This is a genomic window from Arthrospira sp. PCC 9901 (genome assembly GCF_059013425.1).
In genome coordinates this window covers 2270344-2328014 of record NZ_CP102296.1, presented here as the reverse complement: position 1 = coordinate 2328014, position 57671 = coordinate 2270344, and the positions used below count along the sequence as shown (strand labels likewise).

The window sequence follows — 57671 nt, the reverse complement described above, 5'->3', positions numbered from 1 at the left end:
TTTATGTGGTTGTAACGGTAAATTTGGCGATCGCTGGGCGGAAGTCGCTACAGCATACGGGTTAAATGTAGAAATCATTTCCGCTGAATGGGGACAACCCCTAGACCCCGAAAAATTCCGCGAAGTCCTCGAAGCGGACACCGAAAAGCAAATTAAAGCAGTCATTATCACCCACAGCGAAACCTCAACCGGGGTTCTCAATGACCTGGAAACCATCAACCGCCACGTCAAAAACCACGGGGAAGCCCTAATTATTGTTGATGCAGTCACCAGTTTAGGCGCTGTTAATCTTCCTATTGATGAATGGGGATTAGATGTGGTAGGGTCCGGTTCCCAAAAGGGTTATATGATTCCCCCAGGACTAGCTTTTGTCTCTGTCAGTCCTAAAGCATGGGAAGCCTACAAAACCGCTGACCTACCCCGCTATTACTTCGACCTGGGACCATACCGGAAAACGGCAGCTAAAAATACTAACCCCTTTACCCCCCCGGTTAATCTGTTTTATGCACTCCAGGTGAGTTTGCAAATGATGAAAGCCGAGGGGTTAGAGAATATTTTTGCCCGTCATCATCGCTTAATGACCATGACACGGGATGCCGTCAAAGGCCTGAATTTGCCCCTATTTGCCCCCGATCATGCTGCTAGTCCCGCTATAACTGCGGTTTGCCCTCCTGAGTCTATAGACGCGGAAAAGGTGCGCTCTATCATGCGAAAACAGTTTGATATCGTTTTGGCTGGAGGACAAGATCACCTCAAGGGTAAAATCTTCCGTATTGGGCATTTGGGTTTTGTTTGCGATCGCGATATTCTTTGTGCGATCGCCGCCTTAGAAACTACCCTCCAACAGTTGAACTAAAATAAAGTTTGACAGTTAAAGCGCCATCATAGCCAGAAACTGGGTTTCTATGACCATCTTGGTGAGACCATCAAAAACCTAGAAACCCCGTTTCTGCTTTTATATCTCAATAAGCTGTTGCCAGCCAATCAAAGATTTTCTCAAGTTGTTCAAGGGTCACAAGTCCATATTGCCAAAGTGTCATCGATAGGGGACTTGGATCAGGATACTTATGTTTCTCTTCTGACCGCTTATGTACCCTCTGTGCCGCCTCAATAGAAGCCTGGGAAATTGATAAGTCTTCTGTTAAAAAATTCAGAAATTGTGCATATTTTGTGGGTGTCAATTTTGGTTTCACCTCCTAGATAGTAGACACCACCTGATCTGTCTGTTGACTTCGCAAAGAAATCCAAATCTATGGCTGTTGTATACGTTGATTAAGCAACTAGCGCAAAGCATACCCACCCCTTAGCACCAGGGGTAAAAGCCCACCAGTACCGTAAGCCGGGTTCACTGCTACGAACCTACATCGGTCTCTAATTAAATTCCGCAAGATTTGAAAATCACGGCGGACTTTCATTGGTGAGGTAGCAGGATCTTGATATCTTCCGCTCTACAAACTAACCGAATTAAGCGGCTGATTCTGCTACTGGTTCCGTTGATTGATTAAGTCGGATATTTGCCATATCCCTAACAGAAGTTAGACCCTATCAATCACTAGAATCATTCACCAATAAGCGTGCATATAATGAGTTGACCATCCTTAATTTGTGGATTGAAGCGCAACTCGAGCAGACCTCCGCTCGCTTCTCACACCTAACTATTGTAGAACTGAGGTGTTGACTGAAAAGGCAACAAAACAATCTACTAGGAACGGTATCATATCACATAAATCTGAATTTGGGTAAAAATTTGATGTCGGCTTGGAGATTTCTGTAAACTTTGATGCAATTGCGCCAAATTCTCAGACCTAGGCTAGGACCACGGGAATCAATAACAACCAATTGATGGCTAATTCCTGATATCCTAATCATCGCAGTATCGTGGACCTACCTGAACTATGCCTTCCCCCCAACCTCGGAAACGATTTGCTCAACATTGGCTACGCAGTCCTGCGACCCTGAACCATATCCTAGAAGCTGCGGATCTATCTCTGGGCGATCGCATCTTGGAAATTGGACCGGGAACAGGTATATTAACAGAACGGCTACTCCCCAAGGTCAGCTCAGTGGTAGCTGTGGAAATTGACCGCGATCTTTGTGTTCAACTAGCCAAAAAATTTGGCAAAATCGATAACTTCCTATTGCTACAAGGAGATATCCTCAACTTCGACCTGAATGCACACCTGAGCGGATTTCCCAAATTCCAAAACCCCAATAAGGTAGTGGCGAATATTCCCTATAATATTACCGGACCAATCATCGAAGGGTTACTGGGAACTATTGCTAAACCGGCAGTTAAACCCTTTGATGCGATCGTGCTACTGGTACAGAAAGAAGTAGGCGCGCGCCTCTGTGCTAAACCCAGTTCCAAAGCCTTTGGAGCCTTATCAGTCAGAGTCCAATATTTAGCCGAATGTGACTGGATCTGTCATGTCCCCGCCACAGCCTTTTATCCGCCCCCTAAAGTCGATTCAGCCGTAGTCCGCCTGCGTCCTCGTCCCATAGCATCCCCCGCCCAAAACCCGCAACTTCTTGAGACCCTAGTTAAATTAGGATTTTCTACCCGTCGCAAAATGTTACGCAATAACCTCAAAAGCCAGGTAGAACCGCAAACATTAAACCAACTGCTGGAAACATTAGACATCAACCCCCAAGTCCGCGCAGAAGACCTCAGCCTACAACAATGGGTTCAACTCAGTAATTTGCTATTAGCCCCTCAATAATCAATGATAAACTTGCCTTGTGTTACCTTACACTACTACTAATGCGTTCTGTCACCTTAATTGCTCCCGCCAAGATTAATTTGTATTTAGAAATTATCGGATCGCGCCCCGATGGTTTCCACGAACTCGCTATGGTCCTGCAAACTATCAGTTTAAGCGATCGCATTACCATTAACCCTATTGGTATAGATGCCATTACCATTCGCTCCAACGACCCTAGCCTCCCCAACGACCATAGTAACCTCGCCTATCGCGCAGCAGCCTTGATGGTTAAACAATTCCCCGATATGATGGCGCGTTATGGCGGTATCGAAATCGAAATTCACAAACGAATACCCGTAGCCGCCGGACTCGCGGGCGGTTCCAGCAATGCGGCGGCGGTGTTGGTCGGTTTAGATTTAATCTGGGATCTCGGTTTAACCCAAGATGAACTACAAACCCTAGGCGCTGAAATTGGTTCTGATGTTCCCTTCTGTATCAGTGGCGGAACAGCCCTAGCTACCGGACGGGGAGAGGTACTATCACCCTTGCTGAATTTAGATAACTTATATGTGGTCCTCGCTAAGTTCCGTAATATCGCTATATCCACCCCTTGGGCTTATCAAACCTACCGCCAGCAGTTCAGCAGTTCATACATTTCTGAAGCCGATGATCTGAAAAGTCGTCAGCAACGGGTGCATTCAGGACCTATGGTAGCAGCTATTATGAAACGTGATGGGGCTAAAATTGGTCAGTTGTTGCACAATGATTTAGAGAAAGTCGCTTTACCTGAATATCCCCAAGTCGCAGACCTGCGAGATGCCTTTATCGCCCAAGGAGTTTTGGGCGCGATGATGTCTGGTTCCGGTCCGACCGTATTCGCTTTAGTGGAGAGTCAGGCGGAAGCTGACCGGGTTTCCGATGCTGTCCAAAATCAAATCGCTAATCAGAATTTATTATTGTGGACTACTAAATTTGTCTCCACAGGTATTCATTTGGCTGAATCTTAAACTTGCCTATTTTTTGAGAGTTCATCAATTATGTCTGATCTGCCTGAAAAATCATCAATTTCTACTTCTGATTCCGGCGACCAGTCTCGCCGTGACTTATCGCCGGATTTATCATCAGTCAACCCCTTTCAGGTGCTGATGGGAGGATTGCTTTCTGGGGGTTTTGCGATCGCCATGTATTCCTTAACTGCAGCGATCGCTCACACTTTTGCCAACCAAAACATCTATTCCGATAATCGAACCGCCCTGCAAATTTCCATAGCCATTCGCACCTTAGTAATTGGGGGTGCTGCCTTAGTTACCGGAATATTTACCATCGCCTCTTTGGGTTTATTAGCCTTAACCGTCCAAGTCTTATTTGTCCGATTAACCCAAAAAAATTCCGCCTCTGAAAAATAGCGAACAGTGGAGACAGTCAACCCCTGGTCTCCACCGATTTCGCCTTACTTAATTATACCTTACACAAAGGCAGCACGACCCGCGAACTTAGCAGCCTTTCCTAAGTCTCGCTCAATGCGTAGCAGTTGGTTAAATTTAGCCGTCCGTTCACCGCGACAACCCGAACCAGTTTTGATTTTACCTGTGCAAGTTGCCACCACCAAATCCGAGATAGTAGTATCTTCCGTTTCTCCTGAACGGTGGGACACAAAGCACTTGTAATTATGTTTTTTCGCCAACTCAATTGTATCTAAAGTTTCCGTTAAAGTCCCAATTTGGTTAACCTTAATCAGAATTGAATTAGCAATTCCGGCTTGAATACCCTCTGCCAAAATAGCCGGGTTAGTACAGAATAAATCATCCCCCACCAGTTCCACCTTATCACCAATGGAATTAGTTAGCACTTTCCAACCATCCCAATCATTTTCTCCCATACCATCTTCTATGGAAATAATCGGGTATTGATTAGCCCAACTTTTCCACAATTCCGCCATTTCTTCAGGAGTCTTAGTAGATTGATCTGATTTGAAAAACAGATATTTACCATCTTTCCACAATTCCGAAGTGGCTGGGTCGAGACAGATGGAAATATCCTCACCTGGCTTATATCCCGCCGCCGTAATCGCCTCTAAAATACACTCAACCGCCTCATCATTAGATTTTAAGTTAGGCGCAAATCCACCCTCGTCGCCAATTCCAGTGCTTAATCCTTTCTTTTTCAACAGCGATTTAAGACTATGGAAAGTTTCCACACCCATACGGATAGATTCCGCAAAATTGGGGGCATTATGGGGAGCAATCATAAACTCCTGGAAATCAACAGTATTGTCGGCGTGAACCCCACCGTTAATTACATTCATGCAAGGAACGGGCAATACACAAGCGTTGCTGCCCCCTAAATACCTATATAGGGGAATTCCTAAGTAATTAGCAGCCGCGCGCGCTACGGCTAAGGAAACCGCTAAAATTGCATTAGCCCCCATTTGGGATTTGTTGGGTGTGCCGTCCAGTTCAATCATGGTTAAATCAATTAACCGCTGTTGGGTGACATCCATACCAACTAAAGCCGGGGCTATACGATTATTGACATTTTCAACGGCTTTTAGAACCCCTTTGCCGCCATAGCGTTTCGGGTCGCCGTCTCGTAATTCTGCTGCTTCTTTTTCTCCCGTTGAAGCGCCAGAGGGAACTAAGGCACTCCCACGGGTTCCGTCCTCTAAAATTACTTCGGCTTCCACGGTGGGGTTCCCACGAGAATCAAGAATCTCGCCAGCAATAATTTCGTCAATGTACATTAATTTCTCCTTAATTGATTAAGATGGTTTGATGGTTAATGAGGTAGTTTAACCGGATTGGTTAGTGGTTTGCCTTCCTCAAATTCACTAATATTCGCCATGGTGGTTTCGGCAATGGCAGTTAGGGCATTTTGGGTAAAAAATGCCTGATGACCTGTAATCACAACATTCTGGAAAGATTGGAGTAGCTGAAATGTATCATCTTGGATAATTTCATCGGACCAATCTTCAAAGAAAAGTGTTTCCTCTTGTTCATACACATCAATTCCCAAGTAGCCAATTATCCCGGATTTTATCCCTTCAATGACAGAAACTGTATCAACCAGAGGTCCGCGACTGGTGTTGATTAACATGACCCCTCGCTTCATTTGAGCGATCGCATTTTGGTTAATAATGTGATGGGTTTCTGGTAATAAGGGACAGTGCAGAGAGATAATATCTGACTGTGAAAACAGTTCCGGCAAATCTACATATCGGGCATCTCCTAACTTGATAAAATCATCGTTAGGGTAGGCATCATAACCCAAAAGATGACAGCCAAAACCGTGCATAATCTGAGCGAAAATCATCCCGATTTTGCCAGTGCCAATCACGCCAACGGTAGTACCATGTAGGTCAAAACCTAGTAAACCATTCAGGGTAAAGTTATCTTCCCGGACTCGGTTATAGGCTTTGTGCAGTTTCCGGTTTAATGTAAGGATTAAACCCACAGTATGTTCAGCTACTGAATATGGTGAATAAGCTGGAACCCTAACTACAGAAATACCTACTTCTTCTGCTGTTTTCAGGTCAACATTATTAAATCCAGCACAGCGCAGGGCTATTAATTTAGTGCCATTGGTTGCTAAGGTTTTTAGGGTGGTGGCATCTACTTCATCATTCACAAAAACGCAAACAACCGGAAAACCAGCGGCTAAGGAGGCGGTTTTCGCCCTTAACCTGGTTTCAAAGTAAACTAACTCATGGGGACTTCCTCCTTGGGCATTAGCCGCATCAAAGAATTTAGTATCGTAGGGCTGGCTACCAAAAACAGCAACTTTCATAGTCAAGTTATAAACCTCTTCAACAATTGTCCCTACTAGCTTACCAGGCGATCGCCCTAACTTGGTTGCTTACTTGACCGTATTATATGGGATAGGTCAAGGTATTGAACTTAAAAAAAGATTAAGAAAATCTCTATTGAGCAGAAATTTTGTAGGCAAATCTTGATAGTATTATTGATGATTTGGTAGTCCGATCTTATTTCGGACAGTAATTAATACTAAAGCCGCCAAGATACAACCTATAGCATAATAAAGAAAGTCCCACCAATCAAAGGTAGTTCCTAATAGGAGTTTACCGATAATATGCGATCGCATCATCGCCAAAATGGGCGGATTCCACAATTGCATAAATTCCAAAATTGAGGTAACAATAAATACCCCCACCGCTACGGATATGGGGGAAAGATGCGGCCAGATTAATACCACTAACCACACCCAAAACATCTCATAAAATATCGAGGATACGGAATCGTTAATCCACCCATCAAACGGCCCGCTATAAAATTTACTAAACCAGCCAATGGCAATCACAATCATTAAACACATCAAGATTATTAATCGATAGCGTTTCATGATTATTGAACTTCTAAATGTTCCGTTTCTACAGTAAAACCAGAGTTTTTTTCATCCTCAATAGATAAAGATTGAATCTGGGATGCAATTACCTCTATTTGTACCTCGCTAATATTGACATTAGCATCAAGTTCATCAATAATATCCTGAGCATTTTCGGTCATATATCTAATCTGTTCCAGGATTTCTTCTTTATAGGCTTCTAGGTTTTGGCAACAGGCTTGAACCTGTTGCGCTTGTCGAAAAAACCAGACCAAAATTGTGATTGATATGGTACTAGGAATTAACACAGCTATCAATATCCATGTATTCAAAAAAGGATTTAACCGTTTCCTGGTATGGTTAACTTCTTTCTGGATTAAAGAGCGTTGAGTCGCCGAATAACGGTTAATAAAAGAGGGATTTTGCGCCCAGATTTCTGTCGGGTTTATCTCCTGAATTTCTGACGGTATAGCTGCGGATGATACCCCCGAACCACCCATCAATAATAGCAATCCTGCCACCATATATAGATAGGCTTTAGTCAAATTTATCATGGTATGTAACCCTCCCAATACCTAAATTTAATTATTTAGTATTCAGCAATTTTTGAAATTTTTGTTCCTGACAAATGCCCGCAAAATCAGGTTCTTGTTGAGCAAACTTTTGCACGGCATCTGGGTTAATCCGCATGGCGCGTTTAAGGTTTTCGATCGCCAATTCTCGATTCCCCTTGAGGGCATAGCAACGAGCCTTATTGTACCAGATTTTATAAAAATGAGGACGAATTTTAGCAGCCTGATTATAAGAAGCGATCGCCTCGTCATACTGTTCCAAATTCATCAAGGCTTGACCGCGATTATTCCAAGCATCTAAATAATCAGGTTTTAAAGCGATCGCCCGGTCATAGGAAAAAATCGCGGCTTGATAATAATTAAGTTTCCCTAAAGCCACCCCACGATTACTCCAAGCATCAGGATAATCTGTGCGAATTTGGATGGCTTTTTCATAGGAAGCGATCGCCTCTTGATAGCGCTTGAGTTTGGTTAACACCACCCCTCGATTATTCCAAACTTCCGCCAAATTAGGCTCAAGTTTTAACGCCTGATTATAAGCTGCCACAGCCGATTCTAATTGATTTGACAAAAATAACTTTTCTGCCTGTTTAGCCAGCTCATGAGCCTCAGCTATGATGCGATCGCGACTAGGCGTTTCTGGTTCTTTTTCCTTATCCTCAGAAGTCTCAGAAGTCTCAGCCGTCTCAGCCGTCTCAGCCGTCTCAGAAGTCTCAGCCGTCTCAGGAGTCTGAGAATTAGAATCATCAGATATCCCAGCGGAATTATTAGCGATCGTGTTTTGGGTAGTCTCCGAGACTTGCGAGACTAGGGAATCCTCAGTCTCCGACTCAGGGACTTGAATCATAGTTTGCACCTTGAGACTCTCGATAGCTTCATCAGCCTTAGTAGTATTTTGTTCCAATTGATAGAGAGTATTTCTCGCCTCATTAATACTGTCTTCAATTTGACCAATAGCATCAGCTTTCAGGCTCTCAATTTCTTGCTGAACAATAAATACTTGATCCGTCAACTTAGCCAGCAAAAACCAGACTCCCACCCCCGCAATAGTTGGGAGCAAAAATAGGAAAACTAGCACTAAATTCAATAAAACCAGAGTGCGGCGAAAAGAACTATCTACCTCAGTTTGAACACGATCGCGCAATTCCCAGTCCGACTCAGTTACCGCCTGAGCTACAATGTGGGAACTCGACCTAGACCCGTCCCACTGTAGAGGTTCCACAAAAATTGTAGTCGTACCCAAAGATAGTAAAATAGGAATGACAGCTAAACTAGCTTGTTGTTGTGGGATACGATGCTTGATAGTTCCCCCCGGTAGGGAGAAAATGGGAACTTGTCGAGAACTCCGCGTCATAAGTTACTAACCCAATGCTGGTTAAAATGCTGAAATCTTATCATGTGTTGTGTCGGGGTTCAGGAGACTGGCCAAATGTCTGATTGGATCGAAATTGGTAAAATTGTAGCTGCTCAGGGTTTAGATGGCGAGATGCGGGTATATCCAAATTCCGACTTCCCGGAAAGATTTATCGAACCCGGAACCCGCTGGCTACAAAAACCCGGACAAAATGAACCATCACCCGTAGAACTTCTGGGGGGGAGGTTTATTCCTGGAAAAGGACTCTATGCTATTGAAATGGTAGGGGTCGAGACCCGCGAACAAGCGGAAGCCTTGCGGGATAGTCGCCTATTCATTCAATATGGCGATCGCCCCCATTTAGACGATAATGAGTTTTATGTATTAGACCTGATTGGCTTAGAAGTCTTTAATCAAGACACCCAAGACATGATCGGTACAGTTATTGATGTCATCCCCGCCGGAAATGACTTGTTAGAGGTCCAGTTAAATTTTACCCCCACCGAGGAAGACCTCGCCGCCGATACAGAACGACAAGCTAAACTAGAGAAAATTCCCCAAAATAAACGTCGCAAGCGCCATTTCCAAACCAAAGCAAAGCAACCCAAAACCGTATTAATTCCCTTTGTTAAGGATATCGTCCCCGTTGTGGATTTAGAGAATCGCCGTTTGGAAATCACCCCTCCCCAAGGCTTAATCGAATCGCAAACATAGCCCCCCTCGAATATTATCAGGTAATACTAGAGACCAAGTAGGCCTTGGCTCCAGGGCTGTGCTCAATTCATTAATTATCAATTGTTCGTTTCCGACGCTTCCCTTTATTGTCAATATAGCGCTGTACTTCTTCCCGAGATGTCACCCAAGCATCAATAGTATTATCCCAGGTAAATTCTATGTAATGTCGCTTCCTAATAGTCTGCACTCGCTGAAACGAAACATTAAGAATGCGGGCTACATCAGCCTGTCGTAGACTATTACTAGGCTGTGATAAATTAGCCTTAACAGTTTTGACATCTTTGAGAGAATCCAAAGAACTTAACTTATGTTGCATCAAATTAATCGAGATGGCGGAAGGCTGAGAATGTCCATTTTCCCAGCGGTTAATAGTTTGTGCAGATACACCCAGAAATTCCGCCAGTTCAGCTTGGGACAACTCTAAATCTCCCCGGAGTTGACGAAGCAGTTGGGGGATATCCTGTAAATTTTTTTCGGAGAACGATATCGGTTTCATCATCATAGCAGGTGTGGGATGGAGCAATTTTGTAATAGTCAGGCTGACAGCTAACTAATTGGCAGCCCCTATATTCAGGTTAAGATAAATTCCCAGAAACACCAACAGTAATTTCTCGGACATTTCTTGAATTGTGAACACCAATCACTGCTAAAATGTCCGTAAAAATACGGAGATTTTGATTGGCAAAAGCGATCGCATTAATGAAAACACCCCTCAATGCCCCATCTGACAACGCCCCCAGGCCTGTGAAAATTACCATCATTCCCGAAAATGGCGATTAATATTGGGCATTTTCGAGTAATACTTCAACCTTGCTTTAAAATGAGTTCTGGACTTGCAGACTGAGTATATTGAAAAAATTATGCCTGTTCTTCGCTATTTGATGGCTGTGGGAGTGAGTGGAGCAATTGTGTTGTTCAATGTTGGGCAGGGAGAAGCAGTGCCTTCGCCTGTTGAGTCCCAGGATAGCTTATCTGACCATCCTCTAACTCAAGAATCAACTCTCAAGCAAAAACCAACCAAATTTGTAGCCTCACCAACTGCTCAAACCCCCATTACTGACCATGAACCTAACGACACTAGCCTTGTAGCTGGTCAAATTGACCCACAGACTCCAGAATTGTCTTCCCATGACACCATTGGAGAAACCTTGAGTAACGACGGGTTCATGGAAACCCCCCCCAACCTGCTGGGAAAATATGAGGCTAAGTCTCCTAACCATGATGGGTTAGCCTTAGAATCAGTAGACTTGCCGGGAAAATATCAGGCTAAGTCTCCTAACCATGATGCGATCGCCCCCTCAACTGATGTAAACTCCGCCACAGAGGTATCTTCCGAAAGCCCCTCACAAGAAGTGGCTATCAGTAACAATTCTCATGGTCAATCTGCGATCGCAAATAATCTGACAGCACCAGTACAACTGTCCCAAGTAGATACACCAGAAATTCAAATCCCTGACTTGACACCCCCTACCGAGCCATACCCCCAAAGGTATCCAGATGGAACCTTACGCACTGAACCACCTTCAATAGTTTTACCCAGCACTAACCCCCTGCATTTTCCCAGTCAACCTGGGGAAGTAGAAATCGAAGAAACCGTTCCGATTACCCTAGAACAAGCATTTGATTTGGTGCGGCGCAACAGCCCAGAAATCCAAGTTCTACAACTCCAGGTTGAGCAAAATCTCGCGGGGTTGCGAGTTGCTCAAGCAGAACTGTTCCCTTCCCTATCATTCACCTCCAGCTTGACCCGTTCCGAAACAGCAGGAGCCACCATATCCACCCGCGCCCAAAATCGTCGGATTCGCAATCAACGCCGTCAAGCCGCCGCTAGAGGTGAAGTTGACACAACCTCCTTTCAGATCCCCTTTGGATCTACCAGCTTTGATAACTCCCTGCAAATTCAATATGATTTTGGTTTAAGTGGAGCCAGAGGATCGCGAATTAGAGAAGCCGAACAGCAACTGCGAGCCGCAGAGTTAGAACTCGAACGGGTGATTGAAGAAAGTTATCTTAGCGTCGCCCAAACCTACTATAACCTACAAGCCTCCGATGCGGAAGTCGAAATTCAGCGCGCCGCTGTTCGCAATGCTCAAAAAAGTTTGGAGGATGCAGAAGCCCTCGAACGCGCTGGGGTGGGTACTCGGTTTGAGGTTTTACAGGCTCGTGTTACCCTCGCCAGCACCCAGCAGGATTTGACTAGCGCTATTAGCACCCAAAGAACATCTCGGCGCAATCTCGCTAGCCTATTAAATGTCAGTCAAAATGTCAATTTAGTCGCAGCAGACCCGATATCCTTGGCGGGAACTTGGGAATTTACCCTCAATGAAACTATCATCCTCGCCTATAGGAATCGCCCCGAGTTGGAAACACAGTTAGTTAACCGTAATCTAGCTGCAGAAAGACGCAGACAGGCTTTATCTGCAACTCGACCTAATTTAACTGGTTCCGCTAGTTATAACGTTCTTGGACAGCTTTCTGATGACGCTAATCGCTTTGCGGCTCAGGGGTGGGCTGATGGTTATAATGTTCAACTACAGCTACGTTGGAATTTCTTTGATGGGGGTGCGGCTAGGTCTAGGGCTAGACAACAGGAACTTGGTATAGCGATCGCTGAAGAACGCTTTTCCCAAACCCGCAACCAGATCCGCCGAGAAATTGAAGAGGCCTTCTTTAACCTACAAGCTAGTTTTGAGAACATTGGAGTTGCTAACTTAGGCGTTGAGGAGGCTACAGAAGCTCTCCGATTGGCTAGACTCCGTTTCCAAGCTGGTGTCGGTACTCAAACTGATGTCATTAACCAAGAAACTAGCCTCACTCGCGCCCAAAACCAGTTGCTCAGAGCAATTATTGGTTATAACCGCGCTCTGGCTCAATTGAGGCGATTTGTTAGCAATCTCCCCGATAATATCCTTCAAGATCAACCTTAACTGCAATTCACTTGTCCAAGGATGTCGGTTTCCCCAAAAACGGATTATTTGGTAGACACTTTGGGAAACTTCCTTTCCTCAAAGCCTTGTCCGATAACAACAAAATCTCTGTCAACCTAACCTTCCTAGATTCAAAAATTCATCATGGCTAACATCAATTTTGTCAACGAAAACCGCGAAGTTATTGCCGCTGATGGCGCAAATCTCCGACTCAAAGCGATGGAAAATCAGATTGATTTGTATACCTTAAAGGGAAAACTCCTCAACTGTGGCGGCTACGGTCAATGTGGTACTTGTATTGTGGAAGTAGTTGAGGGTATGGAAAATCTCTCCCCTAAAACTCCGGTGGAAGAACGAATGCTCAAGAAAAAACCTGATACCTACCGCTTGGCTTGTCAAACTACTGTTAATGGCCCGGTAAGTGTTAGAACTAAACCTAAATAGATCCGTTTAAACTTACCGGGACTCTGTTCCCTAAATTGGGCGATCGCTATTTGATTTCGTTTGATCTTAATGTTTTCTTAATGGCGATCGCTACTCTGTACTACTAAAACTGAACAGGGGGCGCGATGAACCACAAAGTTGCTCACACTTCCCAGCAACGCCTCAATTACCCCCTCGTATCCCCTGCGTCCTACCACGATTAGATCCGCATTCCAGTCTTTGGCTATTTGACAAATGCACCGCCCCGCATCCCCCATTTTCCAATTCCAGTCAGCAGTGATATTCTGGTCCGTAGCACGACGAGTGCAACTTGTTAGCCAACTGCGGATCTGGTCCAGTTCACTCTCTAGCCGATCCTGCATAATTCGCGAGTAACGAGCAATATTAGTCGCATGAAGATCGCTAAAACCATAGGGGTCCGGTTCGCTCACCTCCAGACGGTGAAAAATCATTAGTTCCGCTGAGTTGTTTTGCGCTAGTTCCATCGCCTGCTCTAAAACCAGTTCGCTATGATTCGATCTATCTAGCGCTACTAAAATCCTATGATATCCCATGATTTAACTCCCTTTGATACCCTACTTCTCAAGGGCGCGCGCTCAAGGGTTCTGGCTCATTGTTTCCCTCCTTCGTCTTCCTGAAGCAATTTAACAGGAATCTCACACCCGACTCCGTTACTCATCATCTATAAGATTTCTGAAACTAAGTCTTGGGGAAAACACGCTTACGGGTACACCCTATAACAACCCTACAGAGGCAGGAAAAATAACCGATTTTAAATTCACTTTCGTATCTATAATAACATTTTTTTCGGCAAAAACCTTGTATTTCTCAAAAAAAAACGAACAGTTGACCACCAGCTATCAACTGGCTATCAACTGTCCACCATCTCCCCTGGTTAGTTATCCTTTACCAGTTCACTATTAATCTCATTAACGGGTTTGCGTCGCAGTTCTACAGATTTCTCACGGGGTAATAAGTCGAATACTTCCCGGAATACATCATCTACCTTTTCATAGGCGACTAGCCCTACCTCATCTAACACGACATCTCCTGATTGGTCAATTATCACTGTTTGGGGAACATATCCTCGATAGTAATGACCCGGTTCCGTGGGAGGTAGGGACGAGTCCATGGGGATTGAATCAATATTAACTGGGATAAAGTCCGCAGCCCTTCCGTAATACTCTTGCAGTTGCGATACTGTTGTCGAAAATACTTTGCAGTCGCGGCTGTCGTCCAGGAAAAAAACTAGCAATGCTGGTTTATGGAGTCTCAAAGACTGGGACAGTTCAACTCGTGGCGGCACCAGAGACCCATTACCGCCATAAAGAGCAAAAATGTTGCCATCAAACTTATCATCGTCAATATTTGCTAAAGCTGGACCAGTTCCCAGGGTAAATGTTAGCAAGGCAGCTAAGGCCATGATTAGTAAGCCCCTGGGTATGAGTCGGAGGTTGAATGTTATTGGGTTGGAGTTCAGCACTGTCATCAGTTAATTGAGAGTCCTAGCTTTCGGAATTGTTACAATCTTTTAACGCCATTTTACAACAGCGATCGCCAAGATTATGACCCGAATATTCAGCCAGTATCGGGAAAATCACCGCCGGATTTGGCCATCTACCTCAGTCCCTCGTACCGAATTATTAAGTTTTTCCCCATGAAATGTTAAAAACTATTACAAATATACTAATAATGTGAACATAATGCCTCAAAATACATTTCGAGGTAGTCATGTCATGAGGTTTCATTTGGGGGACCAAATAGGGACACCCGAAACTCGTGGCGGCGTATAATCAAATACGCCCGATCGCGATCGATAAATGACTCGGCAATCTTGGTAATAGCCAAAAGTTGCCTGCTCAGGAGAAGTTGCCTCCTAACCGCCACCTGTGGCAGGTTAAATGGTACTTCCCAAAGCTGAGGAGCCACGACACCGGGCTGACCGAAAGTCGTAGGCTTCATCATGAACACATTAGCTAAACCCTGTGGTAGAAAATGAGTATCGTTACCAAATCCATCGTCAATGCAGACGCTGAAGCGCGTTATCTGAGCCCTGGTGAATTAGATCGGATCAAATCCTTTGTTACCTCTGGCGAACGCCGGGTTCGGATTGCTGAAACCATGACAGGTGCTCGTGAGCGCATCATCAAGGAAGCAGGAAACCAACTTTTCCAAAAACGTCCTGATGTAGTCTCTCCCGGTGGAAATGCCTACGGTGAGGAAATGACTGCCACCTGCCTGCGGGATCTAGACTACTACCTGCGTCTGATCACCTACGGAATTGTTGCTGGCGATGTTACCCCCATTGAAGAAATCGGGGTTGTAGGTGTTCGCGAAATGTACAAATCTCTTGGTACTCCCATCGAAGCAGTAGCTGAAGGTGTACGGGCTATGAAGAGTGTAGCCACTTCCCTGCTGTCTGGAGAAGACGCAGCCGAAGCAGGTGCTTACTTCGACTACCTAATTGGTGCAATGTCATAAGCACTGGCGATTATCTCTTATTAATCGACCAAGATTCATCTAAACAATTCCTAGATCAAGCGACCATTAGCAAACGAAACCATCATGCAAGACGCAATCACTTCCGTAATCAACTCCTCTGACGTTCAAGGTAAATACCTGGATGCTAGTGCTATCCAAAAACTGAAAGCCTATTTCGCTACTGGTGAACTGCGCGTTCGTGCCGCAACCACCATCAGCGCTAATGCAGCTAACATCGTTAAGGAAGCAGTTGCTAAGTCTCTGCTGTACTCCGATATCACCCGTCCCGGTGGTAATATGTACACAACTCGTCGCTATGCTGCTTGCATCCGTGACCTGGACTACTACCTCCGCTATGCTACCTATGCTATGCTGGCTGGCGATCCTTCCATCCTGGATGAGCGTGTACTCAATGGCCTGAAAGAAACTTATAACTCTTTGGGTGTACCCATTGGCGCTACCGTTCAAGCTATCCAAGCTATGAAAGAAGTTACTGCTGGCTTAGTTGGTGCTGATGCTGGTAAGGAAATGGGCATTTACTTTGATTACATCTGCTCTGGCTTGAGCTAAGACTGCTCACAGAGGAAGCTAGAATGTAGTCATCCCCTTTGGAAATACTACAATCTTGGTTCTTCAATTCCTATAAACTTAGGGCCAGGGAAGTCTGAAGTGAGTGCTAGACCGCCAAAGGCTTGTCTGTATCAGTTGATAAGTTTTAGCGAGCTAGTATTGGCTTATGACTCCCGGCCTTTAGTCATTTGATAAATATTACTGTCAAATACTGTCAAAATTGCTGACTTAACTCAGGAGCAAGATAATCATGAGAGTTTTCAAAGTAACAGCTTGCGTTCCCAGCCAAACACGGATTCGCACTCAGCGTGAGTTACAAAATACCTATTTCACTAAGCTGGTTCCCTATGACAACTGGTTCCGGGAACAGCAACGGATTATGAAAATGGGTGGAAAAATTGTCAAAGTTGAATTAGCCACTGGGAAGCCGGGAACTAATACAGGACTGCTGTGATCATAGTGGAAACGCCAACCGCCTTGGCGGTGTGGCGTGTTTAGTTCACCCGCTCAATTTCGCTACAATTGCGATCGGGTGTATATATGCCAATAGCAATCAGCGCTATATATCTAAAAATTAATTTAACTTCATCTTTTTGGGCACTTGTGGCTAGGTGGGCTTGTATATTGATGGCCCCGTTTCTCACCACCACGAGTGGCTTTTCTGCTTGTATAATTAGAGAAATACACTTGACCAACAGAACTAATCACCTATCACGAGTAGATCTAAGGGGTGCGTTTGGTCACTTCTTCGCTCAAGTCCAGGAAACTGCTAGTTCCGAAATCCCTTCGAGAAATGCCTGTCCCCCGGCTCAAATAGTCAATATTTAAATGTAAAATTCCCGTGGGGGAGTATGTCAACCTTATTGATGATTGCTGATGGATAATAGTACAAATTTCGTTGAATCTATATTAGCACAAACTCCTTCCGAAAATCCTACCACTGCTCTGAGTAATAAAGTAACCTCAGAAATGTTGTGGATGGGCGCTACTGGTTTGATGCTAATAATACTGATTGTAGTCTCAGTCATTTATAACTCTAAAAACAAAGGTCTTGCCAAGCAGTTGAAAATGGAGACCTTTAGAAATAAAGAACTCCATAAAAAATATAAATTAGCCTTGGCGACTATTTCTAAAATGGAGAAAAACCCAGACTTAATTCACTCAAGGGAATTTAACCTTGATTATCTGAGGATGAGAATGTCTGAGGATGTTTTCCATTATGCCATCATTGTTCAAATTAAGATGAAGGTCAAACAGCAAATCGCTGTGGCTCTGCGACCTACACAGGCGGCTGTGGGAGAAAAAAGTAATGCTGGTCAAGGTCGCCAAGTCGATTCAATTTTTGATGTTGAATACGAAACAGGAGACCCTGAAAATACCAAAAAACGGGTATTATTTCGGATACAAATTAGGTTGATGAAATTACCTACGCAAGCAACTTCAACGACTATTAATCAGATTATTGACTGCTTGGAAACCTATTTGAGTCCCTCGGATGACCATGATACTTGGCAACCTACAATTCAGGGGAGAATTGCCCATATTGAATGGGACCAAAAAGCAAAACCTACTCCCCTATTGGTGTTAGAACAATCTAACGAAGGCATGAATGTTACGTTCCGTACTAATCGGAAACTCCCGGAAAGTCAGGGTAAAACTCCCTTACCAGCATCAGGTCGCAACAAGTCTAAACGCCGTAAAACTGCTTCGAGTGGTAACACTCATTTTACCCCCTAACTGTGGCTGGTCTCAGTTTCAGGAGTATCAAATAAAACCGTAGTCATATAGCGTTCTGCCCATTCCTCACCAAAGGCTTTTTCGAGGACGCGCCTGGTCTTATCGTTTTGCTGTTGTTGTTGACAGTAGTGCCGTTGTGCGTTGATCATGTGAATTTGTTGCTCTGGGGAAACTGGAGTTTGAGCGATCGCACTTTGACAGTGTAGTTCCATATAAGTCTCAACCCGACTCAGAAACAAGTCCTCCTCCTGCTCATTCACCGGACGCACAAACAGACAAAACTCGGAAAAAATATCCCCCCAGGCGGGAATATCACGGGGTTGAGAAAACTGATTTTGGGGTAATTCTTGCAGGACTCGGTGATAATTTTCGGGTAAAGTGCGATCGCCATTCATGGGCGACAAATCCACAATCGCCGCCCCAATTCTACCACGTCCCCCCACCAAATCCGTACCAAACATAGGCAGAGCATAGGAACTGCGGGGAAACATCACGCAATGGAGAATATCCAAACCACTACCCACCTTAGCCAATTCCAAGTGCATCTTACGAAACTGTGGAGTTTGATAGCAGCGATTTTCAATAGTCAACCTTTCCCCTTCTAATCGCCCCTCAATATATCCTAAATCATCAGGCAGATGATAGGGTTGCAGATCCAAATACTGACCCCACAGGCGTTCAATACTGTTCGCCAATCTACTAATTAACGGGTGTTGTTGTTCCCGCAAAGAATTTTGGTTGTAAGTTGATTGCATTCTAAAACCTAATTAAAACAGTCGTTCCCAAAAAAACAAGTTTTGCATATTTAAGTCCCCCTGAACATCTTTAATTGATACTATGTGCATCCAAAGGGAAGCGTCAGCCCAATTATTTAAGTAAACCCCCCACAGCCCAATTTATGTTCAGCGCGAGACAAGCCGCAGCAGTTTCTGAAACCATACTCCTGCTTAGGTTTCAGCCTATTACCTTAGACCTGAGCCGGAATGTTTCGGACACTGACACAGCCATTATCACACAATTAGTGGGTATCTGTAAGTATAATTAGTTAGATTTGGTGTAATTCGTTTGCACCCCCTGGGTTAATTGGAAATCCGCAAGATCTATGTATATTTACACTACCCCCAGGTTTGATCAGCAAGCCAAACAATTTGGTATTCAGGGTCAGATTGCCGAATTAGTAGTAGCCATTCAGACCCAGGGCAGTTCTGCTGTCCATGCCTATTTTAACTGGAATTATCCCTATCTGAAGCGACCTGTCCGTAATCTCAGACTACTGGGGAAAATCTTTCCTTTTAAGAATGAGCGAGTATTGTGTTTACTGGATGTTTTGACTAGGGGGGGTAATGAATATGAGTCTTTTCTGCAAAACCCCGAAGACTACGGGAAAAAGCATTTAGACCCTCTAGTTGATTATACTGATCTGGAAAATAGTATCAAAGGCCAAAAAGAAAGACAAAAAGGGCCTTTACGTCAACAATTTTTACCAGAAATCTATCAAGGTTGGCTACAACGACCTACCTGGACTCGCAACACAGACGATCGCATTATTTGTGAAGGTGAGGTCTGGGTCAAACAATTTCAGCAGCAGGAAACTCGCGACCAATGGCAGAGTTATGGTGAAATTGTCCTAGCCATTGTCGAAGGACAGGAGGAAAAACAGGACACTCCCTGGCCAAATTTATACTTAACCCGTAAACCAGACAGTAGTAATTATGTCCTCTATAGCCATTTAGAGACAGCCGACGGCTTACCTCGTCGGGTAGTGTTCTTAGTAGCCAGTTTTGATAGTCCACCCCAGCCCGGCGATATTGAGGCGGTGCTACAACAGACCCGTCTGTTAACTCTTGACTTTCCCCAGGGTATTTTTTCCAGACCCATTACATTTGATATTCTCTCCCGTTATACCCGTCGCGCTTATCCCGATTATTTAGTCCTAGACCCAGCACTTTGGCTAGAACTCGAAGCCGAATCAGGTATTAATTTAGCCCTTTCTGTGGAAGAAGAAAGAATTTTACATGAACTTTCTAGCCCGGATTCGGAAAATTCTCTACCCTTATTTATTAATGGTCGCGCGGGGAGTGGCAAATCAACCATGTTGGTTTATTTGTTTGCTGAATACTGCGATCGCTACCGCAAACTTTACGCTCAAAAACTACCCGAAAAAGTCATTAAACCACTGTTTTTAACTTATAATGAACGTCTGTTAACTCGCGCCCGCCAAGGAGTAAACAAGCTCCTAATAACTAACTCTAAATTCATGCTAAACAGCAGTAATCTGGAGAAAATGCCCCCCTTAGACTCTTGCTTTCAATCCTTCCAAGATTTTCTAATTAATTTACTCCCCCCAGAAGAAAGCGACAAATTTGATCGCGATCGCTATATCTCCTTCTACGACTTCCGCCAACACTGTACCCATCGCCAAAAACGCTACTCTCCCGAATTATGCTGGCATATTATCCGCACATTTATCAAAGGCTATAGCCTCGTCACTCAAAACGATGAATACATGACCCCAGAGGATTATGATGATGTTCCTCGCCGAGAAAAAACCATTTCCTCAGAAGTCTTTGATGCCATTTATAGACAGGTATGGCCATGGTACTATAAACTAACCCATGATGGTGGCTATTGGGATGACCAAGACTTAATCCGGCGAGTCCTGCAAGTCCAAGGTGATAACCTCCCCAAATATACAGCCATTTTTTGTGATGAAGCCCAGGATTTCACCAAGTTAGAACTATTGCTAATCGTCAAACTCTCTCTATTTTCCGACTCAGTTATGTATCCCCCCATTCCCAGTTTACCCTTTGCCTTTGCGGGGGACCCATTTCAGACCCTTAACCCCACCGGATTTCGTTGGCAAAGCGTCAAAGCCACATTTTTTGATCAGGTAATTTCTCACCTAGATCCTGACCAAAAACTCAATCTAGGAATGTCATTTTATGAACTAGAATCTAATTACAGATCCAGCCCAGCCATAGTCAAAATGACCAATTTAATTCACCTATGGCGGCATCTAGTTTTTAAAATTCCCCAACTCAAACCCCAGGAAGCATGGCAACCGATCGCCAATGCTCGTCATCCCCAAAAATTCATCTTTGGTCAGCGTAATTTTTCCGTGAATGACCTCAAACGCCACATCGAAAAATCGCCCATTTTCATTGTACCATGTGAAGCCCACGGCGAACTAAAATATATTAAAAACGATGAATTTTTATCCTCCTTATATCCCCTAGCCAGCGAAACGAATCCCCCCAAAAATGTGTTAAGCGCCATTCAAGCTAAAGGCTTAGAATTCCCCCTAGTAATTTTATATAAATTTGGCGAACAGTTTGCCAAGGAATTTGGGCGATCGCTTTGGGATTATATCAATTTAGACCAAGAACATCCCTTAGAATTAGAGTATTTTTTCAATAAATTATATGTAGCAGCCAGTCGAGGAATCACTAACCTAATAGTCATTGATACAGAAGCTGGAGACCGCCTCCTCTGGCAATATGCAACCACAGACTCGTTGCACCAATCTGCATACCAACTAGAACAATGTTTAGCTGCATCAGACGATCGCCAAATTTGGTACGGCTATATAGGCGGTTTAAATTGGGGCGATAGTCTCGAAAATCTCGATCTCGATCACCGGGAATTACAAGCCCAAGAATTTGAAGAAAACGGCCGAATGCAGAAAGATCCAGTTTCCCTGCGACGGGCTAAACAGTTCTATCTCGAACTCGGAAAGGAACAAGAAGCCCTACTATGTGAAGCCTGGGCTCTGAGATTCGATCGCCGATTTCGAGAAGCCGGGCTATTGTTCTATCGCCGTGGTGAAAATGACGCAGCCTGGGAATGTTTCTGGCATGGTCTATGTTGGCAAGCCCTACTCAACTGGTATCACCAATTCCCTGAATCAAGACCAGCAGAACGTCCCCTAGTAGAATTCATGGCAACCCCCACCAAAACCTTAGCTGTGGTCCTTGCATTTACCCTGTTTTTAGAAGAAGCCCTAGCCCAAAAATCTACTACCGACCCGGGAACAGTCAGTTTATCCAATTATGTAGGATCAAATGCCAGTACCCAGTATAGTTCTCATAACCCCCACCTCGGTTCTCGCACGCCGGACCACAACCGCAAACCCTGGAAAGCTGCCATTTCTGAATATGCCAGCAGAATCAAACGTTTGATGGCCGAAAAGCGATTATCTCTCCCTGTGTGGCAAAGATTTGGTGATGTATTGGAAGCCTTGGACGAAGCCAAATATGATGGTCTCCTAGATATTGCTGGAGAATGCTTCTATCGAGCTCAGAACTTGCGGCGCGCAGTCCGCTGTTGGCAGCGTTGTGGGTCTACTGACCGACGGGAATATAATATTGCTCTAGCTGATGTGTTAGGCTTCCCAGAAGGTTTGGCTTATTTGGAACGAGCCGGAAATAGCGATCGCATTATTGCTGAATGGGAACGCGCCGGTCGTCCCGTCACCGCCCAGTGGTTAAAATATGGCGAATGTGTTAGACGCGCTTTACTTGCACAAAATCGCTACCGTGACTGGGTAGAATATTTGATGCGCTCCCGACAATGGTCTGATGCGATCGCCGCCTTAGAAGAGTGTTCTCCATCCGAAATCAAGAGCTTACAGTTTGAGTTAATCCGACAACTGGCTCGCTCTAATTTGACCCCACAACAGGTCCGCATTGCTCGCTCTCGCTATATGACCCTCATAGACCAAGTATTATCTAATTCCGATTGGAAAACCTATCTAGCAGTTCCCGAAGTCGGCATAGTCCTCGAAAGAATTGGCGATTTGGTGCGGACTTTACGATTTTATGAGCAGTTTGTTCAAGCCGAAAACCTGCATTTAAAGGTGTTTGCTCGACAACGTTGGATTGTTAATAAAATTAAACAGCAAAATTATGCGGCCAACGTTGACACTAGGCGGGCTGTCGCTATTCAGGAGGAGATTAACCGCAAAGCCTCTGATTGGAGGATTGATTTAGACGCTTTACCTACCGATCTGCCACCCATAGACCGTTTGACAGTCCATAAATCCCAGCAAGGCGCTATCAATCTTGTCCAAGGGTTGCCCCCTGGAGTGCAGCTAAATCTTTCCTCTTCCGATGGTCATGCTTATAGTTTCCGTATTGATTCCATTGAAGTGCGGGTCGTTAAACGCGATCACCTCCTCAAGGCGACAATTACCGATCTGCATACTCTCAAGAGTCTACAAATCGAGGTTGATAGTCGCGGCGGTAGGGTCTGTATTGGCAATATGTTTGTCGAAGCGGATGATGGTCAGCGTCTTTTGTTTCAAGGTCCTGTTACTGGTTGTAGTGGCGCGATTATCTATCGTCAGAGTCCCCCATTGGTTCAACTAAAGTTACCCAATCACCCTGATACTATTGTTTTTTAGCAATTTGTTATCTTTGGGCGTGCATCACATCCCTAGGGGCGGGTTCTCCCATCCATCCTCTATTTCACCAGAGTCTTCATAACCCGCCCCTATAAAGTTACCCAATCACCCTGATACTATATACTATTATTTTTTAGCAATCTGTTATCTTTCCGCGTCCATCACCATCCGTAGGGGCGGGTTCTCCCATCCATCCTCTATTTCACCAGAATCTTCATAACCCGCCCCTATCCTAGTTTTTCCCGTAGCTTGTCCGATGCGAAGCACCCTACGCGGGTGCAGCAGTCTTATCCTGTGTGCTGTGGCTGGCTTTAGCACCGGGGCGGGTGTAGCAGTCCTATCCTGTGTGCTGTGGCTGGCTTTAGCACCGGGGCGGGTGTAGCAGTCCTATCCTGTGTGCTGTGGTGGCTTGGGGCGGGTGCAGCAGTCTTATCCTGTGTGCTGTGGCTGGCTTTAGCACCGGGGCGGGTGTAGCAGTCCTATCCTGTGTGCTGTGGCTGGCTTTAGCACCGGGGCGGGTGTAGCAGTCCTATCCTGTGTGCTGTGGCTGATCGCGCACCCGCCCCTACAGGGCCCGCCTCTACAACTTTTCGGCAACCTTCTCCAGAATCTGCCATAATTATTGAAATTGATACAGGAACTAAAAATACCTTAGTTATATGTCGGTTCAATTTTTTTACTTACCTGAAATTGATGTCAAGACCGTTGCTGATTACCTACAAAAGCCTACCCAAGAGGTGCAGCTTATTGATGTTCGAGAACCTCAAGAATTGGCGATCGCTAGTATTGATGGTTTTGTCAATTACCCCTTGAGTGAACATCAGCAGTGGTCAGAGTCCATTTTCTCTGAACTTGACCTCCATAAGGAAACTTGGGTAATGTGTCATCATGGCAGACGTTCAGCCCAAATGGGTCAGTGGCTCATTCAACAGGGTTTTACTAATGTTAAAAATATTACCGGGGGCATTGATGCTTACTCTGTAATCGTTGATGATACCGTACCCCGCTACTGATTTCGCAGAACAAAAAGAGTCCGCGCTATGCGGACTCTCCTGGGATAAACAGAAGGCTGTCGAGTTCATTCTGTTGATCGACTCGATTTATTCATACCGTTACTTATATTTCGTCTACTAGCCGGACTCGTCCCCGCCGAATTGAGTACAATAGGCGATCTATGGCTCGTAGTTCTTCTTTTTCTAAGGATTCATCTAGTACCGCTGCCATTAGACCATAGCGATCGGCTTTAGTTAGCGCTCTGGTTTCAGTTACCGATGCAGTGATTTCGGAGAGTGCGCCGGGAAGTAGTTTGACTGGAGACATAAGCGTGTTTTGAACTCGACACTTTTATCATCCTCCATTTCTCAGATTAGATCCGTGATCTGCTCTCCCACTATCAGTGATTATACAGATGTAATTTGGTGAGTTAAAACACTTATGGCTGGTGATAACTGTCACAGCTACATCCAATACCTTTCTCTTATCGCTGCTCTAATCAGAACTTATTTAATCTAACTCCCGTCTCCCTTCTAACGCCCGCGCTAACGTCACCTCATCAGCATACTCTAAATCTCCACCTACAGGTAAACCGAAAGCAATACGAGTTACCCTCGTAAAAGGCTTCAGTAATTGGCCTAAATATAATGTCGTCGTTTCCCCTTCCACACTCGGGTTAACCGCGATAATCACTTCCTTAACCTGTTGTTGACTAACCCGCCTCACTAGGGGTTGAACTGTTAGTTGTTCTGGTCCAATTCCATCCATCGGGGAAATTACTCCCCCCAAAACATGATACAATCCTCTATATTCACGGGTCTTCTCTAACGCAATTACATCCCGTGAGTCGCTCACTACACATATCGTTTCGCGATCGCGTTGCGGATTACGGCAAATTTCGCAAACAGGTTCCGCTGACAGGTGAAAACATACCTGACACAAACCTACCTGTTTTTTCGCTTCCAACAACGCCCTCGCTAAAGCCTGTACTTCTTCCTCTGGCCGTTTGATAATATGAAGGGCAAGTCTTTGGGCAGTTTTGGGGCCAATACCGGGCAGCCTCTGGAACTGTTCGATTAGACGGGCTAAGGGGCGTGTGTAAACCGTTGTTTTTCCTCCATTTATGCGCTCACACAATAGTATATCCCCTTACCAGTGGGAACCGAATTATGTTAAGTTTTATGACAAAAAATTAAGAAATGTTACAAAAAATTTCTGTTTTGGGGGTTCCCTTGCTTTTTGGGTTGACTTATGGTATTATTTTAGAAAATGGAAATATATTCATTTTTTTATTTTTGCAAATATCCAATTATATAAAAATATGTCAATAATATAGCATGAGTTCCCTCCGCCTGTCAACCCCCCCCAGCCACCCTGGCTGTACATTTTTTAAAAAATTGAACAAAAAATCAACCATAAAGCCAAAAAAATCCACCGACGCGGTGGCGGTGGAACTACAAAGGATGATGGTGTGAGGAGCGAGTTACTAAACTTGCTTGCTTACAGTGTTAAGAATAGTCACGCCTTGTTACAGCCCTGTGTCATGTGTATGAAGATTTTGTGACACCTGCCAGAAGCCAACTAGAGTCTTGTTGCAGTTGATAATTCGTAGATGTTTCTTGTGATCCGGGTTTGGTGGATAATAAGATTTGTTAGTTAAGCAGTATGGGTAGTTTTGTGGCACAAACATTTCAAGCTAAAGTTTACGTCACCCTTCGTCCTTCAGTGTTAGACCCAGCCGGGACGGCGGTTCGTTCCGGCGTTCAGCAGATGGGATATCAAAATGTCGAACAAATCCGAATTGGTAAATATATAGAGGTGACACTCCAGGCGGCGGACGAAGCGGAAGCAGTCCAGCAAATTGATCAAATTTGCGATCGCATTTTAGCCAACCCGGTCATCGAAACCTATCGTTTTGATTTAACCCCCCTATCGGAAACTGCAACCACTACAGCCCATTAGATATGAAATTTGGTATCCTAGTTTTCCCTGGTTCTAACTGCGATCGCGATGTCGCCTGGGTGACACAGGGACTTTTAAACAAACCCACCCGCATGGTGTGGCACCAAGATACAGACCTTTCTGATATTGATGTGGTAGTCATTCCCGGCGGGTTTAGTTATGGTGATTATCTGCGCTGTGGTGCGATCGCCCGTTTTTCTCCCATTATTCGCGCTACTATTGACCATGTAAATGCTGGTAAATTCGCGATCGGTATCTGTAATGGTTTCCAAGTTTTAACCGAAGCCGGACTTTTACCTGGGGCTTTGGTTCGCAATCGGGATCTGCATTTTATTTGCGATCGCGTTCCCATCAGAGTTGTCAATAATAAAACTCCCTGGACTAGAAAATATCAACCTAATGAGGTGATTACTCTTCCTATTGCTCACGGTGAGGGTTGTTACTATGCCGACGAAAAAACTCTGGCACAATTAGAAGATAATAACCAGGTCGTGTTCCGCTATGAAGGCGATAACCCTAATGGTTCTCTCAATAATATTGCCGGAATTTGTAACCAATCCGGTACTGTGGTCGGTATGATGCCTCACCCCGAAAGAGCTGCTGACCCTATGTTGGGTAATACTGATGGCATTAAAATGTTTGAAGCTGTATTACAACAAGTAGTTAGGGCTAGGGTTTAGTTATCAATTCTCAATTCTACTTTAATGGCGGGTTCCACAGTTAATGAAACTTACTGCGATATTAACAAACCCGCCCCCCTCACCTATCCCCTTATATCATCGAGCATAGTTAAGTTTTGCTGATAGATAAATTTCCAAGGTTTTGAATTTTAAAAGTATGTTAATAATTGTTAAGATTTTATTGAGAATATCTCTCAAACACTTGACGAATTTATAGGGGTTTTGGTATGCTATAAATAATCGCATCCAAGGGCTTCTTGTGTCCTTACGCCAAAAAAGAGGCTACAACCCTGATTATATCGCGGATTATCAATATTCTCTGGCTAAAACTTAAAATCACGATGCACGAGTTTTGGGGCTAAAATGGACGGTCCAAAATCTGCCTATTGACAAAAACGCCATTTTATGCATCATGGCTCATCTGGCGGTTAGGGGCATAAAAAACTAAGTAATTTTCCCCATATCAATGAATGGAAAATAAATGATGATTTAGTATTGACAAACCCTGGAACTTGACCTATTATAGAAGCATGGGAATCTGTGGCGACATATATATAGGATTATCCCCAAAAGTATCGACCACTAGGCGGGAAGATAACAGCAGCAAAAGCCATACAATAAAAAGCGATGATTCAAAAACTGTTAGTGACAGGTGCGAGCGGTTTCTTGGGTTGGAATATATGCCAGGTAGCCAAATCTGAATGGGAGGTTTACGGAACGTATAATTCCAGTCCGGTGATAGAGAGTGGTGTCAAATTTATCAAAACTGATTTGACGGTATTAGGAGACTTAAAGCAGGTATGGGAAGAAATAAAACCTGATGCGGTCATTCATGCAGCGGCGGCTTCAAAACCGAATTTTTGCGAAGAGAACCCGGATATATCTCATAAAATTAACGTGGTGGCGGCTGGGGATATTGCGAGTTTGTGCGGCGCGGCGGGAATTCCTTATGTGTTTACTTCGACTGACCTAGTATTTGATGGTTTAAACCCTCCGTATCGAGAAACTGATCTAGTTTGTCCGATTAACACTTATGGGGAACAGAAAGTGAAAGCGGAAGGGGAAATATTAGCCAGATATCCGAAAGCTGCTATCTGTCGAATGCCTTTAATGTATGGGATAGCCTCGCCTCATGGGGGTAGTTTTATCCAGGGATTTATCAAAACGCTAAAATCGGGAAATTGCCTCAACCTGTTTGAGGATGAATTTCGCACGCCAGTTAGTGGCAAGACTGCGGCTAGGGGGTTACTGTTAGCGATTGAAAAAAAGGTTAATGGGATATTACACCTAGGGGGAAAACAGAGGATATCTCGCTATGAGTTTGGCTTGCTAATGGCGCAGGTGCTAGATTTACCAGCGGATAGAATTACGCCAGGAAAGCAACAGGATGTTAAATCGATCGCACCTCGTTCTCCCGATACATCCCTAGACAGTTCCCAAGCGTTTGATTTAGGATATGAACCCCCTTTAATTATGGAAGAGTTGGCAGCATTACGGGGTCTAGTTTAAGGTTAACTAGAAACTACATTAGCAGAATGAGCGATCGCATCAGGAACCTCAGCTTCCAAACGACGGAGACGAGGACTGCGATAGGCAATAATGACGGCAGCAATATTAATTATACCGACCCCACACAAAAGCAAAGCACTTCCCCGTCCGGGTCCCATACCGATAATATGTCCGACTCGATCTGCCAATATTCCCCCAGGCTGCATCATGGGTTCAAAAATGCCATCAACCAAAGGTCCGACGCTGAGTTGTGTTACGACTAACAAGGATTTTTCAAATAACCCTTGTAAAGCGAAAACTCGTCCTTGCAGATATTGGGGAACTTTGCATTGCCAGATAGTTTGGTTGCTGCTGATGACAATGGGCTGGGAGAATAGATAACCAAATCCGCCAATAGCTGCTAAAAATAGGGTAGGTTGAAATCCTCCTAAACATAAACAGAGTCCCTGTAGGGCGACAAACAACAGAATTCCATTAACTTGGCGTTTTAATCCTCCCCAGGCGCTGACTACTAGGCTACCGAATAACATCCCGCAACCACTAATAGATAACACTATCCCCAATTGGGAACTAGATGCAAAACTGAGAATAATCGGCCAGAAAAGAACCTGGATCATTCCTTCTGTTAGATAAATGACTGCAAAAAATAGCATTAACCCTAACAGTCCCGGACGCGCGGCTACATAATCCCACCCGGAGCTAATTTCTCCCCAGATCCGTTCAAAGTTAACGGTTTTGCGATCGCTTGATGCGACTGGTTTCGGATCGGGAAGCCTCACACTCAGCAGAGCAATGGTGGCTAGTACATAGGTGGCAAAATCAAAGACTAATACCCCCTGCAACTGGACAGCTTCTACTAAAAATCCGGCAATGGTCGGACCTAAAATTCTAGCCAGCGCCCGCGATATCTGTACCATGCCGTTAGCTCGACCTAAATGCTGTTTGGGGACAATTTGGGCGATCGCTGCCATGTAAGCTGGAATATGGAAGGCGTTAGCGACGGAACTGATGCTAACGGCTATGTAGATGTGCCAAATTTCCAGGCTGCCGGACTGTAACAGGATCATCATCCCTATTGCTGTCACACCTGTGGTAGAATCAGCAATTAGCATCACCCAACGTCGGTTCCACCGATCTACTAGCACCCCTGCTATAGGGGAAATTAGCAGATTGGGTAGATAGGCTAACACCATGATCAGAGCAAACAGGGTTAGGGAACCTGTGGTCTGATAAGCCCACACCCCTAAAGCGAAGTCTGTGATGTATGTGCCGACTACGGAGATAATTTGTCCTAACCAGATTCGCAAGAAGATTTGCATAGTCTATTGATTTATCGAAAAATGGGCAGATGCGGGAAACACAAAGTCAGCCAGCAAATAGTAATAGCTTCCCTTAGTCCCTGTCAATCAAGTGGGTTTCTCATTGCCTCGCATTTATTGACAACGATTTCCCTATTGTCGGCTTTTTCGGTAACTTTGGGGACTATTCAGGAATAAAAAAGCTAATACTGACCTGAGATGAACTATGGTGTTGGGATAAGGGCGATAAGATTAAGTTCTGGTGAGGCTTTTATGGCAATTTTTCCGATTTCTAAATGATATCGAAGGGGTCCCGGCTCTCAAAAGCCATATATATGTCGGCACAGATTCCCACAATAAAATTGTATGTCAAGTGCCGAGGTTTGTCAACTGTTTAAAGGTTAATTAAATGCGGGGCGCGTCCAACCCCAGCGTTATCGGTAGCGATCATTAAGCGATCGCCATCAAGTTCTGTAGGGGGGGGTTAAAAACTAGCAAAGACCCATGAAAATTCGGGTCTTTAATTCTTGGGATATGAAGATATCGGCCAAATTTCTATATATATGCGCCCACAGATTCCCATGCTTCTATAATAAGTCAAGCCCTAATATTTGTCAATAGAAAATGGAGAATTTGGGTAAAAATGTGAGGGAAGTTAAAGGGGGGGTAGGAAGTGGCAAAATGTGGTTTGATCAAAAAGATGGGATATGCAAGCCAAATGACTGAGTATCAAACGTTAGTAGACCTACTGCGCGATCGCGCCGAAAAATTAAGAGACCAAAACGCCTATACATTTTTAGCGGACGGAGAAACGGAGTCGGGGCGCTTAACCTATGGGGAACTAGAGGAACAAGCGAAAGCGATCGCCGCAGAAATTCGTCGCCACGTCCCCCCCGGAACCCATGTATTAGTAGTGTATCCCTACACGGCCGGACTAGAATTTATCGCGGCTTTTTTTGGGTGTCTGTATGCGGGGGTAGTAGCGGTAACGGATAACCCACCCCGGTCTAGCCAAGGATTAGGAAAACTGCAAGAACGCATGGAATTATCAAAGGCGAAAATAGCCCTAACGAGTAAACCCTTGCTATCCCATATACAAGGACTATTAAAAAAAGTGCCGGAATTAGCGCCCAAATTCGAGCAACTCCCCTGGATAACTACAGACAGTCTAAACCCGAAGCTAGGAGAGTCCTGGTCTCCCCCAGACATCAACCCGGAAACCCTAGCATTTCTGCAATATACTTCGGGTTCTACGGGAACACCAAAAGGAGTAATGGTGACTCACCAAAACGTCCTACACAACTCGGAAATGATTTATCAAGCCTTTGAACACAGGGGGGAAAGTCAAGGCTTGATCTGGCTACCCCTATTCCACGATATGGGACTTATTGGGGGAGTCATTCAACCGCTATATGGTGGTTTTCCGGTAACGTTAATGTCTCCGGTGGCGCTAGTACAGAAACCCATGAACTGGTTAAAAGCCATATCTCGGTACCAAGCGACGACCAGCGGCGGGCCGAATTTTGCCTATGATTTACTGTGGCGACAGGCGACCCCTAGTGAGATCAAAAAATTGGATTTAAGTAGCTGGGAGGTGGCATTTTCTGGGGCTGAACCTGTCCGCGCCGAAACTTTAGAGAATTTTGCCAAAACGTTCGCGGAGTGTGGTTTTCGACGATCGGCTTTTTATCCCTGTTATGGTATGGCGGAGACGACTTTATTTATTTCTGGGGGTCGAAAAGCAGATCTTCCGGTGATTCGCTATGTCGATCGCACGGCTTTGGAGGAAAATAAGGTGGTAGCTGTGGAGAGTGATCATCGGTCGGCGAAAGCTGTGGTTGGCTGTGGTCATGGTTGGCTAGGGGATGAAATTGTCATTGCTAACCCGGAAACCCTAACCCGTTGTGCTGAGGGAGAAGTAGGGGAAATTTGGCTGCGCGGCGCGGGTATTGGTTTGGGTTATTGGAATAACCCAGAGGAAAGCGATCGCACGTTTAAGGCTAAATTAGGTAATCAGGGTGGGTTTCTGAGGACGGGTGATCTGGGGTTTTTGGAGAATGGGGAATTATTTATTACGGGTAGGATTAAGGAGATGATGATTCTCTGGGGTCGCAACCATTATCCTCAACATATTGAACAAACTTTAGAAACCTGTCATGATCAGTTACGTCCTGGCTGTGGGGCGGCTTTTTCGATTGAAGTGGAGGGGGAAGAACGTCTGGTCATCGCCTACGAGGTACAACGGCAATTTCTGCGAAAGCTGAATGTCGAGGAGGTTATTGGCGCTATCCGTCATGCGATCGCTGATCAGCATCTAGCGGATGTTTTTGCGGTAGTATTACTGAAAACTGGAACTCTCCCGAAAACTACCAGCGGTAAGGTCCAACGCCAAGTCTGTGGCCGTCAGTTTCTCGCGGGAACTCTGGAGGTGGTCGGACAATGGCAATGTCAGGAGTTGCAACAAAGCAATATTTCTGACCTGGTGCGCCGGGAACAAGTTAACAGTTAATCAACAAACATCAAGCAGCTTTGGCCAGGGTATCGCAACCGGATCTCTTTGGTTGCCCCTGGTCTTGTATAATTAAATATACCTGTATTACTATATGGGTGATTAATCAAATTAGGAAAAGTGCTATTTATGACTGAGGTAGGGTTACAGAGCAATTTTAAAGATAAACTGCGAAATTTCTTAATTTATGGCATTGGCGAACCGATATTAAGAGGCTTAGAAACATCGATTGGTAAATCTTCCAAAATTGGGGATACGGCATTTTTTGACGCTGCCAAATACCCGGAACATTTCCAATGGGTTGACCTGTTAGAAAGGGATTGGCATTTAATCCGCCAGGAGGTAGACGAACTGTTAAAATATCGGGATGAGTTGCCTAATTTTCAGGATATTTCGCCGGATCAAGCCTATAATGCGAGTACGGATAATTTATGGAAAACCTACTGTTTATATGGCTATGGAGTTAAATCGGCGGAAAGTTGCGATCGCTGTCCTGAAACCACCAAAATCATCCAACAAATCCCAGGTTTAAAAACGGCATTTTTCTCTATATTACTGCCGGGCAAACATATCCCGGAACATCGGGGACCATACAAGGGGGTAATTCGGTGTTTGTTAGGTTTAAAAGTGCCGGAACCCCGGGAAAAGTGCCGTCTGCGAGTGGGGGATGAAATCCGGCATTGGGAAGAGGGAAAATGTATGTTATTTGACGATTCATTTCCCCATGAAGCGTGGAATGAAACGAATGGAATTAGGGTAGTGTTATTCTTGGATATTGTGCGACCTTTAAAGTTTCCTTTGTCGGCAGTTAATGAGTTATTGATTAAACTAATTGCGGCTTCTCCATACATTCAGGAAGCGACGGCGAATCAGAAAAAATGGAACGATCGCCTAGACCAAGTATGGCAAAAGTCACGCCCCAATTAACTCTCAAAATTAGGGGTTAAATATAGCCAGTAAATGATTAATGATTAATCAAGCAGGTTGGACGAGAGAAAATCTTTGTCAACTTGACACTGGCTATCAGCATCTTTGGTCTAGGGATGTAATTATAGTCCCTAGGGTCAGCCTGAACAAATGATGTCAGCATCCAATCAACAAAAAAGTTGCCAAAAGATTAAAATAGGTTATATTATCCAAGAGACCGGAAACTTTTTCGCTTACTCAATCACTTATTAAGACTTAATGACTGCTTTCCAACATCCGTTTGATGCAGCAACGTTAATGGAAATATTAAAGGGTCGAGCCATCCATCAACCCCATCAAGTTGCTTATAAATTTTTAGTGGATGGAGAAACTGAAACCATCAGTTTAACCTACCAAAAGTTAGACAGAATATGTCGAGCGATCGCCGCCCATCTCCAAAGCATCAGCCAACCGGGAGAGAGAGCCTTACTACTATATCAACCGGGCATAGATTATATTACGGCATTTTTTGGCTGTTTGTATGCAGGTATAGTACCAATTCCAGCCTATCCGCCGCGCCCCAACCGCTCGCTGTCGAGGATTATGGGTATCTTAGAAGACGCGGACTCTCACCTAGCTCTAACCACAGAATCTGTGCTACCGAGTCTACAGCGGCAATTTGGGGAGGTCTGGGAACTACAGAAACTGAACTGGGTCGCCACAGATAAGGTAGCCGAAAGTTGCAGCGATCGCTATGAGGACCTAAGCATCAACCCGGAGAGTTTAGCGTTTCTCCAATATACATCAGGTTCAACGGCTACCCCCAAAGGGGTGATGATCAGCCACCAGAACCTGATGCACAATTCCGGCTGGATTTATGAGAAATTCGGTCACAACCAGGACAGCATAGGGATGATCTGGCTACCACCCTATCACGATATGGGGTTAATTGGGGGGATTATCCAACCCCTATATGGAGGATTTCCGGTGGTGTTAATGTCTCCGCTAATGTTCCTCCAACGTCCTATCAGGTGGCTAGAAGCGATATCAAGACATGGTGCGACCACCAGCGGCGGGTCAAACTTTGCTTATGACTTGTGCGTGCGCCGAGTCACACCAGACCAAATAGAAACCCTAGACCTGAGTAGTTGGGATTTAGCGTTTAATGGGGCGGAACCGATATCCCATGAAGTGTTAGAAAAATTTGCGCGGACGTTTGCTAGTTGTGGATTTAATCCCCAGGCTTTCTATCCCTGCTATGGTATGGCGGAGGCTACCCTAATCGTCAGTGGCGGCGATAAAACTCAACTACCGACGTTGAAAACGATTCAAGCATCATCCCTAGAACAACATCAGGCGATCGCCACTAACGGTCACACAGAGAATAGTCGCACAGTAGTAGGCTGTGGCCAAAGTTTAGAAGATCAGGCGATCGCCATTGTGGACCCATCCACGGGGATACCCTGTGAACCGGGACAGGTAGGAGAAATTTGGGTATCAGGACCAAGTATCGCCCAAGGTTACTGGAATCGACCATCAGAAACCGAGTCCATCTTTAGTCAATATCTAGCCACCACCGGAGAAGGACCATTTTTGCGGACTGGAGATTTAGGCTTCATCGAAAACGGGGAACTATTTATCACTGGTCGCCTGAAAGATGTAATTATCATTAACGGCCGCAACCATTATCCCCAAGACATAGAATGGACGGTTGAACAAAGTCACCCCTTAATCCGTCCTAGTTGTGCGGCGGGATTTTCCGTAGATGTGGGGGGGGAAGAAAGGTTAGTGGTGATTGCAGAAGTAGAACGCTACTATTGGAAACGGCAATCTAGTCCTCGTCGTGAAACCTCAACCAATGTTTCCAGGGAGGAATCCTTCAGCACTAAGGACCTAATTCAATCAATCCGGCGTGCGGTTTCCCAAAATCATGATTTGCAAGTTTATAGTACCCTGCTACTCAAACCTGGAACCATTCCCAAAACATCAAGTGGTAAGATCCAACGTCATGCTTGCCGTGCTGGTTTTCTAGCGGGGACTTTGGAGGTAGTCGAAGACTGAACTTATTGTGTCCGTTAGAGGTAACAGAAACAGCAAAGGATTGATCAGATCGGCTTCGTGGCACAATAACCGTCAAGGTGCGATTTAAGATTCACCGCCGACGGGCTGCCTAATCTGCCCCGGAATCTTGCATAGCCAGCCTAAAATGTGATGGAGGAGTGAATAGTGCAAGTGTTGAACCACTCTTGGAATGGAAAAGATATTGACCAACTGGGTAGCCAACCTAAATCGCCAAATTCTGTGGGGTTATCCCCTGATGCGGAAGCGATCCAAGGCTGGTTAATTACCCAAATTGCCCAGAGATTGGGGTTAAATCCAGATGACATTGATATTGATGAAGACTTTGCCAATTATGGCCTCAATTCCATTGAGGCGGTTAATTTATCTGGAGACCTGGAAAATCAATTTGGACGTAGACTTCCCCCCACTTTGCTGTGGGATTATCCGACTATTAAGGCGATCGCTGATTATCTAGCCCAGGATACTACCCCTATGGCCACAGCGAACAGCAGCGGTCAGTCTGTGAGTCCACAACAGGCACAACAACTGCTAGAAAGACTCAACCAAATGTCCGATGCCGAGGTAGACTCCCTGCTGAATTCAATGTTGTCTGAACAGGAAAATCATTCATGACCAATATATCCGATCGCACCGCTAACCTTTCACCACAACAAAAACGGGATCTCCTTGCCGAATTGTTGCGCCAAAGAGCCACCAGCCAAACCTTACCAGATATTCCCCCGGAATACTATCGGTTTGAACTGTATCCAGAATACCTGAAAATTAAACAGCAACAGCAGCAAATCGCAGCCCTGGGCATTAGTAACCCCTTCTTTACCCCCCAAGAAGGTATCGCCAGCAATACCACGATTATTAACGGTCGTGAGTTGATTAACTATGCTACCTATAACTATTTGGGGATGTCTGGTGATCCGATAGTTTCCCAAGCTACGAAGGATGCTATAGACCGCTATGGTACATCGGCTTCCGCCAGCCGCCTGCTTTCGGGGGAAAAACCTATTCATCGGGAGTTAGAAAAGGCGATCGCCAATTTTATCGGCACCCAAGACAGCATCGTTTATGTTGGCGGTCATGCTACCAACGTCACCACCGTTGGCCACCTGTTTGGACAAAATGACCTGATCCTTCATGATGTCCTCAGCCATAATAGTCTATTACAAGGCTGTTTACTTTCGGGAGCCACTACTATTGCTTTTCCCCATAATGATTGGGAAAGCCTGCACCAAATTCTCAAAGACCGCCGCCACCGTTATAGACGCACTTTAATCCTGATAGAAGGCATTTATAGCACCGATGGTGATATTCCCGATCTACCCAGGTTTATTGAGTTAAAACAAGAGTATAAAGCCTTTCTGATGGTGGATGAGGCCCATTCAATTGGGGTATTAGGTCAACAGGGCAGAGGCCTTAGTGAACACTTTGGCGTTGACCCCAATGATGTAGATTTGTGGATGGGAACCCTTAGTAAATCTTTCGCCAGTTGTGGGGGATATATTGCGGGGTCTAGTGCTTTAGTGGAATACTTGAAATATACGGCCCCCGGTTTTGTCTACAGCGTGGGTATTTCGCCACCTAACGCGGCATCGGTTCTGGCTTCAATTAATGTGTTAATATCAGAACCAGAACGGGTGCAAAGACTACGCGATCGTGGTCAATTGTTCCTGAATCTCGCTAAACAACATAATCTCAACACAGGAACCAGCAAAGATTCGCCCATTATTCCGATTATTGTGGGCGATTCCCTGGCTTCTGTGCAACTGTCCCAAAATCTGTTTCATCGGGGTATTAACGTCCCATTTATGTTCTATCCTTCCGTTCCTCAAAATGCAGCCCGTCTGCGTTTTTTTGTTACCTGTCAGCATACGGAAGAACAAATTTATCAAACGGTGGAAATTGTCACCGAAGAAATTGCAAAAATGGCGGTTTCTTAAAAGTATGAGACCCCATCCAATTCCCATCTAATTTATCGTTAATACGGTGCATTATTCCATGAGAGTCTTACTGGTTTATCCAATTTTCCCAAAAAGTTTTTGGTCTTTTGAAAAAACCTTAGATTTAGTCGATTGCAAGGCTCTATTACCGCCTTTGGGTTTAATCACAGTAGCGGCTATTCTCCCCCAAGAATGGGAATTTAAGCTGGTCGATCGCAATGTGCGAGCCGTCACGGAAGCAGAATGGGAATGGGCAGAATTAGTGATTTTGTCCGCCATGATTGTTCAAAAAAATGACTTCCTTGCCCAAATTAAGGAAGCCAAAAAACGCGGCAAAATTGTAGCTGTGGGGGGTCCTTTCCCGACCGCACTACCCCACGAAGCTGAAAAAATGGGGGCTGATTTTCTAGTGTTAGATGAGGGAGAAATTACCCTCCCTATGTTTGTAGCAGCCCTGGAAAGAGGGGAAACAAGTGGGATATTACGCGCCGCTAATGGCGAAAAACCTGATGTAACTACTACCCCAATTCCTAGGTTTGATTTGTTGGAAAAACAAGCCTATGATATGATGGCTTTGCAATTCTCCAGAGGCTGCCCGTTTCAGTGCGAATTCTGTGATATTATTGTGTTATATGGTCGCAAACCTCGCACCAAAGCACCGGAACAGTTACTGGCGGAACTGGATCGCCTCCTAGAACTAGGATTTACTCAAACTATCTTTTTGGTTGATGATAACTTCATTGGGAATAAACGCAATGTCAAATTGCTGCTTCCGGCGTTGAAAGAATGGATGGAAAAAAATAACTATCCCTTCCGTATGATGACAGAAGCATCAGTTGATCTCGCCGAAGACCAAGAATTAATGAACATGATGGTAGAGGCTAATTTCTATGCGGTTTTCCTGGGAATTGAAACCCCGGACGAAGGTAGTCTCGCGCTGACTAAAAAATTCCAAAATACCCGTAATTCCCTAGTTGATGCTGTGGATAATATTACTAGGTCTGGACTGCGGGTAATGGCTGGTTTTATTATTGGCTTTGATGGTGAAAAGTCTGGGGCTGGCGATCGCATTATCCAATTTGTAGAAACTACGGCTATTCCAGTGGCTATGTTTAGTATGCTACAGGTTCTCCCTAATACGGGATTATGGCATCGTTTAAAGAAAGAAGGGAGGCTGCTGGAAGGCTCAGAAACCGCCAATATTAACCAGACTACTCTGATGAATTTTATTCCTACTCGTCCCATTGAGGAAATTGCACAGGAATATATAGACGGTTTTTGGAAACTCTACGATCCGCAAGTGTTTCTCGATCGCACTCACCGCTATTATCTGAAACTAGGCGCACCTCGTCGCAAAAAAGCTGGGGGAAGAACCCTAAGCTGGAAAACTATAAAAGCCTTGTCAATTCTGATATGGCGACAGGGAGTAGTCCGTAAGACTCGCTGGACTTTTTGGATTTATCTACTGGATATTATCCGCAAAAACCCCGGTGTTGTGGAAATGTATCTAGTCATGTGCGCTCACTTTGAACACTTCTACGACTACCGCCAAGAAGTGCGCCAGCAAATCGAATCACAACTGGCTGAATATGTCAAGAAAAAACAGGAGTTAGAATTGGTAAAAGTAGCTTAACTCGAATCCGGCGGGTTGGGGTGGTAATCAAAAAACCTATCTCTCAACCCGCCGCTTGGCGTAACCTCTCGCTGAGACTCTAAGATACCTGGGCGCTTCTGTGATCAAAAACACAAGCGGATAGGATAAGATATAGATACAATCTATAATCATGAACATTTACGCAAAGCTGGGCGATGAACAACCTAGGTATGGAAAGAATGCGGCTACAGTCCCATCAACAAATCAAACGATTTATAGAACATCACGAACAGCGTTATAACCTGCTATCAAAGACGGTTAATAAACAGGCGACCTGTAAATTTAACGCTAACTCGGCATTTTTGTTATGTGCTGTTAATCCTACAGGTTGCTGTTCTAGCTGTGATCATTATCAGCCTAAATAACGCTAACTAATAAATAGATCCTGATAAATGTTCACAGACTTTTCCCAGGTTTGGGGATAGGTCTAGTGTGTCTTCTGACTGTTCGATCGCCTGAGTTTCTCGATCTAAAACGGCGACAATGCGATCGTAGATTTCCTGTGCTTGTGTGGGAGAGTCACCAATACAGGTTAAACCCAGTTTCCCGAATTGAGACAAACAGCCGATTAAGTGAAATACGGTTCCGGTTTCTGTTTTATTGTTAAAATGCAGATGATATTGGGCGATAATATCCATTAAATCATTGGGTAAAAGACCGCGATAATGATGGCTCTGAAGATTATCTGAGGCAATATAATATTTGGGTTGTTTATGCTGGCTATAGAATAAGCCAGTATGGCGATCATATTCGCCATTAGTTAATAATTGGAGGGTCATAAATGGATGAGTTGTGCCACCCCGACGCAGGTTAATTTCAATGGCTTGTAGTTCCCATTGTGCCTCTGGTGGCTGTGGTTGACGAACGGCAATACAATCTAAACCAAATCTTTCTAGGGCTCCTTTTTGGGCTAAGATTTTACCGACTTTTTCGCCTAATTCTTGCAGTTGTAATCGATAGGCTTGGTCAGCGGGGAAACTACAACCCTCAAAAATTTGACCATCTGGACCCCCCAGAATTTGGTCATGGGTAGATAGAACTTCGACCTCCCCGGAAGGGTAAATCTGACATTGAACACTAGGCGATCGCTTAATGTCTCCTTCGATAAAGGCTTCGACAATTGCGCCTAATTCAGGGATTCTGCTACGGAAACTAGACCAGGTTTCATGGCTGGCTTGAAAACTTAAATTCACCAAGCGATCGCTAATTTTTGCGACCCTTTGATGAGGGGGAATGTCGCCAATTCCTTGGAGATTAAGGATAGCATTGCCTTCTCCAGAAAAGCCCTCATTTAGCTTAATTACTGCTCGTTTTAACTGGGGTTGTCGTTCCCATAAAGCGTTAACTTCTGCGGCTAAAGCTGTTTCATTCCAGACTAATTTACTGCCGTCTGGGTGGGGAATATTGGCTTCTGCGAAAATCTGGCGACTGCCGCTTTTGGTTCCCCAATGGGCTAAATCGGGGTCAGAAGCCCAGAGGGGAATTTGTAATTTAACTGATAATTTTCGTTCCCATTGAGTAGAGTTAAAGCAGACCATATAGGTGCGGTTAGGTCGCAGGACTTGGCGTATTCTTTCGACTAACCGGGGACGTTCTAGGATTTTTTCGGTGAGGGAGCGATTAGAGGAATCGTAGGTAGAAAATAATAGTAGGCGATCGCGCGCGTGAGAAAAGGGAATTCCAGGCATTAAATGCAGATAATAGTCAATAACGCTGGGGTGAAGGGGTTGGGAAGTTACATAAATTAATCTAACTCTAGGATTTCGTAAACGAGTCAGAGAAAACAGAAATCTCTCCTCATACTGATGAACTCCGGGAATTTTCTGCAATTGCTGCTGATCTAAGGTGAGGGATGGAATCACTAATACATCAAAATCATCAAATCCCAGGTTTCCCCCTTGACTGAAAGACTCTCGGAGTTGATGTTGCAATGCTTGAAACTGATCTACTATTCCCTGTGGCGATCGATAATCTCCTGTCATAATCGCTGCCCACAATAACAATATTACGATTTTAGCAGCTTGTTTGACCTCATAGCGACACTTTTTATGAGCTGATATCATCCTTAGCAATGGTTGGAGAAAAGTCAGTGACACAATTAATATGAGAAGGCGGATTGGTCTAGGTTCACCAATAGGATTGATTGATGCTATAATTATGGGAGCTTCGCTCAAACTGATATCAAACGGAATTTCATCTGAATATCGCGATATGATCCCACAGAAACTCACCCTGAAGAATTTTCTCAGTTATCGCGACGCCAGCCTGGATTTTAGTGGCTTGCACACTGCCTGCATTTGTGGACCGAATGGGGCGGGTAAGTCTTCGCTGTTAGAGGCGATCGCCTGGTCGATTTGGGGTCATAGTCGGGCGGGGACAGAAGATGATTTAATTCAAATTGGCGAAACCCAAATGCGGGTTGATTTTATCTTTATTAGTCATGGTAACTTATACCGGGTAATTAGGACTCGTCGCCGTGGTCAGTCGGGGACTCTGGATTTTCAAATCGCACCATTAGAACCGGACAAAAAAGCGGAGCAAATTAAGTTTACTGCCCTCAGTCAAGGGGGAGTCCGTAGCACACAACAAAAGATTTTAGAACATCTGCGCCTAGACTACGATACTTTTATTAATTCTGCCTATTTGCGTCAAGGAAAAGCTGATGAGTTTATGTTAAAACGTCCCAGCGATCGCAAAGAAGTTTTGGGCAGCTTACTCAAGTTAGATGAATATGATACTTTAGTGGAGAAAGCTAAAGATATCTCGAAGGAATATAAATTGAAAATTGAGCAATTAGAACACACTTTAACTATCGGAGAGTTGGAGACACAAAAACTGCCGGAAATAGTGGCTCAAATCACTCAGTTAGAAACTACCCTTGGTAAACTTCAGAAACAACAAGAGTCTGAGCAAAAGCAACTGCAAGCCTACCGAGAACAACAACAATATCGCCAAACCTGTGAACAACTATTAGAGGGACAGCGACAACAATATCATGGGATTAAACAAGAATGCGATCGCCTTGAACAGGAAATTATCGTCACCCAAACTCAACTACAACAATTAGATGGTATTCGGCAACAACAGGAAGAAATAAACGCTGGGATGGTGGAATTTCAGACCCTACAGGCTACAGAAGAAACGATGAGTTTACAGTTTCAAACTCACCAAAAAATTCAACAGCAACTCCGGGAACTTCAGCAGCAACAACAGGATAAAATCCACCAATTACAACGGGATAAAGATACGATTGAAACTCGCATGGAATCTCTCCATAAACAGGAACAAGAATATCAAAAAGTGCTGGTTGAACAGCCGGAAGTAGAAGCAGGAATGGCTCAACTTTCTCAGGCTCGTTTGCGCCTGAATGAGTTAGATAAACTACAAATTGAAGTTACCCCTATCCTGCAAGAACATCAACGTATACAGGGGGAAATAGACCGCGCTCAAGCGCGTCTTAGCGCCCGTTTGGATGAACTATATACGTCGATGCACAAAATGCAGAACCGCCTGGAAAATAACCGCCCTGAATTGGAACAAGAGTTACAAAATCTCCATAAAATCATTGGGGAAATTGAGAATAAACGCACTTATCAAAATCGGGTAACAGCTAAGGGTCAGTCACGCCATAACTACTTGGAAAAATTGGCTCATCAACAGCATGAGTATGAGGCGAAATTAGCGGAATTAGACAAAAAGATGGAAATGTTAGGGCGTTCTTTTAGTGAGGAAAATAGGGGGGACTCTGCGCCTGTTTGTCCCCTATGCGATCGCCCTTTAGATGAACATCACTGGAATTTGGTAATGGGTAAACACCAAAACCAACAACAGGAAATTCGCGATCGCCTGTGGATAATTCGGGAAGATTTGGCGCGTTCAGAACAGGAAATAGCTGCGTTACGGGTTGAATATACAACCTTACAAAGGCAAATCTCTAATTATGAAGAATTGCGAGAACAACGAGGTCAACTACAAGCACGCTTAGAGGGTTTCGGTAGTGATGAATTGCAGCTACAACAGTGGAGAGATGAAGCTAGTCAAATTGAGCGATCGCTATCTGATGGTAGTCACTCCGCGACGCTGTATCAGCAACTGCAACAACTAGATCGGCAACTGCAACAACTAGATTATAATGAACAAAGCCACGCCCTAGCCAGGAATGAAGAAAAGCGCTGGAGATGGGCAGAAATGAAGCAAATACAAATTCGGGATGCCCAGCAAAAACTAGGGCAACTACAAGCCGACAAACCGCCAATGGTGGCACAATTACAGTCGGCATTAGACCAGATAATTTATCTACAAACCGCCTCGGAATTACAGCAGAGGATTATTCAGCTAAAAAAACAGTTAAATGAGAGCGGCTATAATTTGGAAGACCATAATCAAGTCCGGGTGCGGTTGCGTAAAGCACAGGAATGGGTGAGGAAAGCAGAACAGTTGAAAGTTGCCGAAAGTCAGTATCCGCAAATTCAACAACGGCTGACTGAATTACGGCAATTAAATCAAGTGCGATCGCAGGATTTGTCGGGGGTGAAATCACAGATACTACTCTTAACTAAACAGTTGGAAGATACCCCAAATCCTAGCTTATATATTAGTAACCTAGAAGGGAAAATAAAACAGCAGCGACAACAACTTGATCAATATTTAAGTCAATTAGGAAAGCGGCAACAACAACGAATCCATTTAGAAAATCTGAGCCAGCAGCAAAGCCAGCAAAAACAGGAATTATCGGAATATCGTCACCAAGCCCTAATTTATAAGGAATTAGCCCAAGCCTTTGGGAAAAATGGTATTCAAGCCTTAATGATTGAAAATGTGTTACCGCAATTAGAAGCCGAAACGAATCAAATTTTAGCGAGACTTTCGGCGAATCAACTCCATGTCCAGTTTGTTACCCAACGGAGTGGACGCAGTGGCAGCGCGAAACGGAAAAAGGCTAAGTTAATTGATACACTGGATATATTAATTGCTGATGCTAGGGGAACTAGACCCTATGAAACCTATTCTGGCGGTGAGGCGTTTAGGATTAATTTTGCGATTCGATTAGCCCTAGCTAAATTATTAGCACAAAGGGCGGGATGTGCGCTGCAAATGCTGATTATTGATGAAGGGTTTGGCACCCAAGACGCGGAAGGATGCGATCGCCTAATTGCTTCCATAAATGCGATCGCCCCAGATTTTTCCTGCATTTTAGCTGTCACCCACATTCCCCACCTGAAAGAGGCATTTCAAGCCAAAATAGAAGTCACTAAAACCGCTACCGGATCACAATTACATCTATCTGTTTAAGATCATGATTGGCAAATATTTGAGGATCAAGGGGTGGAACTAGAGTATATTATGCCATAGTTGGTTAATATAGTTATATTAGACTAGCTAGACCCCGGCCCGAAAATTGGGTGCAGCCAGGTCCGAGGTTCCCTTGATATCAATTGTATAAACCGTTAAGCAGTAGCTATGCCAGGTGTACGAGTCGGGATACTGCATTCTTTGAGTGGGACAATGGCAATTAGCGAAGCGCCCCTCAGAGATGCCGAGTTGATGGCCATTCGAGAAATTAACCAAAGTGGAGGAATTCTCGGAAAGTTTATTGAACCTGTTATTGAAGATTGTCAATCAGATCCGGCTTGTTTTGCTCAGAAAGCCAAAAATCTAATTCAGGACAAACAGGTTGTCACCCTCTTTGGGTGTTGGACTTCAGCCAGTCGTCAGGCTGTCAAACCCGTTTTAGAAGAATTAGGGGTGGGGTTGTGGTATCCCGTCCAATACGAAGGACTAGAAGACTCCCCCAACATTTTTCACACAGGAGCCTGTGCTAATCAACAGGTTGAACCTGCGGTTTCCTGGTTGTTGGAAAATATTGGCAAGCGCTTTTATTTGCTCGGTTCTGATTATACATTCCCCCATACGGTGAGTAAACTGATCAAAATTCAGCTTCAGCAAAATGAAGGCTATGTGGTGGGGGAAGCATATCAACCCTTGGGGGCTAAGGATTTTAGTTCGATTATTGCGCGTATTGTGCGAGCGAAACCTGATGTGGTGTTTAATACCCTTACTGGTGATAGCAATGTAGCATTTTACCAACAATTTCAAGCGGCAGGTTTAAACGCGAAACAAATCCCCATTTTGGCTATTTCTGTTTCGGAAACGGAACTGAAAAGCATCGGGAATGCGGCGACCGGTCATCTGAGTTGTTGGAGTTATTTTCAGAGTTTAGATACTCCCGAAAATCGTCGGTTTGTTCAACATTTTCAGGCGAGATATGGAAGCGATCGCGTTACTAGCGACCCCATAGAAGCCGCCTATAGTCAAGTTTATCTATGGAAACAAGCCGTAGAGTTAGCCGAATCTTTCGACCCGGAAAGGGTACGAATTGCTACCTACGGTCAAAGTTTCTCAGCCCCCAGTGGCATTATCCGTATGGAACCCAACCATCATATTAGGAAATTATGCCGCATTGGTAGGGCTAAATATGATGGTCAGTTTGAGATTATTTACACCAGTCCCCATCGCATTAAACCCTTGCCATGGTTAGGGTTTGAAGCCAATAACTTTAATGCTTCCGAAATTGTGATTGGCTTACTTGCTGAAGTTAGCCAAAGTACCGAACGCGCCGAAAAACTCAAACAAAAAACCCGCGAATTAGAAGAAACCAGAAAGCAACTTGAACAAGAAATCGAAATCAGGAAACAGGTAGAAGCCCAACTGCAAGTGGTTAATGAAGACTTAGAAAATATCGTCGCGGAACGCACCGCCGCCCTGCGAGAATCCAACAATCAACTACTGCAAGAAATTGTCGAACGTACTAGAGTTGCGGAGGCTCTAAGAATGGCTAATGCTAGACTGCAAGCCGTTTTAGAAGCTGTCCCTGGTACAGTGTCTTGGATTAGTAGCGATTTGCGCTATTTAGAAGTTAATCAATCTTTGGCAGACTTATTTAAACTGCCACGAGAAACTTTTGCTAATCAACATATTGGCTTTTTAGGAACCAGTTCCGAATTTAATGACTTTGTAACTGACCTATTTAATCGCCCTGAAAAAGAAGCCCATCGCGAGGTGCGGACTCATGTGGATAATCAAGAACGCCATTATCTAATTGTTGCACAAAAATATGATAATAATCGAGCGGTATTTGTGGTGGGAATTGATATTACTCAACGTCGCCAAGCTGAGGAAGAACTCCGCCAAGCTAATATGCGTTTACAAGCGGTTTTGGCAGCGGTTCCTGGTACGGTTTCCTGGGTGACATCAGACCTGCACTATATCGAAGTGAATCAAAAATTAGCTGATTTATATGGCTTACCCAGAGAAGAGTTTTCTAATCAACATATTGGTTTTCTGGGTAGGGGTTCTCAGTTTCAGAATTTTATACAATATTTTTTTGATAGTCCAGAATTAGAAGCATATCAAGAAATATCGTCTTCCCTAGAAAATGAGGAATATTATTATCTGATTGCTGCCCACAAGTATAATAATAATCAAGCTGCTTTTGTGGTGGGAATTGATATTAGCGATCGCAAACGTGCAGAAGCCGCCTTAAAAACGACTCAAGACCAGTTAGAAGCCGTCTTAAATGTCGTACCTGGAACAGTATCTTGGATTGATTCTCAAAAACGTTATTTAGGGGTTAATCAATACCTAGCCCAAACCTTCGACCTCCCCGCCGAGGCATTTATTGGTCAGCACATCGGTTTTCTGAAAGCCAGTCCCGAATTTAATGACTTTGTGGAATATTTCTTTAATAGCGGGAATTTTGAAGCCTATAAAGAAGTGACATCTTATATTAAAAATGAACCCAGAGATTACCTAATTGCTGCCCGGAAATACAACAGCGGTAGTGCCGCCTTTTTTGTAGGTATTGATATTACGGATCGTCGGCGCGCAGAAGAAGCCTTAAAACAGGCAGAATCCAACTATCGTAGCATTTTTGAAAACGCCCTAGAAGGAATATTTCAAACCACCCCAGAAGGTCGTTATATCAGCGCTAATCCCGCCTTAGCCAGGATTTACGGCTACGAATCCCCGACCATATTAATGACTAATTTAACCGATATTCAATCCCAACTGTATATCGACCCCAAGCGCCGCCAGGAATTTGTTGATCTCTTAGAAAGCCAAGGTTCCGTAGTAGATTTTGAGTCCCAAATTCGACGTATAGATGGTCAAGTTCGTTGGATTTCGGAAAATGCCACCGCCGTCCGTAGTCCCCAGGGAGAAATTCTTTATTATGAAGGAACTGTCGAAGATATTACCGATCGCAAACTAGCACAAATCGGTCTCCAACAAGCCAAAGACGAACTAGAAAAGCGGGTAGCCGAACGCACCGCCGCCTTACAAGAAGCCAACCATCACCTAATCAGAGAAGTGGCCGAAAGACGAAGGATAGAAGCAGCCTTACGAGCCTCAGAAGCCGAATTGCGAGCCTTATTTGCAGCCATGACCGACGTGATCGCTGTTTTTGATGGAGAGGGACGCTATAAGAAAATAGTCACCACTAACGCCGAAGTAGTCTATACACCTAGTGGCGATTTACTCGGAAAAACAGTATTTGACATATTTCCGACTCCCCAAGCACAGCTTTTTTACGAAAATATCCAGAAAGTCCTTCAAACCGGACAAACCATCAACCTAGAATACAGTATGCAATTAGCACCCCCAGAACCCGGGCAGCAAGGCCCTGTTAATATCTTACCCTCTGCTGCTGATGCCGATCTGGTGTGGTTTGCTGCCACAGTTTCCCCCATGCCAGACAATAGCGTAATTTGGGTGGCTCGTAATACCACCGAGCGCCGCCGGGTTTTAGATGCTTTGCGGGTTGAACAACAAAAATCCGAGCGACTGCTGTTGAATATTTTGCCTCGGTCCATTGCGGAACGATTAAAACAGAGCCCCCATTCTATTGCGGAACGCTTTGAGCAAGCAACGGTCATGTTTGCCGATTTGGTCAATTTTACCGGGTTTTCGGCGCGTATCTCCCCCACGGAATTGGTGGATTTACTCAATGATATATTTTCCTGTTTTGATGAACTCGCTCAAAAACACCAACTCGAGAAAATTAAGACTATTGGGGATTCCTATATGGTAGTCGGAGGTTTACCCACCCCTAGAGAAAACCATGCAGAAGCGATCGCTCACATGGCCCTAGATATGCAGCGAGAAATTGTCCGTTTCCGTCGCCAAGACGGCGAACCCTTCAATTTACGCATTGGGATTAATACCGGACCCGTGGTAGCCGGGGTAATTGGCACTCGTAAATTTATCTACGACCTGTGGGGGGATGCCGTCAATGTCGCCTCCCGTATGGAGTCTCAAGGGGAAGTAGGAAGAATTCAGACCACCGCCGCCACCAAAGCCTTACTCAAGGATAATTTTATTTTTGAGGAAAGGGGTGTAATTGATGTCAAAGGAAGAGGCCAAATGGTGACATTCTGGCTCAAAGACCGTCGTTAATCCTCCCACCCCATACCAAAGGGCAGGGGATAGCGGGCATGGTTAAGCAAGAATTAGCATGGGACTTGACGGCCAGTAAAGTTGTGTTAAGATAAGTTAAATTAAGTCAAGATTATTTGAACAGTTCTGTAGAAAACTCTCTAAAGGAAAACTATGACTTTGATGGCTAAACGGCTTTTGATCCTGTTAGTGACCCTAGGTGGTACAGCATTCTTGGCGGCTTGTGGCGAACCTACTGCCACCGAAACCCAAGGCGAACCCACCGAACAAATTGCCGAAACCAGTGAGCCTGTAGCCACTGAAACCGTTTCTGATGAAACCATCGAAGCTCAAGCAGAACCCGCCGGGGAAGAAATGGCTGCTGTAGTTGAGTCAGACCCCACAGAAACCATTGTTGGTATTGCTAGTGGTGACGACCAATTCAGCACTCTAGTAGCTGCTTTAGAAGCAGCCGAATTAGCCGAAATCCTTTCTGGTGAAGGACCTTTCACCGTTTTTGCTCCCACTGACGAAGCATTTGCGGCCCTACCGGAAGGCACTGTTGAGGAACTTCTCAAACCCGAAAATCGCGATCAACTGGTTCAAATTCTTACCTATCACGTTGTCCCCGCCCAAGTTCTGTCTGCTAACATTACTGATGGGTCTGTGGAAACCGTTGCCGGAATGCCCTTAACTATTACTGTTATGGACGGCACTGTAATGGTGAATGAAGCCAGTGTCATTCAATCTGACATTTTGGGCAGCAATGGGGTGATTCATGCTGTTGACACCGTAATCTTGCCGGGTGTGGTCGAATAACTTTTAACTTGGCTTGATGTCAGCACCCCCGGCTGAAGCACGGGGGCTTCGTGCCCCCCTTTCAGGTAGCTGACCAGCTATAGCCTTAACTGGCTCCGTTCAGAGCAAGAGTTAAAGTTCCTACCCTGGAATGCGTGCTAGTTCCAGGCTCATGAACCGAATCGTTAAACATCTCTAAGGGGTTAAGGACGTGCGATTTGGATAGTACCGACTCTGAACATTGGCGTTCGCGCAGCGTGCGCGTTAGCGCAAGCGCAAACATTACCCCGCAAGGGAGTCGGAGCCAACCATAGCTCCATGGAGGGGCAACCATACCCCTCCACCCCGCAAGGGGGTGCTGGCGGCTAAAGTCGCTTGAGTCGGTTTTCCTCTCCGTGATCAATCACGGAGCTTCCAACCCTCCCAGGAGTTTTACGTGAGTGTTTAACTCTAGACAAGGTTTCGCTCATACCATACTTATGAACCCGCTCTTATTAGTGAATAGTAGGGGCGGGTTTTCAGTTAATCAAAGATTGATAACGGCTCAACAAACATTTATAATATCGGGATTGATAGCGCATAGAGAAGAGAACCAGAGCCAGTTATGGACATCAGAGGCTTATTAGAACCGATCGCCAATTTTTTTGCTAGTTTAGGAGTTCCCGAACCTATTGTTCATTGGGGACACCCCCTGATGATGGGAATTGTAATTTTTGTGATGGGTAGTTTTGTCGGTTATACTGGCTGGCAGGGACGTTTAGCCACAGACCAAGACGCGGCGATCGCTTCTCGGTCTAGTCACCGAAAACTTGCCCCTTTTATGACCCTATTTATGGCTTTGGGGTTTAGCGGCGGGCTACTATCCTTAATTATGCAGGGACAACCAATTTTTGAAAGTCCCCATTTTTGGACCAGTACCGCAGTTTTAGGCCTATTAGGAATTAACGGCGCTATTTCCCTCAGCAAATTTGGCGGCAACCAAGACCAATGGCGCAAGGCTCATGCTTATATTGGCAGTGTCGCCCTATTAATGATGGTCATTCACACCGTACTCGGTCTAAAATTGGGACTATCCATTTAGCAAACAATCAGGGTTGGTTCCTAATCCCAACCCTAACCGGTCCTCCATCACTTCCCGGATAGATGAACCAAACCGCTGCGATCGCCCTAGGATTAGCCTATATTGTCGGATTACTAATGGCGAGCTTTAGCTGGGGAGGATATTCTCTCCTCGCCCTAGGAGTCGGAATGGCAATTATGACAACCATTTGGCAATATAAACTCCGTGGCCGTCTGATTAAGCCAAATTCTCCGACTACTACAAACCGCCGTCAAAGGCAACGTAGACAAAGGACATCTGATCCAGATAGGTTGACAGTCCCCCGACCTCCTATCCCTAGAAGCCTTTGGCTAGTAGCTGGATTAATAGGTTTCCTCGCTACCCTATATTTTCAACTACAAACTCCACAACCAGGGCACTCATGACATTAGCAGATTAATTGTCAGCGGTGGTAATGCCGAAAACCTGGTAATCACCGTCTGGGGAAGGGTGATTAGTTCTCCACGGGTCACTCGTTCAGGAAATGTCCAGTTTTGGCTACAGGCTAACCTTGTTAACCAGATTACCAGTAATGATCAGAACAGCCCGGTTCAGGTTAACAAAACAGTTACAGGTAAACTTTATGTTACCGTGCCTATTCTACAAGCCACGGGATTACAAGGCAACGAAACTGTTTCTGTGACTGGAACTTTATATGCACCAAAACCTCCTTTAAATCCTGGTAGCTTTGATTTTCAAGCCTATCTCGCCAGACAAGGGGGATTTGCGGGAATGTATGGTCGCCATCTCTCTATTAACACTACCCCTAGGTGGGGACTGTCTAGGGTGCGACAGCGAATTGTCAGGGCTAAGGTTCAGGGTTTGGATGTTACCAAAGGCACACTATTATCAGCCATGGTTTTGGGGCGGCGGGCTGTGGATATCTCCCCAGAAATTAGCGATCGCTTTGTGCGAGTCGGTTTAGCTCATACTTTAGCCGCTTCTGGGTTTCATGTCTCTTTACTTCTGGGCGTAGTCCTAGCTTTGACAGCCCGCTGGTCTCCTAAGTTGAGATTTGTTTTTGGTGCAACTATCCTATTGTTATATGTCGGATTAACTGGGGGGTCCGCTTCCGTACTGCGGGCGGCTTTAATGGGGTTAGCTGCGTTGGTGGGTTTCGTCATGAAACGACAGGTGCGACCCTTGGCTGTGTTATTGGCTGTAGCCGTTTTCCTATTGTTATGGAATCCCCTATTGATTCAAGACTTAGGCTTTCAATTTAGCTTTTTGGCAACTCTGGGGCTATTGGTGACTGTACCACCTTTGATGCGATCGCTCACCTGGCTTCCCCCAGTAATTGCTAGTTGTATAGCAGTTCCTATCGCCGCCACCGTTTGGATTCTTCCCCTGCAAATTTATGTGTTTAATTTGGTATCACCATTTAGTATTTTTGTCAATATTTTGGTGAGTACCTTTCATTACAGTAATTACCCTGGGAGGAATGCTAACTGCATCGGTCGCTCTCATCTCGCCCTGGGCGGCTGCCGCTCTAGCCTCCGCTTTATATTACCCCCTACAAGGGTTAATTTATATAGTCGAATTTTTTAATGATTTACCGGGCAATTCCATCGCAGTAGGCAGTTTATCTATGGCACAATTAATCGGTTTATATACCATTAATATATTGCTCTGTTTATTGCCGATACTTCTACCGGACAAAGTTGGTCAAACTGACCAGAAGAATAAAACCAGAACCCATAGCCGATTTTATCCCGTTATCGCTGGTATATTAATGGCGATCGCTATCATCACTATCCCCATGGCTTATGCTCAATTTACCCAATTTCGAGTCACCGTTTTAGCTACCGCCGAAAAACCTATTCTGGTCGTGGAAGATCGCGATCGCATTTTGTTAGTAAATTCCGGGGATGAACGCACCGTTAAATTTACCCTTTTGCCCTTTCTACTAAGGCAGGGAATTAATCAAATTGATTGGGCGATCCTCACTCACCCTCAGCTAGGCTTGACCATCGGTTTCCCAGATATTTTAGACACTTTACCAATTCAGAAATTCTATGATACTCCCGCTTCTAAGAATGCTTACCAAGTTAGCGCCCAGGCTATTCAAAATAAAATTGTTACCGCCCAAGGAGAATATCTAACTCTGCCAGTTCAGCAAAATTTGGATTTAGGAGAAACTCAGGTTACACTGATTAATGCTGAGGTTCCTCTGGTGGAATTTATTATGAGCGATCGCCGCTGGTTACTCATGGGAAATATCCCCAAAGAACAACAATCACAGTTGTTACAACAGCATGATTTATCCCCCGTTGATGTCCTGTGGTGGTTGGGTAACGATTTGAATTATCAACTACTAGACACCCTCAAACCTCAAGTAGCGATCGCCAGCACTGATACCCTCAGTCCTGAAACATCTCAAATGCTCGAAAATCTTAACATTCAACTATTTTGGACCGGGCGAGATGGCGCACTACATTGGACACCACAGCAGGGCTTTTCCCCTACCATTACTGCCGACCAAACCGTTGACTCCTTTTTTTGACACTCCCAGGTAATCATACCGTAGGGTGCGTCAGACACCGAGAATTATCATCAAAGCCCGGATAATTGATTTCTGACGCACCAGACACCGAGAATTATCATCAAAGCCCGGATAATTGATTGAGGTGCGTAGCGCCGATAATGATTCGGTGAGGATGTAGATAGCCTGCTTCTGACGCACCCTACGAAAATGATTAAGTCGAACCTAGGTTACAAATTTACATCCGTGACCGCGCCGCGACTGCTAGTGGATACCAACTTAGCATACTTAGCTAGGACTCCCCTCGTATAGCGAGGTTGACGAGGCTGCCACACCTCTCGTCGCGCCTGTAATTCCTCATCAGAGATATTAATTTGTAATAGGCGGGCTTTAGCATCAATAGTAATACTATCGCCCTCCTTCACTAAGGCGATCGCACCTCCGACCGCCGCCTCTGGAGCCACATGACCCACAACCAGACCATAGGTTCCCCCTGAGAAGCGACCATCAGTAATCAGCCCCACAGAATCCCCCAAACCAGCCCCAATAATCGCCGAAGTAGGAGCCAGCATCTCCCGCATTCCCGGCCCCCCTTTCGGGCCTTCATAGCGGACGATAATCACATCTCCCGGATTAATTGAACCCGCCAGAATTGCCTCAAGACATTCCTCCTCCGACTCAAACACCCTAGCCGGTCCAGTAATTTGAGGATTTTTGACCCCAGTAATTTTAGCCACAGACCCCTCCGAAGCCAGATTACCCTTGAGAATAGCCAAATGTCCTTGAGCATACATAGGATTATCCCAAGGGCGAATCACCTCCTGGTTAGGGTCAGGTTCAGCCGGGATATCAGCCAACTGTTCCGCAATAGTTTTACCAGTAATCGTCAAAGCATCGCCATGTAACAAGCCATGTTCCAACAACATTTTCATCACCTGGGGAACTCCCCCAGCTTGGTGAAATTCCGTAGTTACAAACCGACCACTAGGTTTCAGGTCGCACAATACCGGAACCCGTTGTCGCATAGTTTCAAAATCATCCAGAGTTAGTTCTACCCCCATAGAACTGGCGATCGCCAGTAAATGTAGCACCGCATTAGTAGAACCCCCCACAGCCATAATCACCGCCATAGCATTTTCAAAAGCATCACGGGTGAGAATTTGGCTCGGTAAAATCTGTTTCCGAATCGCCTCAGCCAATACAAACGCCGATTGTTCAGTGCTTTCCGCTTTCTCTGCATCTTCAGCCGCCATAGTCGAAGAGTACATCAAACTCATCCCCATAGCCTCAAAAGCTGACGACATAGTATTAGCCGTAAACATACCACCACAGGAACCCGCCCCAGGACAAGCATTGCGTTCAATCCCCAGTAATTCCTCATCAGGGATTTTTCCCGCGCTATGTTGTCCCACCGCTTCAAAGGCGCTAACCACAGTGAGGTCACAGCCATTATAGTGACCCGGTTTGATAGTTCCCCCGTAAACGAAAATTGCCGGAATATTCATGCGAGCAATGGCAATCATCGCCCCAGGCATATTTTTATCACATCCGCCAATAGCTAACACCCCATCCATACTCTGACCATTACAGACAGTTTCTATGGAATCGGCAATTACATCCCGCGACACTAGGGAATATTTCATCCCCTCCGTACCCATAGAGATACCATCACTGATAGTAATCGTTCCAAACAGTTGGGGCATAGTTCCCGATTGTCTCAGGGCCGCTTCTGCCCGTAATGCTAAATCATTTAAGCCCATATTGCAGGGAGTAATGGTACTATAACCATTAGCAATGCCCACAATGGGTTTATTGAAATCCTCATCGCCAAAGCCTACAGCCCTTAACATAGCCCGGTTAGGGGTTCGCTGATTGCCCTGGGTAATTGCTTTACTTCTCAAATTATCTGACATCCCTGGTTTCCTGTTTCTACTAAATCTTGGAGGATTGACCTGTTTTTTCTGGTATCTTTCCCTAATGATTCTATAATTTACCAGGTTAGTGATGCCTAAGCGATCGCTAATTGGGGACAGGATATGGGGGTTACCCCTCAAATTATGAACTATCACCACCAATGTGCCGTTTTCAGGAGATGATGATTATATACAGGGTATAACTACGCGGTTGGACATATAGTGCGGAAAGTAGGGAAACTTGTTGAAATCATAATTCTGAGGGATTTTATCCCCCAGTTGTTTAATACTGCAATACTGATGATGAGGTTAATTAAACATGGAGGTTGAGGAGCTACTCAAACAATATGCCGCCGGGGAGAGAATGTTTCGGTCTGTTAACCTGGTTGGGGTCAATCTCAGTGATATGGATCTGCGGGAGGTTAGCTTTATCCGGGCTAATCTCGAAAATACTAGCTTCATTAATACTAATCTGAGTGGCTCTAATTTCCGTGAGTCTAAATTGATGGGCGTGGATCTCACTGATGCTCAACTCGCTGATGCTAACCTGATTAGCGCTAATTTAACTGATGCTAATTTTTCTAGGGCTAATCTAACCGGGGCTAGTATGCGGGGGTCTATCTCCAAAAATGTCACCCTAAATATGGCTAATCTTACTGATGCTAATTTGGCTGAGGCTAATTTTACTGAAGCTAATTTTATTGGCGCTCATCTAGTTAACAGCACTTTGATCAGAACTAATTTGTTAAAAGCTAATTTGAGTGGGGCTAACTTGGATGGAGCTAATCTCACTAATGTGATTATGCGCGATTCTACCCTTGAGGGTGCTAATTTATCTAATGCTACCCTCAGTGGCGCGATGCTGATGGGAGCTAATTTTCATCGAGCTGATTTGAGTCGGGTTACTATGGTGGGGGCTGATTTAACTGATGCTAACCTCAGTGAGGCGAATCTACGGGCGGCTAATGTCAGTTGGACCAGTTTAAGGGGGGCTAATATGAGTCGCGCCCGACTTTATCGCACTAAACTCAATTGGTCTAATCTTAGTGGCGTTAATTTGATTGAGGCTGTCATGTTGGACACGGTACTCTACCGCGCTAATTTGCGTGATGCTGATTTGCGGGGCGCTATTTTACCTGATTAATTAGCCTTTAGGGCGAGAATCCCGCAATAATTAGGGGAATTAATATCAGGGCTGTTAACACCACTGTTACTGTGATCGGATCTATCTCGGGCTTTGGTTGCGGATTGCTCATGATTGTTAATTATGCTACAGGACATCAAAATTAGTGCTTCTGACTCACCCTTGGTTAATTAGTCTAACTTAGAGATAATCGGCTTGGTATACTCAGAATTGATGGAGGTCATCATAGCATAGTGTATCAAATTTGTATAGATTTATGCTCCATAAGTTCTGATGGAAATCCGGCTCTATACCATGATCAATATAGGTTAATTGCCATTGAGGTTTGAGACACTATTGCTGATGTTAATATTTGTTAATGTGGCTAGAGTGAACCCGACAGAGTATGCTACAAGGTTGAATTAATTTGTGGTGAGGAGTAATTCCAATGCAGTGGACAAATAGGTTTAATTTCATCGTCGCTACCCCAACTATTATTGGTATAAGTGTTTTAGGAGTTGCTGTTCCTAAAGCCTTGGCTGATATTGTCTGTCGGGGAACTATTTTCCGGACCAACGCAGATAACCTATCTTTTTCTGTTCCCTGGAGTCCTAATACTGGCTTTGAACAGGAAGTAGAGTTTCGTAATGCTCGGACGGGTGCGGGTATCGCTCAATCTTCCCGTTTACAATTCGATCGCAGAAATGATCAGGGTCAACGGCTTTATCGTGGAAATGTCAGCGGTATGGCTAGTGTCACTTTAATTGATTTGGCAGAGTTTCAACCTAGACCCGGAACTGAAGTTTCCGTATCCTATGATGGTCAATGGGGACGCGGAACCTGTTCTGGTCGTTAGTATCTTCGATCGCTTAATGTGCCTTATCCTCATCTCTGTGGCAGATATTCCGAAGTTGACAGGGACGTGATCAAACTTAACAATAGGTGTCACTTGACAATTCAGGTTATGGTGTTCTGTGCTAGAAATAGGTAGAGATTTCCCGCTGCGGTGCTGAGGTAAAACCTAACCGTAAGAAGGAAGTCTTGTATCTGCTATGATGCTTGAATAGCCCAGGGACTCTGGGTGGTAATGCCTGTGGAGCTTAATTTAATCGCAGATTAGTTGAACCAATTAGGGCGATCCGCTACAATACCAAGTATGGTGCGAGACCTTCGGGTATGAAATAGAGCTGAAATGGGCGAAATAACTACCCGGTGAGGACTTCAACCCCTTGGTTGATTGGGTCGCATCCCTGGCCATCCCATAACACAGCCTGATTTTTTTGCCCACCTTCGAGACTTCCAATATGGTTGCCAAGGTGAAGCGTCTAATCAGGTCTAAGACTGCCCGCGCCATGCTGACATGGGCGCATTATCGATTCAAACTAACCCTGAGACATAAGCGCGGAAATAACTGAACAGTTGTAGATATGACCGAAGAATACACCAGCAAAACCTGTACTCACTGTGGTCATGTCCATTCCCAGCTAGGTGGCTCAAAAGTGTTCCGATGTCCTGAGTGCGGGTTCACTCTACCACGGGACTGGAACGGTGCTTTTGGAATCTTTCTAAAAGCTTTGCGGGATACCGCCTCTGTTACCTTAACGGGTAATAGTGCTATCGTCGCATTGTCCGGGAACAACCGGAAAAATGTCGCGTAAATGTATCAGGTATCGGAACGGGGCAACAATGTTGGGAGGCTTAGGCCACTTGTACCAACGAACTGCTAGGGAAGACCAAGGAAACAGGAATGCCTTATCGCAAGGTAAGGAAGCCCTCATCGTAATCTTGGATTCGATGACGGGAAGATGTCAGAATAAATTGGTTATATTATAGACCTGGGCTTCGCGAAGGCGAATCTAGGGTGTATAAAATAGCGAGGGGAGGTTTTGATCTCCTCGTTGCGAAACCTTATCAACCAAGTTATCCGTGTGAGGAGAGAGAGAGTGTCGAAACGATCATTAAATCTTTGGCTGCTCAGTCCAGCAGTATTGGGAGCTAGTCTATTAGCCTCTCTACCTGCGGTGGCGGAAATTTCGGCT

General features: G+C 44.9%; 52 protein-coding genes and 2 pseudogenes (2 of these 54 only partly in view). 35 read left to right on the top strand and 19 right to left on the bottom strand.

Translation table 11 applies throughout. The annotated features are described in order from the left end of the window. On the top strand, positions 1 to 856 hold the 3' portion of the coding sequence (locus NLZ44_RS10155) for a pyridoxal-phosphate-dependent aminotransferase family protein (RefSeq protein WP_006621244.1). Its footprint begins 242 nt before the window's first position; the window shows 856 of its 1098 coding nt (coding positions 243-1098); its start codon lies beyond the left edge, outside the window; the stop codon is at positions 854 to 856. A gap of 106 nt (positions 857 to 962) precedes the next feature. Here the strand turns inward: NLZ44_RS10155 and NLZ44_RS10150 are convergent, their stop codons facing one another. After that, complete coding sequence (locus NLZ44_RS10150; RefSeq protein ID WP_048894936.1) at positions 963 to 1181, bottom strand: DUF2949 domain-containing protein; 219 nt, start codon at positions 1179 to 1181, stop codon at positions 963 to 965. A gap of 714 nt (positions 1182 to 1895) precedes the next feature. Between NLZ44_RS10150 and rsmA the strand changes: the two genes are divergently transcribed. The 3 genes from rsmA to NLZ44_RS10135 are packed head-to-tail and all read left to right on the top strand — an operon-like array spanning position 1896 to position 4108. Then, positions 1896 to 2720: a 16S rRNA (adenine(1518)-N(6)/adenine(1519)-N(6))-dimethyltransferase RsmA gene (gene rsmA, locus NLZ44_RS10145; RefSeq protein ID WP_046320012.1), complete on the top strand. Its 825-nt coding sequence runs from the start codon at positions 1896 to 1898 to the stop codon at positions 2718 to 2720. A gap of 41 nt (positions 2721 to 2761) precedes the next feature. Further along, positions 2762 to 3709, top strand: coding sequence for a 4-(cytidine 5'-diphospho)-2-C-methyl-D-erythritol kinase (ispE, locus tag NLZ44_RS10140; RefSeq protein ID WP_111891970.1), 948 nt, complete (start codon positions 2762 to 2764; stop codon positions 3707 to 3709). 30 nt (positions 3710 to 3739) lie between these two features. Next, positions 3740 to 4108: a DUF3082 domain-containing protein gene (locus NLZ44_RS10135; protein ID WP_315641916.1), complete on the top strand. Its 369-nt coding sequence runs from the start codon at positions 3740 to 3742 to the stop codon at positions 4106 to 4108. A 59-nt stretch (positions 4109 to 4167) separates the two neighbouring features. Here NLZ44_RS10135 and eno read toward each other — a convergent pair whose 3' ends face one another. From eno to NLZ44_RS10110, 5 genes are all read right to left on the bottom strand, one after another. Continuing rightward, the gene (eno, locus tag NLZ44_RS10130; RefSeq protein WP_006621239.1) at positions 4168 to 5442 is read right to left on the bottom strand and encodes a phosphopyruvate hydratase; all 1275 of its coding nucleotides are present in this window, start codon (positions 5440 to 5442) and stop codon (positions 4168 to 4170) included. Positions 5443 to 5477: 35 nt separating this feature from the next. Further along, on the bottom strand, positions 5478 to 6485 hold the full coding sequence (locus NLZ44_RS10125) for a 2-hydroxyacid dehydrogenase (protein ID WP_493752680.1): 1008 nt from the start codon (positions 6483 to 6485) through the stop codon (positions 5478 to 5480). A gap of 171 nt (positions 6486 to 6656) precedes the next feature. Next, a complete protein-coding gene (locus NLZ44_RS10120) occupies positions 6657 to 7058 on the bottom strand; it encodes a ribosomal maturation YjgA family protein (protein ID WP_493752679.1) in 402 nt (133 codons plus the stop codon). 2 nt (positions 7059 to 7060) lie between these two features. Further along, entirely contained in the window at positions 7061 to 7594 is a 534-nt protein-coding gene (locus tag NLZ44_RS10115) for a hypothetical protein (protein ID WP_493752678.1), read from the bottom strand. A 31-nt stretch (positions 7595 to 7625) separates the two neighbouring features. Next, entirely contained in the window at positions 7626 to 8966 is a 1341-nt protein-coding gene (locus tag NLZ44_RS10110) for a tetratricopeptide repeat protein (protein WP_493752677.1), read from the bottom strand. Positions 8967 to 9041: 75 nt separating this feature from the next. Here NLZ44_RS10110 and rimM point away from each other — a divergent pair, with 75 nt between their 5' ends. Further along, positions 9042 to 9680 carry a ribosome maturation factor RimM gene (gene rimM / locus NLZ44_RS10105; RefSeq protein WP_493752676.1) on the top strand — a complete coding sequence of 213 codons (639 nt, stop codon included), beginning with the start codon at positions 9042 to 9044 and terminating at the stop codon, positions 9678 to 9680. A 70-nt stretch (positions 9681 to 9750) separates the two neighbouring features. Here the strand turns inward: rimM and NLZ44_RS10100 are convergent, their stop codons facing one another. Both NLZ44_RS10100 and NLZ44_RS10095 read right to left on the bottom strand, forming a co-directional pair. Beyond that, a complete protein-coding gene (locus NLZ44_RS10100; RefSeq protein WP_006621233.1) occupies positions 9751 to 10203 on the bottom strand; it encodes a helix-turn-helix domain-containing protein in 453 nt (150 codons plus the stop codon). Positions 10204 to 10276: 73 nt separating this feature from the next. Next, a complete protein-coding gene (locus NLZ44_RS10095; RefSeq protein ID WP_006669854.1) occupies positions 10277 to 10462 on the bottom strand; it encodes a hypothetical protein in 186 nt (61 codons plus the stop codon). Between the two features lie 99 nt (positions 10463 to 10561). Here NLZ44_RS10095 and NLZ44_RS10090 point away from each other — a divergent pair, with 99 nt between their 5' ends. Both NLZ44_RS10090 and NLZ44_RS10085 read left to right on the top strand, forming a co-directional pair. Further along, a complete protein-coding gene (locus NLZ44_RS10090; protein WP_006621231.1) occupies positions 10562 to 12628 on the top strand; it encodes a TolC family protein in 2067 nt (688 codons plus the stop codon). A gap of 144 nt (positions 12629 to 12772) precedes the next feature. After that, on the top strand, positions 12773 to 13072 hold the full coding sequence (locus NLZ44_RS10085) for a 2Fe-2S iron-sulfur cluster-binding protein (RefSeq protein WP_006620154.1): 300 nt from the start codon (positions 12773 to 12775) through the stop codon (positions 13070 to 13072). Between the two features lie 77 nt (positions 13073 to 13149). On the opposite strand, the gene NLZ44_RS10080 is transcribed toward NLZ44_RS10085, so the two are convergent. From NLZ44_RS10080 to NLZ44_RS10070, 3 genes are all read right to left on the bottom strand, one after another. Beyond that, positions 13150 to 13626, bottom strand: coding sequence for a universal stress protein (locus tag NLZ44_RS10080; protein WP_493752675.1), 477 nt, complete (start codon positions 13624 to 13626; stop codon positions 13150 to 13152). A 341-nt stretch (positions 13627 to 13967) separates the two neighbouring features. Next, on the bottom strand, positions 13968 to 14495 hold the full coding sequence (locus NLZ44_RS10075) for a thylakoid membrane photosystem I accumulation factor (protein WP_493752674.1): 528 nt from the start codon (positions 14493 to 14495) through the stop codon (positions 13968 to 13970). Between the two features lie 311 nt (positions 14496 to 14806). Beyond that, positions 14807 to 15037 carry a hypothetical protein gene (locus NLZ44_RS10070; protein WP_111890754.1) on the bottom strand — a complete coding sequence of 77 codons (231 nt, stop codon included), beginning with the start codon at positions 15035 to 15037 and terminating at the stop codon, positions 14807 to 14809. A gap of 30 nt (positions 15038 to 15067) precedes the next feature. Between NLZ44_RS10070 and apcA the strand changes: the two genes are divergently transcribed. From apcA to NLZ44_RS10050, 4 genes are all read left to right on the top strand, one after another. Further along, positions 15068 to 15553, top strand: coding sequence for an allophycocyanin subunit alpha (gene apcA / locus NLZ44_RS10065; RefSeq protein WP_006617276.1), 486 nt, complete (start codon positions 15068 to 15070; stop codon positions 15551 to 15553). An 84-nt stretch (positions 15554 to 15637) separates the two neighbouring features. Continuing rightward, positions 15638 to 16123 carry an allophycocyanin subunit beta gene (gene apcB / locus NLZ44_RS10060; RefSeq protein WP_006617275.1) on the top strand — a complete coding sequence of 162 codons (486 nt, stop codon included), beginning with the start codon at positions 15638 to 15640 and terminating at the stop codon, positions 16121 to 16123. A gap of 250 nt (positions 16124 to 16373) precedes the next feature. Next, complete coding sequence (locus NLZ44_RS10055) at positions 16374 to 16577, top strand: phycobilisome linker polypeptide (RefSeq protein WP_006621706.1); 204 nt, start codon at positions 16374 to 16376, stop codon at positions 16575 to 16577. 422 nt (positions 16578 to 16999) lie between these two features. After that, complete coding sequence (locus tag NLZ44_RS10050; protein WP_493752673.1) at positions 17000 to 17860, top strand: hypothetical protein; 861 nt, start codon at positions 17000 to 17002, stop codon at positions 17858 to 17860. On the opposite strand, the gene NLZ44_RS10045 is transcribed toward NLZ44_RS10050, so the two are convergent. Further along, entirely contained in the window at positions 17857 to 18615 is a 759-nt protein-coding gene (locus NLZ44_RS10045; RefSeq protein WP_493752672.1) for a phycocyanobilin:ferredoxin oxidoreductase, read from the bottom strand. The genes NLZ44_RS10050 and NLZ44_RS10045 overlap by 4 nt on opposite strands. A 347-nt stretch (positions 18616 to 18962) precedes the next feature. Here NLZ44_RS10045 and NLZ44_RS10040 point away from each other — a divergent pair, with 347 nt between their 5' ends. From NLZ44_RS10040 to NLZ44_RS10030, 3 genes are all read left to right on the top strand, one after another. Then, complete coding sequence (locus NLZ44_RS10040) at positions 18963 to 23261, top strand: DEAD/DEAH box helicase (RefSeq protein WP_493752671.1); 4299 nt, start codon at positions 18963 to 18965, stop codon at positions 23259 to 23261. Between the two features lie 351 nt (positions 23262 to 23612). Continuing rightward, positions 23613 to 23735: a hypothetical protein gene (locus NLZ44_RS10035; protein ID WP_008056966.1), complete on the top strand. Its 123-nt coding sequence runs from the start codon at positions 23613 to 23615 to the stop codon at positions 23733 to 23735. 185 nt (positions 23736 to 23920) lie between these two features. Continuing rightward, on the top strand, positions 23921 to 24274 hold the full coding sequence (locus tag NLZ44_RS10030; RefSeq protein ID WP_006621712.1) for a rhodanese-like domain-containing protein: 354 nt from the start codon (positions 23921 to 23923) through the stop codon (positions 24272 to 24274). Between the two features lie 103 nt (positions 24275 to 24377). On the opposite strand, the gene NLZ44_RS10025 is transcribed toward NLZ44_RS10030, so the two are convergent. Together NLZ44_RS10025 and recR are read right to left on the bottom strand one after the other, a co-directional pair. Further along, positions 24378 to 24581: a hypothetical protein gene (locus NLZ44_RS10025; RefSeq protein ID WP_006667940.1), complete on the bottom strand. Its 204-nt coding sequence runs from the start codon at positions 24579 to 24581 to the stop codon at positions 24378 to 24380. A gap of 183 nt (positions 24582 to 24764) precedes the next feature. Then, positions 24765 to 25313, bottom strand: a complete 549-nt coding sequence (gene recR, locus NLZ44_RS10020) for a recombination mediator RecR (RefSeq protein ID WP_460212202.1) — start codon at positions 25311 to 25313, stop codon at positions 24765 to 24767. 606 nt (positions 25314 to 25919) lie between these two features. Between recR and purS the strand changes: the two genes are divergently transcribed. The 3 genes from purS to NLZ44_RS10005 all read left to right on the top strand — a co-directional run bounded on the left by purS (position 25920) and on the right by NLZ44_RS10005 (position 28405). Next, positions 25920 to 26216 (top strand): phosphoribosylformylglycinamidine synthase subunit PurS, encoded by a 297-nt coding sequence (gene purS, locus NLZ44_RS10015; RefSeq protein WP_006621716.1) that lies wholly within the window; start codon positions 25920 to 25922, stop codon positions 26214 to 26216. Positions 26217 to 26218: 2 nt separating this feature from the next. Next, positions 26219 to 26896, top strand: a complete 678-nt coding sequence (gene purQ, locus NLZ44_RS10010; protein WP_006621717.1) for a phosphoribosylformylglycinamidine synthase subunit PurQ — start codon at positions 26219 to 26221, stop codon at positions 26894 to 26896. Between the two features lie 627 nt (positions 26897 to 27523). Further along, positions 27524 to 28405: an SDR family oxidoreductase gene (locus tag NLZ44_RS10005; RefSeq protein ID WP_493752670.1), complete on the top strand. Its 882-nt coding sequence runs from the start codon at positions 27524 to 27526 to the stop codon at positions 28403 to 28405. A 2-nt stretch (positions 28406 to 28407) separates the two neighbouring features. Here NLZ44_RS10005 and NLZ44_RS10000 read toward each other — a convergent pair whose 3' ends face one another. Next, the gene (locus tag NLZ44_RS10000; protein WP_006621720.1) at positions 28408 to 29724 is read right to left on the bottom strand and encodes an MFS transporter; all 1317 of its coding nucleotides are present in this window, start codon (positions 29722 to 29724) and stop codon (positions 28408 to 28410) included. A gap of 697 nt (positions 29725 to 30421) precedes the next feature. Here NLZ44_RS10000 and NLZ44_RS09995 point away from each other — a divergent pair. The 7 genes from NLZ44_RS09995 (at position 30422) to NLZ44_RS09965 (ending at position 39150) form a co-directional block, all read left to right on the top strand. Further along, complete coding sequence (locus NLZ44_RS09995; RefSeq protein WP_493752669.1) at positions 30422 to 32212, top strand: fatty acyl-AMP ligase; 1791 nt, start codon at positions 30422 to 30424, stop codon at positions 32210 to 32212. 129 nt (positions 32213 to 32341) lie between these two features. Next, positions 32342 to 33139 carry an aspartyl/asparaginyl beta-hydroxylase domain-containing protein gene (locus tag NLZ44_RS09990; RefSeq protein WP_493752668.1) on the top strand — a complete coding sequence of 266 codons (798 nt, stop codon included), beginning with the start codon at positions 32342 to 32344 and terminating at the stop codon, positions 33137 to 33139. Positions 33140 to 33397: 258 nt separating this feature from the next. Then, the gene (locus NLZ44_RS09985; protein WP_493752667.1) at positions 33398 to 35179 is read left to right on the top strand and encodes a fatty acyl-AMP ligase; all 1782 of its coding nucleotides are present in this window, start codon (positions 33398 to 33400) and stop codon (positions 35177 to 35179) included. Positions 35180 to 35344: 165 nt separating this feature from the next. After that, the gene (locus tag NLZ44_RS09980; RefSeq protein ID WP_493752666.1) at positions 35345 to 35812 is read left to right on the top strand and encodes an acyl carrier protein; all 468 of its coding nucleotides are present in this window, start codon (positions 35345 to 35347) and stop codon (positions 35810 to 35812) included. Continuing rightward, positions 35809 to 37131 (top strand): aminotransferase class I/II-fold pyridoxal phosphate-dependent enzyme, encoded by a 1323-nt coding sequence (locus NLZ44_RS09975; RefSeq protein ID WP_493752665.1) that lies wholly within the window; start codon positions 35809 to 35811, stop codon positions 37129 to 37131. The genes NLZ44_RS09980 and NLZ44_RS09975 overlap by 4 nt, the downstream gene beginning before the upstream one ends. Before the next feature lie 58 nt (positions 37132 to 37189). Continuing rightward, positions 37190 to 38764, top strand: a complete 1575-nt coding sequence (locus NLZ44_RS09970) for a B12-binding domain-containing radical SAM protein (protein ID WP_493752664.1) — start codon at positions 37190 to 37192, stop codon at positions 38762 to 38764. A 176-nt stretch (positions 38765 to 38940) separates the two neighbouring features. Then, positions 38941 to 39150: a DUF6464 family protein gene (locus NLZ44_RS09965; protein ID WP_008056984.1), complete on the top strand. Its 210-nt coding sequence runs from the start codon at positions 38941 to 38943 to the stop codon at positions 39148 to 39150. Between the two features lie 6 nt (positions 39151 to 39156). On the opposite strand, the gene NLZ44_RS09960 is transcribed toward NLZ44_RS09965, so the two are convergent. Next, the gene (locus NLZ44_RS09960; protein WP_048895360.1) at positions 39157 to 40767 is read right to left on the bottom strand and encodes a peptide ligase PGM1-related protein; all 1611 of its coding nucleotides are present in this window, start codon (positions 40765 to 40767) and stop codon (positions 39157 to 39159) included. A gap of 229 nt (positions 40768 to 40996) precedes the next feature. Between NLZ44_RS09960 and NLZ44_RS09955 the strand changes: the two genes are divergently transcribed. From NLZ44_RS09955 to NLZ44_RS09945, 3 genes are all read left to right on the top strand, one after another. Continuing rightward, positions 40997 to 44077: an AAA family ATPase gene (locus NLZ44_RS09955; RefSeq protein ID WP_493752663.1), complete on the top strand. Its 3081-nt coding sequence runs from the start codon at positions 40997 to 40999 to the stop codon at positions 44075 to 44077. 168 nt (positions 44078 to 44245) lie between these two features. Beyond that, positions 44246 to 48238, top strand: a complete 3993-nt coding sequence (locus NLZ44_RS09950; RefSeq protein WP_493752662.1) for a transporter substrate-binding protein — start codon at positions 44246 to 44248, stop codon at positions 48236 to 48238. Positions 48239 to 48400: 162 nt separating this feature from the next. After that, positions 48401 to 49036: a fasciclin domain-containing protein gene (locus NLZ44_RS09945; RefSeq protein ID WP_493752661.1), complete on the top strand. Its 636-nt coding sequence runs from the start codon at positions 48401 to 48403 to the stop codon at positions 49034 to 49036. 261 nt (positions 49037 to 49297) lie between these two features. On the opposite strand, the pseudogene NLZ44_RS09940 reads toward NLZ44_RS09945, so the two are convergent. Beyond that, positions 49298 to 49485: pseudogene (locus NLZ44_RS09940) on the bottom strand (hypothetical protein). Between the two features lie 134 nt (positions 49486 to 49619). Between NLZ44_RS09940 and NLZ44_RS09935 the strand changes: the two are divergent. The 4 genes from NLZ44_RS09935 (at position 49620) to NLZ44_RS09920 (ending at position 52617) form a co-directional block, all read left to right on the top strand. Then, on the top strand, positions 49620 to 50096 hold the full coding sequence (locus tag NLZ44_RS09935) for a DUF4079 domain-containing protein (protein ID WP_493752660.1): 477 nt from the start codon (positions 49620 to 49622) through the stop codon (positions 50094 to 50096). Positions 50097 to 50158: 62 nt separating this feature from the next. After that, entirely contained in the window at positions 50159 to 50500 is a 342-nt protein-coding gene (locus tag NLZ44_RS09930; protein WP_493752659.1) for a hypothetical protein, read from the top strand. Then, entirely contained in the window at positions 50463 to 51662 is a 1200-nt protein-coding gene (locus tag NLZ44_RS09925; protein WP_493752980.1) for a ComEC/Rec2 family competence protein, read from the top strand. Before NLZ44_RS09930 ends, NLZ44_RS09925 begins: the two co-directional genes overlap by 38 nt. Next, complete coding sequence (locus tag NLZ44_RS09920) at positions 51556 to 52617, top strand: ComEC/Rec2 family competence protein (RefSeq protein ID WP_493752658.1); 1062 nt, start codon at positions 51556 to 51558, stop codon at positions 52615 to 52617. Before NLZ44_RS09925 ends, NLZ44_RS09920 begins: the two co-directional genes overlap by 107 nt. A 30-nt stretch (positions 52618 to 52647) precedes the next feature. On the opposite strand, the gene NLZ44_RS09915 is transcribed toward NLZ44_RS09920, so the two are convergent. Continuing rightward, the gene (locus tag NLZ44_RS09915; RefSeq protein ID WP_493752657.1) at positions 52648 to 52797 is read right to left on the bottom strand and encodes a hypothetical protein; all 150 of its coding nucleotides are present in this window, start codon (positions 52795 to 52797) and stop codon (positions 52648 to 52650) included. 29 nt (positions 52798 to 52826) lie between these two features. Next, the gene (ilvD, locus tag NLZ44_RS09910) at positions 52827 to 54509 is read right to left on the bottom strand and encodes a dihydroxy-acid dehydratase (RefSeq protein ID WP_493752979.1); all 1683 of its coding nucleotides are present in this window, start codon (positions 54507 to 54509) and stop codon (positions 52827 to 52829) included. Between the two features lie 319 nt (positions 54510 to 54828). On the opposite strand from ilvD, the gene NLZ44_RS09905 reads away from it, so the two are divergent. The 4 genes and pseudogenes from NLZ44_RS09905 to NLZ44_RS09890 form a co-directional block, all read left to right on the top strand. Then, positions 54829 to 55653: a pentapeptide repeat-containing protein gene (locus tag NLZ44_RS09905; RefSeq protein ID WP_006621737.1), complete on the top strand. Its 825-nt coding sequence runs from the start codon at positions 54829 to 54831 to the stop codon at positions 55651 to 55653. A gap of 427 nt (positions 55654 to 56080) precedes the next feature. Next, complete coding sequence (locus tag NLZ44_RS09900) at positions 56081 to 56488, top strand: hypothetical protein (protein ID WP_493752656.1); 408 nt, start codon at positions 56081 to 56083, stop codon at positions 56486 to 56488. 409 nt (positions 56489 to 56897) lie between these two features. Beyond that, positions 56898 to 57290: pseudogene (locus tag NLZ44_RS09895) on the top strand (zinc ribbon domain-containing protein); the annotation flags it as partial. A 285-nt stretch (positions 57291 to 57575) separates the two neighbouring features. Further along, positions 57576 to 57671 carry the 5' portion of an iron uptake porin gene (locus NLZ44_RS09890; RefSeq protein ID WP_493752655.1) on the top strand. Its footprint extends 1734 nt past the window's final position, so the window shows 96 of its 1830 coding nt (coding positions 1-96); it begins with the start codon at positions 57576 to 57578; its stop codon lies off the right edge, out of view.

What these genes read in the sequence shown, in the direction of transcription:
- rsmA (WP_046320012.1), top strand. Translation starts at nt 1,896, where the DNA reads ATGCCTTCCCCCCAACCTCGGAAACGATTTGCTCAACATTGGCTACGC.
- ispE (WP_111891970.1), top strand. Translation starts at nt 2,762, where the DNA reads ATGCGTTCTGTCACCTTAATTGCTCCCGCCAAGATTAATTTGTATTTA.
- NLZ44_RS10135 (WP_315641916.1), top strand. Translation starts at nt 3,740, where the DNA reads ATGTCTGATCTGCCTGAAAAATCATCAATTTCTACTTCTGATTCCGGC.
- eno (WP_006621239.1), bottom strand. Translation starts at nt 5,442, where the DNA reads ATGTACATTGACGAAATTATTGCTGGCGAGATTCTTGATTCTCGTGGG.
- NLZ44_RS10125 (WP_493752680.1), bottom strand. Translation starts at nt 6,485, where the DNA reads ATGAAAGTTGCTGTTTTTGGTAGCCAGCCCTACGATACTAAATTCTTT.
- NLZ44_RS10120 (WP_493752679.1), bottom strand. Translation starts at nt 7,058, where the DNA reads ATGAAACGCTATCGATTAATAATCTTGATGTGTTTAATGATTGTGATT.
- NLZ44_RS10115 (WP_493752678.1), bottom strand. Translation starts at nt 7,594, where the DNA reads ATGATAAATTTGACTAAAGCCTATCTATATATGGTGGCAGGATTGCTA.
- NLZ44_RS10110 (WP_493752677.1), bottom strand. Translation starts at nt 8,966, where the DNA reads ATGACGCGGAGTTCTCGACAAGTTCCCATTTTCTCCCTACCGGGGGGA.
- rimM (WP_493752676.1), top strand. Translation starts at nt 9,042, where the DNA reads ATGTCTGATTGGATCGAAATTGGTAAAATTGTAGCTGCTCAGGGTTTA.
- NLZ44_RS10100 (WP_006621233.1), bottom strand. Translation starts at nt 10,203, where the DNA reads ATGATGATGAAACCGATATCGTTCTCCGAAAAAAATTTACAGGATATC.
- NLZ44_RS10095 (WP_006669854.1), bottom strand. Translation starts at nt 10,462, where the DNA reads ATGATGGTAATTTTCACAGGCCTGGGGGCGTTGTCAGATGGGGCATTG.
- NLZ44_RS10090 (WP_006621231.1), top strand. Translation starts at nt 10,562, where the DNA reads ATGCCTGTTCTTCGCTATTTGATGGCTGTGGGAGTGAGTGGAGCAATT.
- NLZ44_RS10085 (WP_006620154.1), top strand. Translation starts at nt 12,773, where the DNA reads ATGGCTAACATCAATTTTGTCAACGAAAACCGCGAAGTTATTGCCGCT.
- NLZ44_RS10080 (WP_493752675.1), bottom strand. Translation starts at nt 13,626, where the DNA reads ATGGGATATCATAGGATTTTAGTAGCGCTAGATAGATCGAATCATAGC.
- NLZ44_RS10075 (WP_493752674.1), bottom strand. Translation starts at nt 14,495, where the DNA reads ATGGCCTTAGCTGCCTTGCTAACATTTACCCTGGGAACTGGTCCAGCT.
- NLZ44_RS10070 (WP_111890754.1), bottom strand. Translation starts at nt 15,037, where the DNA reads ATGATGAAGCCTACGACTTTCGGTCAGCCCGGTGTCGTGGCTCCTCAG.
- apcA (WP_006617276.1), top strand. Translation starts at nt 15,068, where the DNA reads ATGAGTATCGTTACCAAATCCATCGTCAATGCAGACGCTGAAGCGCGT.
- apcB (WP_006617275.1), top strand. Translation starts at nt 15,638, where the DNA reads ATGCAAGACGCAATCACTTCCGTAATCAACTCCTCTGACGTTCAAGGT.
- NLZ44_RS10055 (WP_006621706.1), top strand. Translation starts at nt 16,374, where the DNA reads ATGAGAGTTTTCAAAGTAACAGCTTGCGTTCCCAGCCAAACACGGATT.
- NLZ44_RS10050 (WP_493752673.1), top strand. Translation starts at nt 17,000, where the DNA reads ATGGATAATAGTACAAATTTCGTTGAATCTATATTAGCACAAACTCCT.
- NLZ44_RS10045 (WP_493752672.1), bottom strand. Translation starts at nt 18,615, where the DNA reads ATGCAATCAACTTACAACCAAAATTCTTTGCGGGAACAACAACACCCG.
- NLZ44_RS10040 (WP_493752671.1), top strand. Translation starts at nt 18,963, where the DNA reads ATGTATATTTACACTACCCCCAGGTTTGATCAGCAAGCCAAACAATTT.
- NLZ44_RS10030 (WP_006621712.1), top strand. Translation starts at nt 23,921, where the DNA reads ATGTCGGTTCAATTTTTTTACTTACCTGAAATTGATGTCAAGACCGTT.
- NLZ44_RS10025 (WP_006667940.1), bottom strand. Translation starts at nt 24,581, where the DNA reads ATGTCTCCAGTCAAACTACTTCCCGGCGCACTCTCCGAAATCACTGCA.
- purS (WP_006621716.1), top strand. Translation starts at nt 25,920, where the DNA reads ATGGGTAGTTTTGTGGCACAAACATTTCAAGCTAAAGTTTACGTCACC.
- purQ (WP_006621717.1), top strand. Translation starts at nt 26,219, where the DNA reads ATGAAATTTGGTATCCTAGTTTTCCCTGGTTCTAACTGCGATCGCGAT.
- NLZ44_RS10005 (WP_493752670.1), top strand. Translation starts at nt 27,524, where the DNA reads ATGATTCAAAAACTGTTAGTGACAGGTGCGAGCGGTTTCTTGGGTTGG.
- NLZ44_RS10000 (WP_006621720.1), bottom strand. Translation starts at nt 29,724, where the DNA reads ATGCAAATCTTCTTGCGAATCTGGTTAGGACAAATTATCTCCGTAGTC.
- NLZ44_RS09995 (WP_493752669.1), top strand. Translation starts at nt 30,422, where the DNA reads ATGACTGAGTATCAAACGTTAGTAGACCTACTGCGCGATCGCGCCGAA.
- NLZ44_RS09990 (WP_493752668.1), top strand. Translation starts at nt 32,342, where the DNA reads ATGACTGAGGTAGGGTTACAGAGCAATTTTAAAGATAAACTGCGAAAT.
- NLZ44_RS09985 (WP_493752667.1), top strand. Translation starts at nt 33,398, where the DNA reads ATGACTGCTTTCCAACATCCGTTTGATGCAGCAACGTTAATGGAAATA.
- NLZ44_RS09975 (WP_493752665.1), top strand. Translation starts at nt 35,809, where the DNA reads ATGACCAATATATCCGATCGCACCGCTAACCTTTCACCACAACAAAAA.
- NLZ44_RS09970 (WP_493752664.1), top strand. Translation starts at nt 37,190, where the DNA reads ATGAGAGTCTTACTGGTTTATCCAATTTTCCCAAAAAGTTTTTGGTCT.
- NLZ44_RS09965 (WP_008056984.1), top strand. Translation starts at nt 38,941, where the DNA reads ATGAACAACCTAGGTATGGAAAGAATGCGGCTACAGTCCCATCAACAA.
- NLZ44_RS09960 (WP_048895360.1), bottom strand. Translation starts at nt 40,767, where the DNA reads ATGACAGGAGATTATCGATCGCCACAGGGAATAGTAGATCAGTTTCAA.
- NLZ44_RS09955 (WP_493752663.1), top strand. Translation starts at nt 40,997, where the DNA reads ATGATCCCACAGAAACTCACCCTGAAGAATTTTCTCAGTTATCGCGAC.
- NLZ44_RS09950 (WP_493752662.1), top strand. Translation starts at nt 44,246, where the DNA reads ATGCCAGGTGTACGAGTCGGGATACTGCATTCTTTGAGTGGGACAATG.
- NLZ44_RS09945 (WP_493752661.1), top strand. Translation starts at nt 48,401, where the DNA reads ATGGCTAAACGGCTTTTGATCCTGTTAGTGACCCTAGGTGGTACAGCA.
- NLZ44_RS09935 (WP_493752660.1), top strand. Translation starts at nt 49,620, where the DNA reads ATGGACATCAGAGGCTTATTAGAACCGATCGCCAATTTTTTTGCTAGT.
- NLZ44_RS09930 (WP_493752659.1), top strand. Translation starts at nt 50,159, where the DNA reads ATGAACCAAACCGCTGCGATCGCCCTAGGATTAGCCTATATTGTCGGA.
- NLZ44_RS09920 (WP_493752658.1), top strand. Translation starts at nt 51,556, where the DNA reads ATGCTAACTGCATCGGTCGCTCTCATCTCGCCCTGGGCGGCTGCCGCT.
- ilvD (WP_493752979.1), bottom strand. Translation starts at nt 54,509, where the DNA reads ATGTCAGATAATTTGAGAAGTAAAGCAATTACCCAGGGCAATCAGCGA.
- NLZ44_RS09905 (WP_006621737.1), top strand. Translation starts at nt 54,829, where the DNA reads ATGGAGGTTGAGGAGCTACTCAAACAATATGCCGCCGGGGAGAGAATG.
- NLZ44_RS09900 (WP_493752656.1), top strand. Translation starts at nt 56,081, where the DNA reads ATGCAGTGGACAAATAGGTTTAATTTCATCGTCGCTACCCCAACTATT.